The 57671-nt window shown below is 53.8% G+C and carries 39 protein-coding genes and 1 riboswitch (1 of these 40 only partly in view); of the genes, 31 read left to right on the forward strand and 8 right to left on the reverse strand.

All coding sequences use genetic code 11. From position 1 onward, the window contains the following. The first annotated feature begins 257 nt into the window (after nt 1-257). From EDM54_RS16835 to EDM54_RS16915, 16 genes are all read left to right on the forward strand, one after another. Nucleotides 258-1832 carry a long-chain-fatty-acid--CoA ligase gene (locus tag EDM54_RS16835; RefSeq protein ID WP_003389597.1) on the forward strand — a complete coding sequence of 525 codons (1575 nt, stop codon included), beginning with the start codon at nt 258-260 and terminating at the stop codon, nt 1830-1832. Nucleotides 1833-2083: 251 nt separating this feature from the next. After that, nucleotides 2084-3163: a CapA family protein gene (locus EDM54_RS16845; protein WP_122958491.1), complete on the forward strand. Its 1080-nt coding sequence runs from the start codon at nt 2084-2086 to the stop codon at nt 3161-3163. Nucleotides 3164-3700: 537 nt separating this feature from the next. Further along, the gene (locus EDM54_RS16850) at nt 3701-4798 is read left to right on the forward strand and encodes a diguanylate cyclase (protein WP_122958492.1); all 1098 of its coding nucleotides are present in this window, start codon (nt 3701-3703) and stop codon (nt 4796-4798) included. 175 nt (nt 4799-4973) lie between these two features. Further along, nucleotides 4974-6818 (forward strand): M14 family metallopeptidase, encoded by a 1845-nt coding sequence (locus tag EDM54_RS16855; RefSeq protein WP_003389593.1) that lies wholly within the window; start codon nt 4974-4976, stop codon nt 6816-6818. A 284-nt stretch (nt 6819-7102) separates the two neighbouring features. Then, nucleotides 7103-8107, forward strand: coding sequence for a hypothetical protein (locus tag EDM54_RS16860; protein ID WP_003389591.1), 1005 nt, complete (start codon nt 7103-7105; stop codon nt 8105-8107). A 168-nt stretch (nt 8108-8275) separates the two neighbouring features. After that, nucleotides 8276-9280 carry a D-cysteate sulfo-lyase gene (gene cuyA / locus EDM54_RS16865; protein ID WP_031931914.1) on the forward strand — a complete coding sequence of 335 codons (1005 nt, stop codon included), beginning with the start codon at nt 8276-8278 and terminating at the stop codon, nt 9278-9280. Between the two features lie 337 nt (nt 9281-9617). Continuing rightward, nucleotides 9618-10853: a branched-chain amino acid ABC transporter substrate-binding protein gene (locus EDM54_RS16870; protein ID WP_371862573.1), complete on the forward strand. Its 1236-nt coding sequence runs from the start codon at nt 9618-9620 to the stop codon at nt 10851-10853. Between the two features lie 144 nt (nt 10854-10997). Then, on the forward strand, nt 10998-11258 hold the full coding sequence (locus EDM54_RS16875) for a metal-sensitive transcriptional regulator (protein WP_003389588.1): 261 nt from the start codon (nt 10998-11000) through the stop codon (nt 11256-11258). A gap of 136 nt (nt 11259-11394) precedes the next feature. Further along, the gene (locus EDM54_RS16880) at nt 11395-11874 is read left to right on the forward strand and encodes a DsrE/DsrF/DrsH-like family protein (protein WP_003389587.1); all 480 of its coding nucleotides are present in this window, start codon (nt 11395-11397) and stop codon (nt 11872-11874) included. A 326-nt stretch (nt 11875-12200) separates the two neighbouring features. Continuing rightward, nucleotides 12201-13325: an MBL fold metallo-hydrolase gene (locus EDM54_RS16885; RefSeq protein ID WP_003389586.1), complete on the forward strand. Its 1125-nt coding sequence runs from the start codon at nt 12201-12203 to the stop codon at nt 13323-13325. Nucleotides 13326-13374: 49 nt separating this feature from the next. Further along, on the forward strand, nt 13375-13605 hold the full coding sequence (locus EDM54_RS16890; protein WP_003389585.1) for a sulfurtransferase TusA family protein: 231 nt from the start codon (nt 13375-13377) through the stop codon (nt 13603-13605). 289 nt (nt 13606-13894) lie between these two features. Further along, a complete protein-coding gene (locus EDM54_RS16895) occupies nt 13895-14749 on the forward strand; it encodes a MurR/RpiR family transcriptional regulator (protein WP_031931911.1) in 855 nt (284 codons plus the stop codon). A 199-nt stretch (nt 14750-14948) separates the two neighbouring features. Next, a complete protein-coding gene (locus EDM54_RS16900) occupies nt 14949-16304 on the forward strand; it encodes an ABC transporter substrate-binding protein (protein WP_003389583.1) in 1356 nt (451 codons plus the stop codon). A gap of 26 nt (nt 16305-16330) precedes the next feature. Next, nucleotides 16331-17296 carry a carbohydrate ABC transporter permease gene (locus EDM54_RS16905; RefSeq protein ID WP_003389582.1) on the forward strand — a complete coding sequence of 322 codons (966 nt, stop codon included), beginning with the start codon at nt 16331-16333 and terminating at the stop codon, nt 17294-17296. Nucleotides 17297-17315: 19 nt separating this feature from the next. Continuing rightward, nucleotides 17316-18134, forward strand: coding sequence for a carbohydrate ABC transporter permease (locus EDM54_RS16910; RefSeq protein ID WP_003389580.1), 819 nt, complete (start codon nt 17316-17318; stop codon nt 18132-18134). Nucleotides 18135-18165: 31 nt separating this feature from the next. Further along, the gene (locus EDM54_RS16915; protein WP_122958493.1) at nt 18166-19233 is read left to right on the forward strand and encodes a GNAT family N-acetyltransferase; all 1068 of its coding nucleotides are present in this window, start codon (nt 18166-18168) and stop codon (nt 19231-19233) included. Nucleotides 19234-19340: 107 nt separating this feature from the next. On the opposite strand, the gene EDM54_RS16920 is transcribed toward EDM54_RS16915, so the two are convergent. The 8 genes from EDM54_RS16920 to EDM54_RS16955 all read right to left on the reverse strand — a co-directional run bounded on the left by EDM54_RS16920 (nt 19341) and on the right by EDM54_RS16955 (nt 28103). Beyond that, on the reverse strand, nt 19341-20075 hold the full coding sequence (locus EDM54_RS16920; protein WP_122958494.1) for an ABC transporter permease: 735 nt from the start codon (nt 20073-20075) through the stop codon (nt 19341-19343). 3 nt (nt 20076-20078) lie between these two features. Next, the gene (locus EDM54_RS16925; RefSeq protein ID WP_003389576.1) at nt 20079-20792 is read right to left on the reverse strand and encodes an ABC transporter permease; all 714 of its coding nucleotides are present in this window, start codon (nt 20790-20792) and stop codon (nt 20079-20081) included. Further along, the gene (locus tag EDM54_RS16930; protein ID WP_024983416.1) at nt 20789-21712 is read right to left on the reverse strand and encodes an ABC transporter ATP-binding protein; all 924 of its coding nucleotides are present in this window, start codon (nt 21710-21712) and stop codon (nt 20789-20791) included. Before EDM54_RS16930 ends, EDM54_RS16925 begins: the two co-directional genes overlap by 4 nt. A gap of 64 nt (nt 21713-21776) precedes the next feature. Beyond that, entirely contained in the window at nt 21777-23141 is a 1365-nt protein-coding gene (locus tag EDM54_RS16935) for a HAMP domain-containing sensor histidine kinase (RefSeq protein WP_122958495.1), read from the reverse strand. Then, a complete protein-coding gene (locus EDM54_RS16940; protein WP_003389573.1) occupies nt 23138-23815 on the reverse strand; it encodes a response regulator transcription factor in 678 nt (225 codons plus the stop codon). The genes EDM54_RS16935 and EDM54_RS16940 overlap by 4 nt, the downstream gene beginning before the upstream one ends. Nucleotides 23816-24348: 533 nt before the next feature. Then, nucleotides 24349-25473 carry a M20 family metallopeptidase gene (locus tag EDM54_RS16945; protein ID WP_024983414.1) on the reverse strand — a complete coding sequence of 375 codons (1125 nt, stop codon included), beginning with the start codon at nt 25471-25473 and terminating at the stop codon, nt 24349-24351. Nucleotides 25474-25497: 24 nt separating this feature from the next. Continuing rightward, nucleotides 25498-26802 (reverse strand): helix-turn-helix domain-containing protein, encoded by a 1305-nt coding sequence (locus EDM54_RS16950; RefSeq protein ID WP_003389571.1) that lies wholly within the window; start codon nt 26800-26802, stop codon nt 25498-25500. Then, nucleotides 26802-28103: an amidohydrolase gene (locus EDM54_RS16955; protein WP_122958496.1), complete on the reverse strand. Its 1302-nt coding sequence runs from the start codon at nt 28101-28103 to the stop codon at nt 26802-26804. The genes EDM54_RS16950 and EDM54_RS16955 overlap by 1 nt, the downstream gene beginning before the upstream one ends. A gap of 218 nt (nt 28104-28321) precedes the next feature. Between EDM54_RS16955 and EDM54_RS16960 the strand changes: the two genes are divergently transcribed. The 15 genes from EDM54_RS16960 to EDM54_RS17035 form a co-directional block, all read left to right on the forward strand. Then, nucleotides 28322-29671, forward strand: a complete 1350-nt coding sequence (locus tag EDM54_RS16960; RefSeq protein WP_122958497.1) for a M20 family metallopeptidase — start codon at nt 28322-28324, stop codon at nt 29669-29671. 228 nt (nt 29672-29899) lie between these two features. Then, nucleotides 29900-31102: a M20 metallopeptidase family protein gene (locus EDM54_RS16970; RefSeq protein ID WP_122958499.1), complete on the forward strand. Its 1203-nt coding sequence runs from the start codon at nt 29900-29902 to the stop codon at nt 31100-31102. 41 nt (nt 31103-31143) lie between these two features. Then, nucleotides 31144-32721: an ABC transporter substrate-binding protein gene (locus tag EDM54_RS16975; protein ID WP_122958500.1), complete on the forward strand. Its 1578-nt coding sequence runs from the start codon at nt 31144-31146 to the stop codon at nt 32719-32721. Between the two features lie 110 nt (nt 32722-32831). Beyond that, entirely contained in the window at nt 32832-33749 is a 918-nt protein-coding gene (locus tag EDM54_RS16980) for an ABC transporter permease (protein WP_003389564.1), read from the forward strand. A 15-nt stretch (nt 33750-33764) separates the two neighbouring features. Beyond that, a complete protein-coding gene (locus EDM54_RS16985; RefSeq protein WP_003389563.1) occupies nt 33765-34694 on the forward strand; it encodes an ABC transporter permease in 930 nt (309 codons plus the stop codon). Between the two features lie 16 nt (nt 34695-34710). Next, a complete protein-coding gene (locus EDM54_RS16990) occupies nt 34711-35673 on the forward strand; it encodes an ABC transporter ATP-binding protein (RefSeq protein WP_122958501.1) in 963 nt (320 codons plus the stop codon). A gap of 15 nt (nt 35674-35688) precedes the next feature. Next, nucleotides 35689-36693, forward strand: coding sequence for an ABC transporter ATP-binding protein (locus EDM54_RS16995; protein ID WP_024983408.1), 1005 nt, complete (start codon nt 35689-35691; stop codon nt 36691-36693). A gap of 127 nt (nt 36694-36820) precedes the next feature. Next, a riboswitch (cyclic di-AMP (ydaO/yuaA leader) is annotated at nt 36821-36965 on the forward strand. A 154-nt stretch (nt 36966-37119) separates the two neighbouring features. Continuing rightward, a complete protein-coding gene (locus EDM54_RS17000; RefSeq protein WP_039070521.1) occupies nt 37120-38262 on the forward strand; it encodes an ABC transporter ATP-binding protein in 1143 nt (380 codons plus the stop codon). After that, nucleotides 38259-38909 (forward strand): ABC transporter permease, encoded by a 651-nt coding sequence (locus EDM54_RS17005; protein ID WP_003389558.1) that lies wholly within the window; start codon nt 38259-38261, stop codon nt 38907-38909. Before EDM54_RS17000 ends, EDM54_RS17005 begins: the two co-directional genes overlap by 4 nt. Nucleotides 38910-39006: 97 nt before the next feature. Then, the gene (locus EDM54_RS17010; protein ID WP_197029772.1) at nt 39007-39918 is read left to right on the forward strand and encodes an ABC transporter substrate-binding protein; all 912 of its coding nucleotides are present in this window, start codon (nt 39007-39009) and stop codon (nt 39916-39918) included. Between the two features lie 1021 nt (nt 39919-40939). Further along, nucleotides 40940-42886 carry an asparagine synthase (glutamine-hydrolyzing) gene (gene asnB, locus EDM54_RS17015; protein WP_024983405.1) on the forward strand — a complete coding sequence of 649 codons (1947 nt, stop codon included), beginning with the start codon at nt 40940-40942 and terminating at the stop codon, nt 42884-42886. Between the two features lie 16 nt (nt 42887-42902). After that, nucleotides 42903-44123 carry an MDR family MFS transporter gene (locus EDM54_RS17020; protein ID WP_024983404.1) on the forward strand — a complete coding sequence of 407 codons (1221 nt, stop codon included), beginning with the start codon at nt 42903-42905 and terminating at the stop codon, nt 44121-44123. Nucleotides 44124-44177: 54 nt separating this feature from the next. Continuing rightward, nucleotides 44178-46556 (forward strand): penicillin acylase family protein, encoded by a 2379-nt coding sequence (locus tag EDM54_RS17025; protein WP_122958502.1) that lies wholly within the window; start codon nt 44178-44180, stop codon nt 46554-46556. 85 nt (nt 46557-46641) lie between these two features. Further along, complete coding sequence (locus EDM54_RS17030) at nt 46642-55242, forward strand: non-ribosomal peptide synthetase (protein ID WP_122958503.1); 8601 nt, start codon at nt 46642-46644, stop codon at nt 55240-55242. 33 nt (nt 55243-55275) lie between these two features. Next, nucleotides 55276-57671, forward strand: partial view of a non-ribosomal peptide synthetase gene (locus EDM54_RS17035; protein ID WP_122958504.1) — the beginning only. The gene runs 8134 nt beyond the window's last position; the window shows 2396 of its 10530 coding nt (coding positions 1-2396); the start codon lies at nt 55276-55278; its stop codon lies off the right edge, out of view.

A 57671-nucleotide genomic window follows, 5' to 3' on the forward strand; every position in this document is an offset into this window, starting at 1 on the left:
AAACTCCACCTCGATAGGATGTACACTGAGTGTAGACGATTTTCGACAAGATTTCGTTACAGGGGGGTAACAACTGGCAGAAAGGGGGCATTTTTTGACGAGTTTTTGTTTTCTTCTGAAAACAGGCAGGAAAAATGGCGAACAAGCTGTAAAATTAGGAGAGAGGTAATAGGATAAAGTACCGCGAATATGTTGGCATCGGCAGCACATGTCTGAACGGAAGCTTTCGAATCAAAATGATGAGGGAGTGTAGGACGATGAGCACAAACGAACTTTTGCAAAGTACCTTGCCGCAAATGCTGGAACAAACTTGTAAGCGCTTTCCTTGGCGCTGCGCCGTTTACTTCAAAGGACAGCAATGGGATTACGGGACACTGGGAGTGCTGGTCAAGAAGTTCGCCGCCGGATTGCACAGTCTCGGGATCGGGCAGGGAGACCGAGTGGCGGTCATGCTGCCCAATTGTCCGCATTACGTGGCAGCCTACTACGGCATTCTGCAGCTGGGCGGAATCGTCGTACAGGTCAATCCCATGGCGGTCCCGGCCGAGCTGGAGCATTATTTGACCGACTCGGGTGCCAAAGCCTTGATCACCTTTGCTCCCTTTTTGCCGGTGGTCGAAAAGGTAAAAAGCGCTGAAGGCTTGGCGGCGAGAATCATCGTTGAACTGCCTCCTACGGATTCGGAGCTTCCAGCCGGATGGCTCCGTTTTGAAAACGTCATGGCACTTGCCGAGGATTTGCCGGAGGTGTCAGTGTCTCCGGATGACATCGCGGTTCTCCAGTATACAGGCGGTACCACAGGGCGCTCCAAAGGGGCGATGCTGACTCATCAAAATCTGTATGCCAACGCCTATCAGTCACACATGATCATGGGAGGAGACGTCGACAATCCCGACCGGATCTTGACAGTGATTCCGCTCTTTCACGTTTACGGCATGACCGTTTGCATGAACATGGCCATTTTTGGAGGATCGCAGCAGGTCATGCTGCCCCGCTTTGACCTGGAAGAAGTGCTGCAGACGATCAAGGATACGAAGCCGACGGTATTCCCGGGGGTGCCGACGATGTACGTGGCTGTCAATGCCCATCCGCAGGCGGAAGAGTACGGCATCTCGTCCATCCGCCTGTGCGCAAGCGGCTCCGCACCGCTTCCTGTTGAGGTCATCAAAGGCTTTGAAGCCAAGACGCAAGGCATGATTCTCGAAGGCTTCGGCCTGACCGAAGCCTCCCCGGTCACTCACTTCAACCCGAGGGATAAGCGAAAGGCCGGGTCGATCGGGACGGCTATACCGTTTACAGAGTCCAAAATCGTCAGCCTCCAGGACGGCGAGACGGAGCTGGGGCCGAATGAAGCGGGAGAGCTGGTCGTGCGCGGTCCGCAAGTGATGACCGGCTATTGGGGAATGCCGGAAGAGACGGCGGCAACGCTCAAAGACGGCTGGCTGTACACAGGGGATATCGCCTACAAGGATGAAGAGGGATATTACTATATCATCGATCGGAAAAAGGATTTGATTATCGCCGGGGGCTTCAATATTTATCCGCGTGAGGTAGAGGAGGTCCTCTATCAGCACGCGGCTGTGCAAGAGGCTGTCGTCATCGGCGTGCCTGATGCGTATCGAGGAGAGACGATAAAAGCGTTCGTGGTTCCGAAAAAGGGAGTTGTCCTGACCGAAGAGGAAATCACCGATTTTTGCCGGGAGAACATGGCCGCCTACAAGGTGCCGAGAATTATCGAGTTCCGCGACGCCCTGCCGAAAACGGCCGTAGGCAAGATTTTGCGGCGGACGCTGCGGGAGGAAGCAAAAGGAGCAGGCGCGACGCAAGAATAAGGCTCAGGCGCGACGCAAGAATGAATAAGGGGCAGACAGGACGCAAAAACGGACGGATAATCAGATTGGACGCAGGCGCTGCAACAGCCTTTTTTGTCCGCCCCAAGCTGTTCCAATACGAAACAGCGCTCCTTAAAAACAGAAAACAGAGGGCCGCCTGGGCATCCGGGCGGCTTTCGCTTTTCGTCATGTTTCACGCTCTTGCCCTCATAGAATGAGGCAAACAAGCAAAGAGGTGAAACAAGATCGACATGTGGAAAGCGGTTGTCTCCATCCTGACTGCCTGGTCGCTTGCCAATCTCAGCCTCTTTCCTGCGTTTGCGGGGGCGGAAACGAGCGGGGCAGTGCAGCAATCGGCCCAGGCGCAGCAAGACCCGCCTGCTCCGCAGACAGATGAGCCGATCACGGTCACGGTGGTGGGCGACATTTTGCTGGACAAGAACGTCGGAGCGCAAATCGAACGCTACGGAGTGGACTATCCTTTTGCCAAAACGGCCGAGCTGCTCAAGCAGGCTGATCTGACAGTGGGGAATCTCGAGACTGCCGTCAGCAGACGGGGATCCCCCGAGCACAAGGAATTTACCTTCCGGGCCAAGCCGGAAACGTTGGCAGGCCTTGCAAATGCCGGCTTCGACGTCGTCAATTTGGCCAACAACCACACGATGGACTACGGAATGGACGCCTTTCTGGATACGATGCAGCATTTGCGCGAGAACGATATCGCTTACGTAGGCGGAGGAAAGGCGGAGGAGGAGGCGTTTGCCCCCTATATCCAGACGATCAAAGGAAAGAAGGTAGCAATCATCGGGCTGAGCCGTGTACTGCCCAATCAGAAGTGGTTTGCGGGGAAGAACAAGGCGGGGCTGGCTCACGCCTATTCACGGGAGCCGATGCTCGGCTATGTTCGCAAGGCTGTGGCAGAGTCCGACATCACCATTGCGATCATGCATTGGAATTTGGAGTACAAGGACTACCCTGAGCCGTACGCCCGCCAGATGGCCCGTTTGCTGATCGACAATGGAGTGGATGCGATTGTGGGGTCCCATAGCCATTCCCTCATGGGGGTCGAATGGTACAAAGAGGCCCCGATCTTTTACAGCGTGGGCAATTTCGTCTTTACGACGCCGCGAAATCCAAAGGGCTCCGAGTCGCTGATCGTCACTTTGACGTTTGCCCAGAACAAGACAGACGGCAAGATCATCCCGGCTAAAATTGTAAATGGCCAGCCCGTTCCCCAGGCAGGAGACAATGCGAAAAAGCTCAGGGAGAAGGTTGCGAAGCTCTCGTATGGGGCAGGGGTTGACGAGGCGGGAAATATAACGAGGAAATAAAAGGCAACGAGTTTCGGTGAAAGCAAAAAAGGGTATCTCCTCTATTGTTATGTAGAGGGGAGCAAACCTGATGGATTCCTATAAACACTTTACCCTGCGCTTCTGGCTGGTCTTTTTGTTTTCCGTCTCGACGTTTTTGATCGTGCTGAGCTGCGGCGCCGGCATCTATCTGGTGGTCAAGCAGGTGATGACAGATGACATCCTCGACATCAACCGCGCCTATAGCGAGAAGATGGCCCAGACTACCGATCTTATGTTTCAGAGTATGAAAAAGAATCTGGAGACGAGCGCCGGCGAGATCGCCCCTCTTCTGAAAGATCGCCAGAGGCTGCAGCAACATTTGAAGCTGTGGCAGGAAAGCACGTTGTTCTTCAATTCCATCTTGGTCGCAAACAGCAAGGGAAAGATTCTCGCAACGGAGCCGAGGATGGAAGTCGATGGGCGATTTCTGATGTCGAGCGGTGCGAGAGAAGCGCTGGAAAAGAAAAAAACAGTAGTGTCGCAGCCATATAAAGCGATTACGGGCAGACTGATTTTTTGGTATCCACGCCTCTGTGGGACGAGAACGGAAATTATGCCGGTTTTCTGGGCGGAACGTTCTACCTGGAGCAGGACAACACGTTGCATGAGTTCCTCGGCAAGCATTTTTACGAAGACGGCTCATACTTGTACGTTGTCGACCAGAATGGCACGCTTATCTACCACCCGGAGGAGGAAAGAATCGGTCAAATGGTAGACGGCAACAGCGTCGTCCAAAAACTGATGGACCAAAAATCGGGCGCGGAGCGAGTGGTCAATACGCAAGGCGTCCCGATGCTGACCGGGTACGCCTATGTGCCATCCGCCAATTGGGGGATCGTTTCCCAGACCCCGGAAGAGGAGGCGCTGGCTCCAACCCTGAAGGTCGTCCTCGACATGTTTGGATATATCAGTCCCTTCTTCATTTTGCTACTCTTGATCTCGTTCTCTCTGACCCAGAAAATGGTCAATCCATTGCGCCAATTGGCCAATTACGCCAAAAGCGTGCGAACGGCGGGAACAGAGGTACAGCCGTTTCCGACGATCCCGACCTGGTACTACGAGGCCGAGCAGATCAATCACGCTTTTCAGCAGTATGCGGAGACGTTGCGCCACAAAATGAACGTGATCAAACGAGAGTCATTGACCGACCCGCTGACCGGACTTGCGAATCGCAGATACATCGAAAATACGTTGCGTCAGTGGACGGAAACGAAAAAACAGTTTTCGGTTCTTCTGCTGGACGTAGACGGATTCAAAAAGGTAAATGACGAATTCGGTCACCAGACCGGAGATGAGGTATTGCGCTTTCTCTCCCAGGCGATGAAGCAGCATGTGCGGAAAGGGGACATTTGCGGCCGCTACGGCGGAGAGGAATTTATCGTGCTGCTGCCGGAGACGAGTGCAGAAACGGCGTATCTGATGGCAGAGTCTCTGCGGATGTTTATGAGCGATACCGTCAGTCCCACGGGCGAGCCTGTGACGATCTCGCTTGGAGTGGGGACGATCGCTCCGCAGATCGATACAAAGACATTGCTGGCTCTGACTGACGAGGCCATGTACAAGGCAAAACAGGAAGGACGAAATCAGACGAAGCTGATGAGAACCATTGTGTAGCCGATCCTTAAAAAGCCCGTTCTTTGACGAAATTTGGTCAAGCAGCGGGCTTCTTGCTGTCAACATCCAAGAGAGAGCCGGTGCGACTCAAATCAAGAGGAATAAACAGAGACCTGTCCCAGTAATTATGTAGTATATTTCAGAAAATTCAAAACAACATAAGGAGAGATGAATGGTGAAACGCTGGTTTCCCGGACTTCTGGCGACGATTGTGTTGTCACAGGCAGGTATTGTATCGGCTGCTGCTTCTCCAGTCGGTCAGGTACCGTTTCTGAAACGCCCGTTTATCCCTGCGCAAGCATCCTTTGAGGTAAAGCAGTACGCATATCCGGAGACCAAGCCGATACAAGCTGGCAAGTTTGACATCCAGCACTATCCCCTTTACGACGAGGTGCTGTATTGGCTGGAGACGTGGGCGAAGCAGTATCCTGATCTCGTAGAACTTCAGTCAGCGGGGAAGTCACTGGAAGGCAGGGACATCTGGCAAATTACGATCACCAACAAAAAAACCGGTACTGCTACCAGCAAGCCGGCTATGTGGGTAGGGGCAAACCGGCATTCCGGAGAAGTGACGACAAGGGTGGCTGCGCTGCATTTTGCGCATGAACTCCTCTCCAAGTACGGGAAGGACCCTGAGATTACCCGCTTGCTGGATACCCGCACATTTTATGTGAGACCTGTTGAAAATCCCGACGGCTCCGAGCTGTACCTCAATACCATTCAAACCAATCGCTCCACCAATCGGCCCGTTGACAACGACGGAGACGGCATCATGGACGAAGATATTCTGGAGGATTTGGATGGTGACGGCTATTCCCGGCAAATGCGTCAGTATGTCGGGATGGGAAAGGGGGACTACATAAAAGACCCGTCTGACTCGTCCGGACGTTTGATGAAGCAGGTTGGAGAAGGAAAAGGAGACTATCGGGTATTGTCCGAGGGCATCGATAATGACGGCGACGGAAAATACAATGAGGATGGCATTGGCGGTTTGGACATTCACCGCAATTATCCGGAGAACTGGCGGCCCATGACGGAACAGACCGGGATGGGATGGACCCAGGGGGGAGCGGGAGAATATCCGTTATCCGAACCGGAGATGCGGTCAGTCGTCTTGTTTCTACTGGAAAATCCCCACATTTCGGTCGTAGAGACGATGGATACCACGGTGCCGATGCACCTGCGTCCCCCATCCACCAGCAAGAGTGAGGAGTCCATGTTTCCGGAAGATCTGAAGTACTATGAGCATTTGGACAAAAAGGGCCAGGAATTGACCGGCTATCCGTGGGCGGGAGACGTTTACTACACGTACCACACCCGCAGGGGCGGCTCGGAAGGGACACCGCTGTTCGGGCATTCGCCTGACTGGGGGTACTTTCAGTATGGAGCGATCTGGTACGGTGACGAGCTGTGGGGGAAACAGGAGTATGTCAAAGACTACAACAAGGACGGCAAGACCGATGAGCTGGATCAGCTATGGATGAATGATCACATACCGGAATTGAAGGGCAAGCTGTTCCAAAACTGGATGGCCTACGATCACCCGCAGTTGGGGAAGGTAGAAATTGGCGGCTGGAACCCGAAATTTTGGAACCAAAACGCTCCTGCGGGAAGCTATTTGAAACAGGCGGTCGAAAAACAAAGCAAATTCAATCTGGAGTTGGCCAAATCGCTTCCATTGCTGGTCGTTACAAAGACAGAGGTGAAAAAGAATCAGGACGGTACTTCAACGGTGAGTGTGACGGTGACAAATGAAGGCTTTTTGCCAGATGCGTTAAAGCAGGCATGGCTCGTCAAAATCGTGCGCAAAGGCTCCGCGAGCATCGAACTGGGGGATGGCCTGGCTTTGGCCGACGAGAATACGGATAAAATCCAGGATGCCGGATTCTTTGGAGGCGCCTTGGAAGAGGAAGAGCGGACGAAAACATTTTCCTGGACCGTCAAAGGAAAGGGGAATGCCGAGGTGACCATTCGCTCGACCCGCGGCGGGACCGTGAACGTGGTGATACCTGTCAAATGAGACTCCCACGGCTAGAACCACAGGCTTTCAGTCGGCAATGTCTGTAAAGAAAGCACCAAACGAATGAGGGGCTGTCCAAAAAAGCAGTGAAGCTGCTTGACGGAAGAGCCCCTCGTCTCTTTTCGTGCGCCTACACCATCTTCACTTGGAAATGGTCAAGTCCATTTTTTTCATGCGCTCCTGTCAACAAATCGTTGCAACTTGCACAAGGCCCCAGCCCGTCTGTTTCATTAAGAAGGCAAAGAGGCAGATGCCTGAAAAAACAGGGCGAAGGAGGCAGCCATATGAGCACGATCCCCGCTAAAAGACGATGCAAGCGAGTACACCGGTACCTTTGGCTAAGGCTGCTGCTTACCCTGACGATAACAGCTACGATGCTGTGGCTTTTTTTCGCGTCGGCCCCGAGCATAAGAGCGACATGGCTTTGGAACACGGAGCTGATCACAGAAAAGGGTGAGGCCATCCTTTCTTTTGCCGAAGAAAACGACATCAACAGAATTTATCTGCACATCGATCAAAAGAATGTGCCGCCGGAAGCGTATCGCACATTCATCAAGGAAGCGAGCGCAAGGGATATACAGGTGGATGCCCTTGGCGGCGACCCTGCCTGGTCGCTCGTCTCCAGTCAAAAAAGCATTGCCTCCTTTATAGACTGGGTGCATGTCTACAACCGTGCTGCGGCTGAAGACGAGCGCTTCACCGGAATTCACGTCGACATCGAGCCGCATGTGCATCCGCAGTGGAAGCGTGACAAGGAAGCCTTGAAAAGCCAATGGATGGAAAACATGCAGCTTGTGGTCCAGGAGACGAAAAAAGATCCCGCTCTGCAGGTGAGCGCCGATATTCCATTCTGGATGAACGAGCTGCCTGCGAGCGAGACGCAGAGCGTCAGTGAATGGCTGATCGGGCAGCTCGATCATGTGACATTGATGGCCTACCGGGATTACGTGGAAGGCTCCAACGGGGTGCTGGACATCTCGAGCCGCATCCTGGACGAAGCAGGATATGATCGGCAAAAAGTGGTGGTCGGCCTGAATGTGCTGGAAAGCGACGAAGGGGACCGGACGACGTTTTATGAAGAAGATACCAAGATCATGCGAGAGCAGGTAAGCATACTCGAGACGCGGATGAAGAAATACTCCGCTTATGCGGGATATGCGATTCATGATTACGAGCAATGGGAAAAGAAAAGCAGGCGTGAAAAAGAACGGTCCTCAGCCAAGAAAACATCGGCGGAATCTGAAGAAAAGCCAAAGGAGGGCAAGAGTGCGGCCGAGGAAAAAACATAGTGTAGTGGAGATGCTGCCGGTAGAAACTCCCTGCAAATTAGGCTATGATGAAGGCAATCTTGAATGTGATCATGCAGCCAATCAGGCAGAACACATATGAACGTAAGCAACTCACGCAGTTTCCAAAATCGCAAGCGATTGTTGGAGACAGGAGAGGAGACGAGCAAAGTGAACCACATCCGTTATGAGCGCAGACGGTATACGAACGGACAGACACCGATCGAAGAGCTGAAACGCTTATCCGAAGCATTAGGCGGCCCTGCCATCTATATCAAGCGAGATGATCTGCTCGGGCTTGCAGCGGGAGGAAACAAGACGCGCAAGCTGGAGTACCTGGTGGCGGATGCGCTCAAGCAAGGTGCGGATACGCTGATTACCTGCGGAGCCGTACAGTCCAACCACTGTCGGCTGACTCTCGCCGCAGCAGTGCGGGAGGGGCTGCGCTGCCAGTTGGTGCTGAGCGAACCGGAAACGGGGGGCTACAATCCCCAGGCGAGCGGCAATCATCTGCTCTTTCACCTGATGGGAGCCGAGAAGCTGCAGATCATTCCTGCGGATGGGGATATGCCGGCAGAGATGGAAAAACTCGCTGCAGCCCTGGAGAAAGAAGGACGAAAAGCGTACCCGATCCCGGTCGGCGGCTCCAGCGAGGTAGGGACACTCGGGTATATGGCTTGCGCCGAAGAGATCGAGCAGCAGGCATGGGAGATGGGCATTCCGTTTGACTATGTGGTGACCGCGACGGGAAGCGCCGGGACGCAAGCCGGACTGATCGCCGGTTTTGCCGCCCGCCAATCCTCTGCTTCCGTCATTGGCATCAATGTCAGCCGGGACCGCGAAACGCAGGAGAAAAAAGTCCATGAGCTGCTGCTCTCTACGGCAGAGCTGGTTGGACTGAAGGGAGAATGGCCTGCTTCGCTGGTTCGCTGCGAGGACGAATACGTGGGCCCCGGCTATGCGATTCCGACACCTGAGATGGTGGAGGCCGTGAAGCTGCTGGCCCAAACCGAGGGGATTCTGCTCGATCCGGTCTATACAGGAAAGGCCATGGCCGGTCTGATCGGGTTGATTCGCAAGGGAGCGTTTCGCAAAGAGGATCGGGTGTTGTTCCTGCACACCGGAGGGGCACCGGCGCTGTACACTTATGCAGATGTGTTCTTAGCGGAGAGATAAGGTATGAACAAGTCCGTAATCCGTAATAAGAGGAGAAATACGCCTGCCTTTTGTCGCACTCTCCAGAAGCCGACGCAATGATGCGTCGGTTTTTTTATCTCCTCTGCCGAAAACTGATCCATAAATGTAATGAATTACAAAAGATGGAATTTAAATAACGGTACGATACATACAGAACGAAAATAAGAAGATGAAGCACAAAAATGCGATTATGAAAATAGATAGAATGTAACATTTATGCAGGTTATTCATTGACGATATGTAAGGTTAAGAATTTTCTATTTTTTCTTATATTTACAGATAAGATAGAAATAGAAAACATACAGGGGGGATTTTCGTGAGTCAAAAAAAGTTGACTACCGTGCTGGCGTCCATGCTGCTCCTCAGCATGTCGCTTGTCGGCTGTAATTCGCAAGGTACAGCTCCTGCTCAGAACAACCAGTCGGGCGGCAATACCGCATCGTCCGGCGGCAGCAGCAGTGGGGGCGGCGGGGGCGGCGAAAAGATATTGATCGCCACGCAAAGCCCGCTTTCCGGATCACAGTCCGCCATCGGCGATGCGATCAAGACCGGAGCCGGATTTGCCATTGAAAAGCGGAAAGAGGAGTTCAAGCAGCTCGGCTTTGACTTGCAGTTGTTCCCTCAGGACGATCAGGCTGACCCGAAAATTGGCGTATCCAACGCGGAAATGCTCGTAGCCAACCCGGATGTTTTGGGTGTAGTCGGCCATTTCAATACGGGCGTAGCGATCCCCTCTTCCGTAAAGTATGAGACGGGCAGTCTGGTCATGGTATCTCCGGCAAACAGCGGGGTTACATTGACGGAGGAGGGCAAAAAGACCGTTCACCGGATCTGTGCCCGCGATGACGCCCAAGGTCCAAAAGGAGCCAAGTATGCCAAAGAAGTGCTCGGCGTGAAATCCGTCTTCCTGATCCACGACAAGACCGCTTACGGGCAAGGGCTGGTCGATCAGGTAAAAGCGCAGTTCGAGAAGGACGGCGTTCAGGTACTGGGCTACGAAGGGGTAAACCAGGGCGAGAAGGATTACAATTTCGTCGTGAATACGGCCGTCGCCAGCAAGCCCGACATGATCTATTTCGGAGGCATCTATCCGGAAGCGGGCATCATCGTGAAGCAGGCGAGGGAAAAAGGATATACCGGCATGTTTATGGGCGGGGATGGCATCGATTCCCCTGACTTGATCAAGATCGCCGGTGCCGCAGCCGAAGGCGTCTATCTGACTGCTCTGGCTGGAGACGCGAAGCAGTCCGAGGAAGGCCGCAAATGGGCGGAAGAATATGAAAAGGTAATGGGCAAAAAGCCGGGAACCTATTCCGACTACGCATATGAGTCGGCCAATGTGATTCTCGACGGACTGGCAGCCGCCATCAAAGAGAACGGCGGGAAAAAGCCGACCCGCGAGCAGGTTCTGGAAAAGGTCCACAGCACGAAAGATTACCAGGGCAAATTCGTAAAGGTCACCTTTGACGAGAAAGGCGACAACGAGTTCGCGGATGTCTTCATGTACAAGTTTGAGAAGGAAGGCACGAAGTTCATCGGAAAAATCGAATAGGAGAGTTATGCAAGAGGGGTTCTGCAAATTTGACAGAGCCCTTCCTTCCTGTCTATTATATACCCATAGGGGTAAGGAGATTGCGCATGCAAACCCTCCTTCCCAGCAAAAAGATCGGCCGGCATAGGTCAGGAGGAAGCCAAAATGAAATACGGAGACAATGTGAAAAACCGCCTGAAACGGGTAGAGGGGCAGGTCCGGGGAGTCCTCAGCATGATGGAAACAGACAAGGATTGCAAGGAGGTCGTCAGTCAGCTCTCGGCCATTCGCTCGGCTGTGGACAAAGCGATCGCCTTGATCGTGGCGGAAAATTTGGCGGCATGCATCAAGGAGGAGCTGGCGGAAGGCAGGGATACCGATCAAGTCGTGCAGGAAGCGATTCAACTGCTGGTCAAGAGCCGATGATGCACTCGGTCTTGACAGCAAAACGCGGCTTACAATATACTAATAGGGGTAGGGGTATATAACGATTGGGAAGCCAGTCTGTTTTTTTTGATCTCATAAATACCCCTGTAGGTATAATGGGAGGAGGAGTTCAAAAATGGAAGCTCAAAAGCAGACGACCATGGTCGTATTCAGCGGTGATCTGGACAAGGCGATGGCCAGCTTCATTATCGCAACCGGAGCTGCAGCCATGGGAAACAGGGTAACGATGTTCTTCACCTTCTGGGGCTTGAACATCTTGCGAAAAGAGCAGCATGTACCGGTGCAAAAAGGATTTTTGGAGAAAATGTTTGAGCGGATGATGCCCCGTGGTCCCGGAAAACTGGGGATTTCCAAGCTGAACATGGGCGGAATGGGCCGGACGATGATGAAGCACATCATGAAGAAAAAGAACGTGGCTTCGCTGCCCGAGCTGATCCAGCTTGCCAAGGAGCTGGATGTGGAGATGATTGCCTGCACGATGTCCATGGACGTCCTGGGAATCAAGGAAGAAGAGCTGGCAGACGGCCTGAAATTTGCAGGAGTGGCAACCTATTTGGCGGAAGCCGAACAGTCCAGGGTCAATCTGTTCATTTAAGCGAAACATTTGGAGCCGTACGTGTTTGAAAGCAAAGAGTGCCGGATCATAAGGGGAAAAAACATCCAAAGCCGTTTCATAGAAGGCTGATTTCCCTGGTGGCTTCTTTCGGCATTTTATATACCTATATGGGTATATGCGTATATAAAGCATGTGATCCTGACCTGCCAAAGCGGGATGAGAAGCAGGCAAGCAGCGAGGATTTTGCTGAAAAACGGGATGAAACAGGTCAGCCATTTGCGCAACAGGCATGTCAGGATGGACAGGAGCAGTGAAAAAGTAGTTTTGCCCGCATTCAAGCTTAAAACAACCAGGAGGTGATTGATATGTCAGCAGGAGCAATAAACGCAATTCAACTGAACGAAAAGGTGGAGCAGGGTGTTTTCCTGCTCGATGTGCGCAATCCGGAAGATTTTGCGGACTGGAAGATCGAAGGGAAAGAAGTGCGATCTATCAATATCCCGTACTTTGATTTCCTTGACGACAACGAAAATATCTACGGACAGCTTCCCGCTGACGAAGAGATCGTCGTCATTTGCGCCAAGGGCGGAAGCGCCAAAATGGTGGCCGATCTGCTGGACGAGAAAGGCTTTCAGGCGAGCTATCTGGAGCAAGGCATGCAGGAGTGGAGCCAGTTTTACCGCCCGGTGACCGTCATGGAGGACGACAACCTCAAGCTGATTCAGGTAAATCGGCTGGCAAAGGGCTGCCTGTCCTACATGTTGATCTCAGGAGGCGAAGCGCTGGTCGTCGATCCCAATCGGCATATCGAGGAATACTTGTCGCTAGCCGAGCAGGAAGACGCCGCCATCAAATACGTCCTCGATACGCATCTGCACGCCGACCACATTTCGGGTGGCCATGAGCTGGCCGAAAAAACCGGGGCTGTCTACTACATCTCCTCCAGCGAGATGCAGGGCTCCGAACTCTCTTATGAGCCGCTGGAAAAGCAGGGCATGCTGGAAGTCGGCCGTGCCGAGGCAAAAATTCTCGCTGTTCCTACGCCCGGACATACCCCGGGGAGTGTCTCCGTATTGGTAAACGATCGCTACCTGCTCTCCGGCGATACCATTTTTGTCGGCGGCCTCGGCCGACCCGATCTGGGCGGCAAGGCGGCAGAGTGGGCGCAAGCCTTGTACGACACGGTGTTTACCACAATCGCTTCCCTGCCGGACGACGTGCTGGTGCTGCCGGCTCATTATGCCGAAGCAAGCGAGATTCGGCGGGAGGGATATGTGGGAGCGCCGCTCGGAGAGATCCGCGGAAACAACGAAGTGATGCGGACGGCAAACCGTGATCGATTTGCGGAAAAAGTCGCTCATGCCGTCGGAGCGACGCCTCCCAACTACGAGGAGATCGTCGAAATCAACCGCGGAGCTGCCAGTGCATCTCCGGAAAAGGCGACAGAGCTGGAGATCGGGCCCAATCGCTGCGCCCTTCACCACGGTTAAACCATTGTCAAGAGAACAAAACCAGGAGGCTGCCAAGGAGGTCATATTCATGATAAACGTAGACGTATTTGTAGATGCAAAAGGATTGTCCTGCCCGATGCCAATCGTCAAGGCGAAGAAAGCGATGGATGCGATGGAAAGCGGGCAGGTCATGCAGGTGGAATCCACCGACAAGGGCTCCGTCAACGACTTTCAGGGCTGGGCTCGTTCCAACAGCCATGAGGTGTTGAAAACGGAAGAGGAGGGTGGAGTATATCGGATATTTGTGAGGAAAGGCTGAGGCGAATAAAACAATTCGGGGGCCGGCTTCCGCCATAGTGTCAGGGGAAGCCGGCTTTTTGCAGCCTGTTTGTTTCATCGTTGCCGATCCATATTTTCTGTTGATAGCGGAAGTCTGAAAATTATTTTTATGGAGAATAGTTTGTGTTGATTTTTTGTTTCAAAGTCGTATAATGATTGTAAAATGGCAAAAGATACCTGCGATGCTCATGATTGGATGAGCTGATTCATACTGGCTGAAATAGGCATCGCTTACAACAACATTTGTGATAAAGGGTGATGAAGCCGTGCTGAGCGGAGGATTGCTGCGAATCCGTGAATACTTGCAAGATATAAAGCCGTCCGAGCGGAGCGTGGCAGAGTACATCCTGGAGCATCCGCGGGAGGTCATCCGCATGTCGGTCAAGGAGTTGGCGGAGCGGAGCAACGCCAGTCCAGCCGCGATTATCCGCATGTGCAAAAGCATGGGCCTGGAAGGCTTCCCGGAGCTGAAAATACGCATCGCGGCCGATCTGCAGTCCCCTTCCGCCGGAGAGGACGAGTACAAGGAAATCCGTCCTACCGACGACATTCCCACCCTGATCGAATCCGTCACTGCCAATCACATTTTCTCCCTGCGCGAGACGATCAAGGTTCTGGATCCAACTGCCGTCGAACAGGCGGTTCGGGCCATGTATCGGGCACGCCGGATCGACTTTTTCGGAGTGGGCGCATCCCAGTTGGTCGCTCAGGACGCGCAGCAAAAATTTTTGCGCATCAATAAAATGTCGACGGCACACGCCGATGCCCATCTGCAGATTACTTCCGCTGTCACGCTGACGGACAAAGACGTGGCTGTCGGCATCTCCTATTCCGGGGAGACCCGCCAGGTTTTATCCGCGATCAAAAGGGCGAGGGAAGCGGGAGCAGTCACGATCGGCATTACGAAGTTCGGGCAAAATTCGATGTCGGCGCTGGCAGACATTCACCTGGCCACGGTTTCATCGGAGGCAGACATGCGCAGTGCCGCCACTTCGTCCCGCATTGCCCAACTGGCTGTCATCGACATGCTGTTCATGGGGGTAGCCGCGCAAAGCTATGACAAGGCTGTATCCTCATTGCGAAAGACCCGTCAGGCAGTGCTTGCCGAGTTTCGCACCGATTAGGCAAATCCTATTCAGAATATTGAGACTATATTACCCTGCATATCCGCCGTTCTTTGACTAGCAGATCTGCCGCATTGGCGCTTGTTCAGTCAGCCAGCATACCGTACCCGTGATCCCACTCTATTCGCACTACAGACCGCAGGCAATACCCATACCTTATTGGCAATACATTTTTAATAGATAAATGGAGGGGTCTGCATTGAAACGAAAGAGGAGCTTTTCACTTTTTTTGTCGGCACTCTTGTCTGCCGCCCTGCTGATTACGGCCTGTACCGGTCAGCAGGCAAACACTGGCGATCCGCAGAATGCGAAGAACGATTCTGAGCAGATCGTACTGAAAATGGGGTACTACTCCGATCCTCCCACGCAGAAAAAAATGGAGGAGCTGCTCGCGAAGTTCATGGAGAAGCACCCGAATATCAAGATCACGACAGAAACAGGGCCTCACGCGCAATTTTTCCAAAAGCTGAATACGCAGATAGCAGGAGGCAATGCTCCCGATCTGTGGCTGAGCGACGGGGTGAAGGTGTTTGAATTCGCCGAGCGCGGCGCTGTCAAGGACTTGCGCGAACTGATCGAAAAGGACCTCAGCAAAGAGGAGTACTACGGCATGGACGCCAACAAAGGCCCAGGCGGCGAGGTTTGGGGCGTTCCGCAGGGAATCCAGATCGGGGTGCTCTACTACAACAAAGCCCTTTTTGACAAGGCGGGCCTCAAATACCCGGATGCCAACTGGACGTGGGATCAGGTGAAGGAAGCGGCCGAACTGATGACCATTGACGCTTCCGGAAAAAATGCCAAAGATCCTTCCTTTGATCCAAACAAGGTTTCGGAGTACGGCTTCACCATCTTCAGCAGTCCGGTCGGGGTGAGCCGAGGCTGGTTCCCGCTGATGAAAACGTTCGGCGGCGGCGTGCTGGACAGCAGCCTGCAGAAGGCCGTTCTCGACACGCCTGAAAACAAACAGGCGATCGAGTGGATGGTAGACGGCATGAAGCGGGGGATTTTCCCCGATCCGGTCGACCTGCAAAGCTTCCAGGACCCGTTCAAGCCTTTCCTGAGCGGCGTGTCCGGAATGCAGATCGACATCTACGCCGCGCGGGTAAAAATGCGCGAAGCCGGACTGAACTTCGATGTGGCGCCGATTCCGGCAGGACCTGGGGGCAAACGCTTTGCACCGAGCATCGTCAACTCCTGGGTGATCAGCAAAACGGCCGACGAGAAAAAGACCCAGGCAGCCTGGGAGTGGATCAAGTACTGGGCGACGGACGACGAGGCGCAGAGGGAGTGGGCGTCGCTTGGCGAAGCCATTCCGGTCAAGAAAAAAGTGGCCGAGGAGGTCCTCACTTCCGATACTTCGCTGAACGCGAAGGTTTTCTTGGACAGCATGGAATTCGCCGGTTCCCTCGATGCCAACGCTGTATTTGGCGAATGGCGCAAAGCGTTTGACGAGTCCATGTTCCCAGCGTTTTCCGGCGAGGAGAGCGTCGAGCAAGGCTTGAAAAAGGCCAATGAGGCCGTGCAAAAGGTTCTGGATGGATTCTACAAGAAATAAAAAACGCTTACGGGGGATAGGCAGACATGAATCAAAATACACAACTCACTGGTGAATGGAAAACCGATGAGCGGCCTGTACCAAAGCCCCGAAAACGAAAGCGGCTCGACAGTGAGGGGAGATGGGGGATTTTACTCATCTCCCCGTATCTGATTCACCTGATCGTCTTTGTCGCGTTCACTTCCATCGCATCGCTGTACATCAGCTTTACGGACTATGACATGCTGAATCCTCCCGAGTGGACGGGACTGGCCAACTACAGCAAGATGATCGACGATCCGCTCTTCTGGAAGGCGCTGAAGAACACGCTCTACTTCACGATCCTGCTCGTTCCGATCAAGACAGCGCTCGCTCTGGTGCTGGCTGTCGCGCTGAATCAAAAGCTGAAAGGCTTGAAGCTGTACCGGATCGCTCACTTCATCCCGGTCATCTCGTCCTGGACGGTTATCGCCTACGTAGCTGACTCGATTTTCAATCCGCGCTTCGGCTGGGCCAACAGCCTGCTTGTCAGCCTGGGACTGGAGCCGAAAAACTGGCTGGCCGATGAGCAGCTGGTCATTCCCGTTCTCGTCGCGGTGGCGATATGGAAGGGCGTCGGCTACATGATGGTGCTGTTTCTGGCCGGTTTGCAAAACGTGCCGGGCGACCTCTACGAGGCAGCGGAGATCGATGGAGCCGGACCCTTGCAAAAGTTCTGGCGCATCACAGTGCCCCTGATCTCGGGGACGACCTTTCTCGTGCTGATCCTGAGCACGATCAGCTCGTTCCAGAGCTTTGAACAGATTTACGTCATGACGGCAGGAGCGGTCGATGGCGTGGCAGGCGGTCCCAACAATGCCAGCCTGGTGCTGATGCTGCACCTGTACCGCGAAGGCTTCACCTTCTTCCACATGGGCTACGCATCCGCGATTGCCTGGGTGCTGTTCCTGATCCTGTTTGTCTTTACATTTATGCAAATGAGACTGCAAAAACGCTGGGTCCACTACGATTGAGGAAAGGGGGCAGCCACATATGAGCATACGTAAAATACTCGCCTATGCCGCTATCGGAATCAGTTCGGCCATCATGTTCATTCCCTTCCTGACAGCACTGTTCAACTCCTTGAAAACAGTGGGCCAATTCAACAAGTATCCGCCGGAGCTGTTCCCCGATCCGATCAAGTGGAGCAACTATTCGGAAGTATGGGAACTGGCCAATTTCAGCACCTATACGTTGAACAGTCTGACGGTGTCGGTGCTCTCCATCCTGGGGGCGATCCTGTCCAGCTCGATGGTAGCGTACGCTTTTGCCCGGCTTCAGTTTCCATTCCGGGATACGCTCTTTATGATCGTGCTCGGAACGATGATGATTCCCGGCGTCGTCACGATTATCCCGCAGTTCATCATCTTCAAGCAGCTCGGCATGCTGGATACGCTGATGCCGCTCTGGGTGCTGGAATGGCTGGGACAGCCCTTTGGCATTTTCCTGATGAGGCAGGCGTTTTTGGGAATTCCCCGGGAGTACGAAGAAGCGGCCAAGATCGACGGCTGCAATCCGTTCCAGATTTACTGGCGGGTCGCCCTGCCGATGTGCAAGCCGTCGCTGGCTACGCTCGCGATTTTCACCTTCATGGCGAAATGGAACGAAATCCTCGCTCCCGTCATCTACATCACGACCCGGGAAAAATACACCCTGCCGGTCGGCATTCTGTCGTTAAAGGGGCAGTGGACAGGGGGGAACGACCAGTACCTGGTGGCTGGGGCGTTGATCAGCCTGATCCCGATCCTGATCGTATTTCTGATCGCCGAGAAGTATTTTGTGGAAGGAGCCAGAAGCTCCGGGCTGAAGTAAAAGCTGGCTTCCAAATGAACGGAGGAGCAATATGGAATATCATCCGTGGTCGTCAAAATGGCTGGACGCCGTATGTCAGCTTTGGAATGAGCAGTGCGGCGACCGTTTTCCGATGAGACCCGAGCTGCTTCGGCAGAACAGCCTGGATGATCCGCATCTGCTGCCGGAGGGCTCATGGGTTGCCGTAGAGAAGGAAAACCAGCGGCTGGTCGGCGTCGTCATCGCCAAGAAATGGAGCGAAGCAGATCCTGTCACATGGGGAAAAGGCTCGGGCTGGATACAGGCTCTCCTGGTGGACCGGGCTTGCCGCAGGCAGGGGATTGGCGCAGAGCTGCTGAAGCGGGCGGAGAGTGCGCTCTTTCAGCAGAACGTCGAGAAAATCAGCCTGGGGAGCGATTGGTGGCACTATTTCCCGGGTGTTCCCGACGAGGAACAGGAGACGATGCGCTGGGCAGAGAAACGGGGGTACATCGCCGGGAAGCAGCTGTTTGATTTGATCTCCTCGCCGGAGGAAACAGCGGGTAACCGGTCAGCATCCGGCGTCGGGCAGCCTGCGACAGGCAAGGAACGGCCAGCATCCGGCGTCGAGCAGTCTGTGTCCGGCAAAGAACGGCCTGCGTTCGGCACCGAGCTGCCCACCTTTGCGGAAGTCACGTTTCGGGAAGGCAAGCCCGAGGACCGCGACGCGCTGATGGCCTTTTTCAACAGATGCTTTCCCGGACGGTGGGAATACGAAGCGCTCTGCTATTTCGAAAAAGGAGGCACCGGACGGGAATTTGTCCTCGCGGAGAAAAACGGGGCGATCATCGGCTTTTGCCGGATCAATGATGCCCGCTCGCCCATTATCGCCCAAAATGTGTACTGGGCTCCGCTCTTTGCCGACGAACTGGGCGGGATCGGCCCGCTCGGAATCGATCCGCAGGAACGAAAATACGGGTACGGTCGGGGAGTTGTCGAGGCGGGGATATACTTCCTTCGGCAGCGGGGCATCGAGCGGATTTGCATCGACTGGACCGACCTGGTGGACTTTTACAGAAAGCTGGGCTTTGAGGTGTGGAAGGGGTATCGCAGCTACTCCAAAATCTTGAACGTGGGGTAAAAGAAATCAAGGGGACACTTCCACCCAAGACTCTGCAAGGAAGCCAAGCTGCAGCAAAGCTGCCTCAACAACGGTTGAGGCAGCTTCTTTTTTCTGCGGCACGGTACTCAGATCATTTTACGCTGAAAATAAACGAATCCGGACAGGAAAAACGCGATGAAGCTGCCCAAAATGACGATGAACAGCGTTTCTGGCGGGACGCCCAACACCCCAGGTTCGGCTTGTTGCGCCCCCGAGAGCATGGCAATCATTGGCTGCGCCCACGGGTACCACGGGCCATATTTCTCGGAGTTGACCAGCAGGATGTTCGGCAGCGTGAAGATGGCGCTTACCGCCATCGGTGCAGCGAAGCTTGACCAGGCCACGGAGACGGCGAGCTGCAGCGCAGCCAGCGGCATGCAAGCCACCCACCCCCCGACGAGGCTGCTGACAAGAATATCCCAGGGAACAGCTGCCGAGTAACCCTTGACCGTTCCGACCGCCAGCAATCCTGCGAGCAGAAGGCATTGGGTCAAGAGCAGCAACCCTATCACCCAAACGAATTTCACCACATAGACGGTACCGCGGGAAACGGGCAGCGCAAGCATCTGCTTCCATCCGCCGCCGACATGCTCGTAGCGGCAGACGAACGCAGACAGTACCCCGGTCAGCAGCGGCAGAAACAACAGGCCGTGAGGGGCCGCCATCATAGTGTACGTCATTCCCCATGCCATCTCTTCCATCTCTGGAGCGATTCGCATCCCCAATCCAAAGATCGTGGACAATGCAGGACTGACGAATACCAGCAGCCAGATCGGCGATTTCCGCAATTTCAGCAGCTCAGATCGGAAAAACCTCCACATGGCCTAACTCACGTCCTTTCGGATGAAATGGATGAGACCGATAACGTAAATGACCAGCCCCAGGAGCAGGCCCGGTCCAGCCGAATAGAAGGGTTCGTTCCACTGATTTTCAAGGTAGAGCCATTTCAGCGGAACCCAATCACCCACCGCTGTCCCGAACAGGCAGAGGACAGAGAAAAGAACGCCTGTCGTCAACGGAATCGCCTGATTTTTGATCGTGATCGAAAGCCAGGTTTGCAGTGCGGCAAAGGGCATCGCCGCAAGGAATGGCAAATACGACTTGACCAGCAGCGTGACAAGCGGAATATCGGTGCCGTATCCGAGGGCGATGCCGAGAACCACTGTGCCGGCTGCCAGCAATGTGCAGGCGCACACCAGAAGCGTGCAGAGCAGGGTGAACTTGCAGGCAAAGACGCACCACTTCGATACGGGCAAGGCCAATGTCTGTTTCCAGGCGTTCGTCTGGTGCTCGATGCCCGCAATCATGGAGGCGACAATCGCAATTCCCATCAGCAGGGTCGGCACCGAAAGCTGGTGCACGTTTCCGATAACCGCCCCCCACAGATCGTCGGCATACCGCTTGGTCAAGTAATCGTACCGGAGGAAAAAATTTAGTGCCTGCAACCCCACAACGCCGAGCGGGCCGAGCGCGATCAGAAGCCAGATCCCTTTGCGGCGGATTTTGAGCCATTCGGATGCCATCACTCCCCGCATCATAAGCTGTCGCCTCCACCGGTCAGCTCGAGGAACATGTCTTCCAGAGAACGCTTCTCCTCTTCCACCCGATACACGGAAATATCGTTGTGCACAAGAAGTTTGACCAGCCGGGCCAGCTGCTCGTCGGATTCGTGAGGCAGCAGCAGCCGATTTGCATCGGTCAGCTCCCATTCCGCCTGGATTCCACTGGCAAGCAGCATCTTCCATGCGGCCTCGCCTTGATCGACGCTTATTCGGATACGGGAGCCCGAGTGCTGCCTGAGCGCTTCGATCGAATCCTGAAAAATCAGCTTGCCCTGGGCGATAATGCCGACCTGCGTGGCCATCTGCTCTACCTCGGACAATAGGTGGCTTGATACCAGAACGGTCATGCCAAGCTGCTTCGGCATGCTCTTGATCAATTCGCGCATCTCCAAAATGCCGGAGGGGTCCAGGCCATTCGTCGGCTCATCCAAAATGAGCAGCTCCGGCGAGCCAAGCAGCGCCGTCGCGATGCCGAGCCGCTGCTTCATCCCGAGGGAAAAGCCCTTGACCGGCCGCTTCGCTTCCTTCGTAAGCCGCACGACCGACAACACCTCGTCGATCCGGGATCGCGGCACATCCAGGATGCAGCGTACCGCCTCCAAATTTTCATAGGCCGTCAGGTGTCCGTAGTAGGACGGATATTCGACCAGCGATCCGACGCGCCGCAGCACCGACAGCCTGTCCTTTTGCAGATCGCGTCCGAAGATCCGCACGGTGCCGCGAGTCGGCCGGATCAGGCCGAGCAGCATCCGGATCGTCGTTGTCTTTCCCGCGCCGTTCGGCCCGAGAAAGCCGTAGATTTCACCTTGGCCGATCCGCAGGTCCAGCCGATCGACGGCCATTTTATTTCCCAGCTTCTTTGTCAATTGATTGGTTTCGATTACGGCTTCGCTCATGACAGTTCATCACCTCAATACCGGATTGTAGCGGTGCGAGGTTAAATCCAGGGGAGAGCGAAGGTTAAATTTCGTTTAAGCGCAAGCCGGCAATGGCCATTCGAGTTCCACCACAGTCGCTTTTGACCTCCCACTTGAGCTGCATTTCTTTCAGCATCAGCTGCACGATCGTCAGGCCGATCCCGGCTCCCTGGTTCAGCGACTTGCCGTTCATGCCAGGCCCCCGGTCCTCAAGGCGAATGGCTGCCTGTCCGCCCTCCGGCTCGAGCCTGACGGAAAGATAGCGGCCGGTCCGTGCATGCCGGAGTACATTTTGCAGGAGATTGTCCAGAATGCGTTCGATCCACATCGGGTCGACCCGGCATACGACAGCCGATTCCGGAAGCTCCAGCTCCACGGTAAAGCCCTTTCTTTCAAAGGCGGGGTACCAATGAGCCAATATCGTCCGCAGCAGCCGGACCATGTCGGTTGGCTCCGGACGATACGGGTATTTGCCGGCTGACAGCAGCGTATAGGAGAGCAGGTTGTCGATCAGCTCAGCCAAATAACCGATCTTGTGGTCGATCAGCTCGACTGATTGCATCCCTTGCTCACTGAGGTTTTCTTGTTTGAGACTGTAGGCATGGCTTCGGATGGATGTCAGCGGCGTACGCAAATCGTGCGACAGGTTGGCGATGAGCTGTCGCCGCAGCTGCTCTTCTTCCTGCTCCCGTTTCCGGCCGAGCTCAAGCTGCCTGATCATCGCGTTGAACGCCTGCTCCAGCCTCCCGATTTCGTCCGGATTGTTCACCTCGATCGACTTCGGAATCCCGTTTTCGGTCGGAGACGTCATTGCTACCTCCAATCCGAGCAACCGTTTGCGCAGCCGATAGATAAAGATCCAGGAAATGAACAAAAACAGGCAGAGAATGACCAGAGCGACGACGATAAAGAGATGGTCCCGTTTTTCCGAGAGCTGCTCGCTGCTCGTCTGGATCACGGAACGGTCGACCTGAAAAACCATAAAGCCTTTGTCCCGACTGTTTCCGATAAAGGCCACCGTCGTGAATGGATCGGCATCGTAGTGCTCCTTCATGAACTGAATCGTATAGGACGGTGTCCACTGATCGGGGATTCCCAAGTCCTTTGGAAGCGCAAGCCGCGTCTTTCCCTGCGCATCGACCCAGAACACGGAAGCCTGCTCGTATTTTTCCTTCAGCTCGGTCAGTCTCCGGCTGATCGCTTCGTCATCGGCACCGGCAAGCTGCCTGGCTTCCTGATGCCACATCTGCTCCAGCCAGACCCCGTTTCGATACATGTTCGGCTCGTCATCGCCCAAAAGCACCGTATTTAGCGCAATTGACAGCAGCGGAAACAGTATCGGCAGAAGCAGTATCGCCAGCAAAACAATCAGCAAGTATGTAAACAGCAGCGAATTGCGGAATTTCATAGCTTCACCCGGTAGCCGATGCCTCGAATCGTCTCGATCAGGACCGGAACGCTCGGATCGAGCTCGATTTTTTCGCGGAGGTGTCGGATGTGCACGTTCAGCGTTTTGTCTCCTTCGATGTACGGTTCGCCCCAGACCGCCTCATAGATTTGCTCCTTGGTCAAAATTCGGTTTGCATGCTTCAAAAGGTACATAAAAATCTGCAATTGCTTCCCGGTCAGTGCGATCTCCTCGCCCGAACGACTGTCAATGATGAGGTTCCCGCCGATATCGACCGTGATATGACCGAGCTGCAGAGCTTGCGAAGCCGCCGAACCGTAGCGCCGCAGCAGCACCTCGACTCGTGCTGCCAACTCGTCGGGGTGAAACGGCTTCGTCAAGTAATCGTCGGCGAACTGCAGCCCTTGCAGCTTGTCGTCTACCGCCGTGCGAGCCGAAAGCATCAGGATCGGGAGGTGCGGCGCTGTCTTCTTCAGTCGCTGTCCGACGGTAAAGCCGTCCAGGCCGGGCAGCATCACGTCAAGAATAACCAGATCGGCAGCTTCGGCGTATTGCGCCGCACGGTCCCCCGACGTCAACCAGTTGACCGCATATCCCCTTCTGGACAAATCTTCTTTGACCCAGGCACCGATGTCGGCATCGTCTTCGATATATAAAATGCGTTTGTTCAGCATAGTAGCTTCCCCCGTCCTTTATCCGTTTGCGGTTTCTCATTTCATTTCCTTGAGGCATGTTATCTGACGACGTTAGGATCGCTCCTTTCGTTCGTCCTAAGATGCTGTTGCATTCTTTTAAAAAGTACCAAAAAAACAGACGGACGTCATATCTCTCGTACGCATGGTTGCGCCGTATACAAACCGTCCCTGCCTACCAGTCGGCGCTTCCTTCATGTACAGGCAGCGGGAGTTTTGCGAGATTGCCCAACTTCTATCATAGCAAGTACGGTTCAGCTAGTAGAAGGGGCAGGCCTGAAACACGGCAGCGATTTGCTTTCATACCGGAAAGCGGATTGTTTGACGCAAATTTGTTTCGGAATAGGGGGTGTAGCCTGTGAAAACGTCCAGGGGAGCGGATGAAATGCCGAGAACAAGGGGAAGGGCTTTGGAAGACAAAGAAGGCAGTTGCACAGCAAAGGACGAGTAGCAAGGAGAAGGCCGACGAGGATGGGTCCCGTCAGCCGTTTCCGTTTCTATCGGCAGTGCTGCCTCTAGATTTTCGTGAGCAGCAGTGCTAGCAGGGCGCTTCTTTGCGCAAGGTGGTCAATGACGACATGCTCGTACTCGGCGTGGGGGCCGTCACCGACCGCGCCCAATCCATCCAGTGTCGGAATGCCGAGAGCCGCAGTAAAATTGCCGTCGCTGCCTCCGCCTACGGAAGCTTCTGTCAGGGTGAAGCCAAGCTCATCTGCACATTGATTGGCAAGCGCGAACAAGCGGGCCGTTTGTACCGTCCGCTCCATCGGAGGACGGTTCAGTCCGCCGTCTGTTTCCAGCTTGATTCCCGGCAGTTTTGGCTTGGCCCCGTTGATGGCTGCCTGCACCCGCTCTGCCTCTGCCATGCTGGAAATGCGGACATCGATGTCCAGCCGCGCTTGTTCGGCGACGACGTTGGACCGGCTGCCCCCTGAGGCGATCCCGACATTGACGGTTGTGCCTTTGGCGTAGTCCGTAAGGGCGTGCAGGTTCAAAATCTGATGAGCCATTTCCTCAACCGCACTGATGCCGTCCCCGTGATGGTTTCCGGCGTGGGCGGCTTTGCCTGTAATCGTCATCGTAAACTGACCGACGCCTTTTCGCGCTGTCTTCAGTGCGCCCGAGACCGCGACGGCAGGCTCGGGCACAAGTGCCGCAGCGCTTCTTGCGGCTTCTTCCTCGATCAGCGAGCGGGAGGTGTCGCTGCCGGTCTCTTCGTCGCTGGTCAGCAGAAAGACGACCTTCTTGTTCAGGGCTATGCCCAGATCCTTGCAAGCCTTCAGGGCCCAGAGAGCTTGAATGATGCCGCCCTTCATGTCAAAGATGCCGGGGCCGTACGCCTTGTTGCCCTCCAGCCGGTACCTGAGCCTGCCGATGTCCCAGACCGTATCGATATGGCCCATGATGAGGATTTGCTCGCTCCCGTCGCCGTATTGATAACGTAAATGATTGCCGGTTTTCTCCATCGGGATGACCTCGGCGGACAGCCCCAGATGCTGGCGGAACAGCTCCTGGAAAACCTCGCCGCAGCGGTCTACCGCCGCTTTGTCGTGCGTGGGCGACTCTGCCCGGACGACTCGCTCCAGATCGGATAAAATCAAGTGTTCTCGCTCTTTCAGATAGGACTGGATGGATGGCATGACATTCTCCTCCTTTAGGTTTGTTTAGCTAGGCGCGATCAGCCGGTACACTTTTCGCGGCCGTCCGCGGCTGGCCGGCGCTTCTTCTCCGGTAAGCTCGGCGAGGCCGTTTTTCTCCAGATCGCTTAAAATGCGGCGGGCATTGCGCTGCGTCATCCCCAGCCATTCCGCCGCCTCAACGGCACTGATGCAATTCTGGCCCAAATTTTTTTGTACGGAGAGGAGCTTGTTGTAGGTCGTGATCGTGACGCCGGCCTTGCGCAGCAGTTGGCTCATTTCCTTGTTCTCCGTCCGGTATTGATAAGTGATGCTGTCCGGGGTGTAGAGGGGGCCTTCCATCACTCCCTCGTCATTGACGAGGATCGCGTTGGAGACACCTGTCTGTTTGGCGTGGAGCAGCGCGAGCTGGGCATTTTTTTCCGCGGCAAGAGCAGTGGCGCCGAAGCCGACACCGATGTGCGTAGGCAGATCGGCGATGAGCCAGATTCGCTCCATCAGGGCAGACGGGGGAAATGTCCGGTTGTCCTCAAACGAGCCCCGGGTAGAGAAGACCAGATGCTTTCCGTTCCCCAGAGGCACGACGGCACCCGCCTGCGCTTCGACGTAATCGAGAATGGTTTCCTGCAGCTTCAGCTCCAGGCGATGAACCTCGTAAATTCCTTTGTTCTCGCCGATCAGCTTGTCCAGGCCGTCGACCACCACCATTTGAACGGCGATTTGCGACTTTTTGAAGTGCAGCGCTTCTCCTTCCTGGCTGGCCATGTCCAGCATCGTGCGGATCGCCACCCGGTCGTGAGTGATCCGGTACACAGGGATTTCCCTTGCCTTTAATTCATCATAGACAGAGCTGATGCAGGTAGCGCAGGCGTCGACCTTTCCTTGGGAATAAAGTCCCGTATGAAAGGCGATCAGCTCCATGGAAGGCATGAAGCCGGAATAGGAGAGCAGATGCAGCTGGTCACAGGGAAGGCCGAGATCGGCGCACATTTCCCGGAACGCCTCTGCTGAAATGGTATCAAAGCTGACGCGCTCCAGACGTCGATGGTCCCGGTACACCAGCTCAAGCAAGACTCTCGTCAGACTCGAGCCCTGGAGCTGGGGAAAGAACGCCTTTTGCTTGCGGATCTGCTCTTTGGCGATCGCGTAAGGGGCCTGGCCCGAAAACAGCCAAATATCGACCGAGTCAGCCGCAGCATGGACGATTCCGCTCGCTTCTGCGGCATTTTGATAGACATAAGGAATGAACTGCATGCGGTCCTTGTACTCTTCACCGACTTCGCAGATGAGTCGGACGGAATCCCGGGGGCCGACAACCCCGACTCGGCTCATCATGACTCATGGGCGCACAGGGCGCAAAGCGCAAGCGTTTTCACGGCGATGGGCAAAACCTTCTCGTCGATGTCGAAGCGCTCGTTGTGATGGCCGGCAGCCAGCGTCGTTCCGAATGCCAGATAGGAAGCGAGACCGCCTTTTGCCTGGACTCGTTCCATCATGTAGGTGGCGTCCTCCGAACCGGATGTCTGGAACTGATCTACTACAGATACAACCTCGGCTACTTTTTCGGCCTGGCTGCGGATAAACGGGAGCAGCTCGGGACTGGGGGCACATTGGTTTGCTTTCCCTACGATCCGGACATTCGACTCGACTCCGTACATCGCGGCGGCACCCTCGATGATCTCCATCGCGCGGGCGAGCGTATATTCATTCACCTCGCTCGTCTCTCCGCGCGTTTCCAGCTTGAAGAAGGCGTGATGGGGAATGATGTTGCGGCCGCTGCCGGCATGCAGGACGCCCACGTTGACACGTGAGTTGCCGCCGCTGTGCCTCGCGATCGAGTGAAGGTTCAGGACGGCAGAGGCGGCAGCGAGCAGGGCGTTTTTCCCGTCTTCGGGATGGCCTCCGGCATGCGATGCCACTCCGGTATAGGTGACATCAACCTTCGTCGTAGCCAGGTAGCCGCTGGTTCCGCAGGCTACCTCGCCGAGCGGCACGCCGATGCCGATATGGCAGGCAAAAAAGCGGTCGACATCGTCGACAACGCCTGCATCCACCATCGATTTGGCTCCCCGGACGCCTTCTTCCGCCGGCTGGAAGATCAGCTTGATTTTGCCTTGAAGCTCATCCTTTAGCTGACTGAGAACATAGGCCAGCCCCAGCCCGATGGTCGTGTGGGCATCATGACCGCAGGCGTGCATCATGACAGGGTTGACCGAAGCGAAGCCTTCTGCCGCAGGAATGTGATCGGGCGCATCCGATTCCTGCAGGTCCAGCGCGTCCATATCGACGCGAAAAGCGACCGTGGGCCCGGGGCGGCCTGTGTCGAGAATGCCGACGACTCCGGTGAACCCCCCGGAAAAATGCGGAAGCCATTTGGCGATGGCTCCTTGCTCTCGGGCACGCTGCTCCTGCTGAGCCAGAAATGACTCGTCAGGCACGCCCATTCTTCCCTCTGGATGGATGACCTCCGGGCCGGCTTTTACTTCATAGCCCCAACCGGACAAGCGGTCGGCAACAATGCTGGCCGTGCGGAACTCCACCCAGCCCGATTCAGCGTACTTGTGAAAGTCGCGGCGCCAGCTCAAGAGTGTGGGAAATAACTCTTCTACCAGTCTGTTTACACCTTCAACCATATGCGTCTCCTTTTTGCGGCGTGCTATTTTAGGAATAATTTAGGAATTACTCCTTAATTCAAATGAATTTCTCTGCTGGAAATGAAAATCCTTCCAGTAAATTTTATTTTATTAGAACAATTTAGAATATTTTGAGTTGACACAAAGCTGAACCGACCCTATAGTTTTTAATTAAGGAATCTTAAAGGAATATTTCCAAAAAGAAGGAGGAGAGATAGGTGCAGGACGTCTTTTCCTACATCGAACAAAACCGGGAGACTTACATTGGCTGGCTGCAAGACATCTGCAAGCAACCGAGCGTGGCGGCGCAAAACCGCGGCATGAAGGAAACCGCTGATATGGTGGAACGTTTCGTCCGCGAGATCGGCGGAGAGGCGGAGCAATTGGAAACGTCCGGCTATCCGGTCGTCTTTGGACAATTCAAGGGCGAGAGCGAACGGATTTTGTCCTTTTACAACCATTACGATGTCCAGCCGGAAGATCCGCTCGATTTATGGCATTCACCGCCTTTTGGCGCGGAAATCCGGGATGGGTACATGTATGCGCGGGGAGTGGCGGACAACAAGGGCAATCTGATGGCCCGCCTGGCTGCCGTCCACGCTTGCCTCCAGGTACGGGGCAAGCTGCCTGTAGGAGTCAAGTTCATCGTCGAGGGCGAGGAAGAGATCGGCAGCGTGCATCTGGAGGAATTCGTGGAAAAGTACGCGGACCGGATCGGAGCCGACGGTTGCGTCTGGGAGTTTGGCTATAAAAACGCTGACGGACGGCCGCAGATCAGCCTCGGGGTAAAAGGGATGTGCTATGTGGAGCTGATTTGCCGGGGAGCCAACACCGACCTGCACTCCGCCAATGCGGCGATAATCGAAAACCCCGCCTGGCACCTGCTCTGGGCCTTGAACACGCTGAAGGGACCGGATGAGCGTATCCGCATCGAAGGCTTTTATGACAAGGTTGCGAGTCTGAGCGATGACGACCAGCTCATGCTGGAGCAAATGATTTACAACGAGGAAGACACGCTGGAAAAGCTGGGGCTGAAGTCCTTCCTGCTGGACCTGAAAGGAATTCCGCTCAAGGAAAAGCTGATCTTCCAGCCTACTTGTACCGTTTGCGGCATCGTCTCCGGCTATATCGGCCAAGGCTCCAAGACGGTCCTGCCGGCAGAGGCGAGGGTAAAGCTCGATTTCCGGCTCGTACCCGATCAGGACCCGCACGAAATACTCGCACTTTTGCGCAAGCATTTGGATGAGCACGGATTTTCGGACATCGAGATCCAGTCGTTCACGCTGGAGCATCCGGCCCGTACGCCGCTGAACAATCCGCTGACCCGCGCTGTCGTGAATACCTCCAAGCAGATTTACGGAATGGAACCGACCATCATGCCGATGTCGCCGGGAACAGGCCCGATGTACATTCTCTGCCAGCATCTCGGCATTCCCGCCGTATCAGTCGGCGTCGGCCACTTCGCCTCCAACAACCACGCTCCAAACGAAAATATCAGCATCGATGACTACATACAGGGGATCAAGCATATCGCCGCGATTCTAGAAGAGTTTGCGAAGGAAGTGTAGCAAGGAACAAGGAACAAGGAGGTAGCGTGAAAGTAAATCGAAGTGCCGTATGTATCGGAAATACCGGAAGTATCGGAAATACCGGAAGTACCGGAAATACCGGAAATACCGGAAATACCGGAAGTACCGGAAATACCGGAAGTACCGGAAATACCACATATCCACAAGAGCAACAAGCGCAGCAGGAGGCGAAAACAACGCAGTAACGAAAAAGGAGGCGTTCGTCATATGGGCCAAACACCCGCTTTGTACCAAATCTCCGAGATTCTTGCCAAAGCAAGCGTCTTGAGAGAGCAAATCGTGGCGTGGCGGCGGGACTTTCATCAAAATCCCGAGCTCAGCTTTGAAGAGAAGCGCACCTCGGATATTGTCGCAAGCCACCTGGAGAAGCTGGGGCTGGAAGTAAAGCGAGGCCTTGGCAGGACAGGCGTTGTCGGAATTTTGCGAGGAAAGCAGCCGGGAGCGACGATTGGCCTGCGGGCTGATATGGACGCCTTGCCGATACACGATCAGAAAGACGTCGCGTACCGCTCCACGGTAGACGGCAAAATGCACGCCTGCGGCCATGACGCCCACACCAGCATGTTGATGGGAGCAGCGCAGTTCCTCAGTCAAGTGGAGCGGCCGGAAAAGGGAAATGTCGTCTTCGTGTTTCAGCCGGCCGAGGAGGGAGGCGGCGGCGCCCAGGTCATGATCGAGGACGGGTTGCTTCGGGAGACAGGCATTCAGGCGATGGCCGGACTGCACGTCTTTCCGGGGGTGCCTGTGGGCCGAGTGACTGCTGTCAGAGGCGTAGGCTGTGCTGCTGCAGACACGATCCACATCCGGGTCATCGGCCTCGGCGGACACGCGGCGCATCCGCATCTGGCAGTCGACTCCGTCGCTGTGACTGCAGAGGTCATCTCGGCGCTGCAGCAGATCGCCAGCCGCCATGTGGACCCGCTCGATCCGATCGTCATTACAATCGGCAAGATTCAGGGAGGGACGGCGAGCAATGTGATCGCCCCGGAGGTAGAGCTTTTCGGAACAGTCCGCACGCTGAATCCGGCGCTTCGGGAACAGATGCCGGAGCGGATCGAGAAAGTGATCGCCGGCGTTACCCAAGCCTTCGGAGCGACCTATGCGTTTGATTACGAGTTCGGGTACCCGTCGATTTTAAATGACGACGGCATGGTGGATCTCTTGCTCAAAACGTCCGATGACGTTCTGGGACAGGGCAAGTATCAGCTCGTGAAGCCGTCCATGGGTGGAGAAGACTTTTCCTACTACACCCATCATGTGCCGGGCGTATTCTTCCGCCTGGGTGTGGGCAACGAAGACAAGCGCACTCAATATCCACTGCATCACCCGCTGTTCGACATCGATGAAGACGCGCTTCCGATCGGCGTCGCCATGCTGTCGGCGTTTGCCTTGAATTACTTGAGGCAATAGGCGGGAGCCACTTCAGAGTATCCATAAGGGGGAAACCAGACATGAAAAAACGGATTGCAGGCTTTGGTCTTGCAGCGATCCTTGCCCTGTCAGCGGCCCTGGTCGGCTGCAGCAGCCAATCTGGCGCGCCGGCTCAACCGTCCGGGAACAAGGAAACGGCACAGCCCGCTGGACAGAACGGAGAAAAAGTGCTGACGATTGCCAGCGGCAGCGACATCGTCACTTTTGATATTCACGATCACAACAACACGTCGACGGAAGCTGTGCACGTCAATATGTTCGATTATCTGGTGCGAAAGGACGCCCAGCAAAAGGTGCAGCCCGACCTTGCGACCGAGTGGGAGACGGTAAACGACACGACCTGGCGCTTCAAGCTGCGTCAAGGCGTAAAATTCCACAACGGCGACGAGTTCACCGCCGAGGACGTCAAGTTCACGCTGGAGCGTGTAGCCACGGACAACAAGCTGCTGGAGTACGGAAACTACAAGCAAATCAAAGAAGTGAAAGTAATCGACCCGCATACGGTTGAAATCATCACCCACGCGCCGGAACCGGTCCTGCTGAACCGTCTGTCCAGGCTCGGCTCCGGCATCCTCCCATCCAAGTACATCAAGGAAAAGGGCTGGGACGAATTCCTGAAAAACCCGGTGGGAACAGGCCCGTACAAGCTGGGAAAATGGGTGCGTGACGATCGCCTGACGCTGGTGAAAAACGATGAGTACTTCGGCGAAAAGCCGAAATGGGACAAGGTCGTTTTCCGTTCCATCCCGGAAGATGCGACCCGTGTCGCGGAACTGCTGACAGGCGGCGTCGATATTGCCGTAAACATCCCGCCGAGCGATCTGCAGCGCATCAAGGACAACGACGGCACCGACACGAAGCAAGGACCGACCCAGCGCGTCATGCAGCTCACCCTGCGGCTGACGCCGGGAACGGTCACCGAGAATCCGAAGGTGCGTGAAGCTATTGATTTGGCTATCGACAAGCAGGCGATCGTCGACAACATCCTCGCCGGCGGAGGCGTGCCGACCCGCACCCGCGTGACTCCGGGAAACTTTGGCACCAATCTCGACCTGTACAACAAGACGCTCTACGATCCGGAAAAGGCGAAGCAGCTTTTGGCGGAAGCCGGCTATCCAAACGGTCTGGAGCTGACGCTGAATGCGACGAGCGGCCGTTACCTGAAAGACAAGGAAACGGCAGAGCTGATCCAGGCGATGCTGGCCGAGGTGGGAATCAACGCCAAGCTGGAGCTGCTGGAGTGGAGCAAGTTCAACGAAAAGTACAAAGCGAAAAAATTTGATGAAGTGTTCATGATCGCCTACGGAAACTCCATGTTTGACGCGTCTTTGGCGTTTGACCGTTTGACTACGGAGCGGTCCAAGGGCGAGTCGGATTACAGCAACCCGGAGCTGGACAAGCTTCTGGCGGACGGAGAGAAGAACATGAACATGGAAGAGCGTGAAAAGCAGTATAAACAAGCGCAGGAAATCATCGCGGAAGAACGCCCGCACATTTATTTGTACCAAATGAATGCCAACTACGGTGTGAGCGACCGCATCAACTTTGAACCGCGTTTGGACGAAATGCTGTTCGTCGATGAAATTACACTGAAATAAGAAAAAGGTGCAGCGAATGGGGTCTCCACTGGCGAGGCCCCTTCCTGTTCCATGACCGATAGCTTGATGAACCTGTTTAGCAACTCGCAAATGTTTCGGGAGGTGACACCGTGAGACAGTATTTGTTGAAGTCGATTCTGCAGATTGTTCCCGTGCTTTTTCTGATCTCGATCATCGTCTTCGTGCTGGTGTACGTTACCGGAGACCCGGTGTCTCTGATGCTGTCCGATACGGCGACGGACGAGGATCGGGAAATCCTGATCGCTGCGCTGGGGTTGGATCAGCCGATGCACATCCAGTATTTCCGCTTTCTCGGCAACATGCTGCAGGGGGACTTCGGCACATCTTTCCGCTATGACATGCCCGCCCTGCCGATTGTTTTGGAGCGTCTGCCGGCAACCTTTGAACTGGCGATTGCAGCCATGATCGTCGCCACGGTGATCTCGATTCCGCTGGGCATTCTGTCCGCGACCAAGCGAAATTCCTTTTTGGACATTTTCGTTTCAGGCGCTTCCGTATTGGGCAAGGCAATGCCGCATTTTTGGCTGGGAATCATGCTGATCCTGTTGTTCGCCGTCGAGTGGAAGACCTTGCCGGTATCGGGAAGGGGTTCATGGGACCATTTGATCCTGCCTGCCTTTACACTCGGGACGGGAATTGCTGCGGAGATGACCCGCCTGATTCGTTCCAGCATGCTGGAAATTTTGGGGCAGGACTACATTCGCACAGCGAGAAGCAAGGGGCTGATCGAAACCATTGTCGTGTACAAGCACGCCCTGCGAAATTCGCTTATCCCCGTAGTGACCATCATGGCTTTGCAAACCTCTACCCTGATCGGCGGCACGCTGATTACGGAGACGATCTTTTCCTGGCCGGGAATGGGACAGCTAATCATTCAGGCAGTGAATACCCGCGATATGGCCATCGTCCAGGCCGCTGTTTTTGTCGTCGCCTTTTTGGTCATCGTCAGCAACATCCTGGCAGACATTTTATACCGCGTGTTGGACCCGCGCATCAAGTACAACTAAACGGAGGTGAGCCGTATGTCTCTTCCCCTGGAATCGCAAACAGCACAAGCAGGCAGCGTCGGCCAGGCGGTCAAAAAGCCGGGGCAGCTCCGCCGTTTGGCCCGCATGCTGTTGAAAAGCAAAACAGGAACAATCGGACTTTTGATCGTCATCGTCGTCGTATTTATGGCCGTCTTCGCCAGTGCGATCGCTCCTCATGATCCGGCCAAAACCCAGGCAGCGCAGCGCCTCAAGCCTCCCATGTGGATGGAGGGAGGCTCGCCGGCAAATCCGCTCGGAACCGACAATCTGGGGCGCGATGTGCTCAGCCGCATCATCTACGGCTCGCAGGTTTCCCTGATGGTCGGGGTGTGTGCCGTCGCCGTAGCGGGCGCGATCGGGGTCGTACTGGGACTCGTCTCCGGCTACTTCGGCGGGATCGTGGATAATCTCATCATGCGGACGGTCGATTCGTTTCTCGCCATTCCGAATATTTTGTTCATGCTGGTGATTTTGACCGTCCTCGGGCCCAGTCTGACGACCCTGATCCTCGTCCTCGGCTTTACCAACTGGGTCAAGTACGCCCGCATCATCCGCGGTGAAGTGCTCAGCGTCAAGGAACGCGACTTCGTCAGAGCCGCCCGCACTGTCGGCGCAAGCGACGGGCGAATCATTTTTACACACATTTTGCCCAACGTTATCTCCTCCTTTATCGTCGTCTCTACGTTGAGCGTAGCCACGACGATCATCGCGGAGGCCTCGCTCAGCTTTCTCGGCTTGGGGATTCAGCCGCCGACTGTCTCCTGGGGCGGCATGCTGAGCGACGGCAGGCAGTACCTCGCTACGAGCTGGTGGGTGGCGACCTTCCCCGGTGTAGCGATTACGATCACGGTTTTGGGCATTATGTTTCTCGGAGACTGGCTGCGCGACATTCTGGACCCTCGCATGAAGGCTAGAGCGAAGTAGGGAGGGGAGACTCGATATGGAAGCAAACTTGCTGGAAGTAAAACATTTGCAGACGCATTTCAAAACAGAGGACGGCGTCGTTCCCTCCGTAAACGGCGTCTCGTTTTCCGTAGCCAAGGGCGAGACACTCGCCATCGTCGGCGAATCGGGCTGCGGCAAAAGCGTTACCTCCCTCTCGATCATGGGATTGGTCGCCCCGCCTGGCGAAGTGGTGGGCGGAGAAATCTGGCTGGAGGGCCAAAACCTGCTCGCTTTAAGCAAAAAAGAGCTTCGCAAGCTGCGCGGCAACAAGCTGTCGATGATCTTCCAGGAGCCGATGACCTCGCTCAATCCCGTGTTTACAATCGGGAACCAGCTCGGAGAGGTATTTCGCCAGCACAGACAGATGGACAAAAAGGAAGCCCGGGCACACAGCGTCGAAATGCTGGAGCATGTCGGCATCCCCAATGCGGAAAAGATCGTCGATTCCTTTCCCCATCAGCTTTCAGGGGGTATGCGGCAGCGCGTCATGATCGCCATGGCGCTGGCCTGCAATCCGGCCCTGTTGATCGCGGACGAGCCGACGACCGCCTTGGACGTGACGATCCAGGCACAAATTCTCGAGCTGCTGAAAAAGCTGAACAAGGAGTTTCAAACCGGAGTCATTCTGATTACGCACGATCTCGGTGTCGTAGCCGAGATGGCGGATCGAGTCGTGGTGATGTACGCGGGAGAAGTGGTGGAGCAGGCTGACGTCTTTTCCCTTTTTGCGGAGCCGAAGCATCCGTATACAAAAGGGCTGCTCGGTTCGCTGCCGAAGCTGGACGAAAATCGGGAGGAGCTGGACTCGATCCCCGGCTCGGTACCGAATCCGCTCGACATGCCGGACGGCTGTGCGTTTCACCCGCGCTGCCCTGCCGCCACAGAAGAGTGCAAGCAAAACAAGCCGCAGCTTCAAGAGGTGGCCCTGAACCATCTGGCACGCTGCTTCTACGCGTAAAGGAGGCACATAGCAATGGACCAGACGAAAGAACCGCTGTTGGTGGTTAAAGGGTTAAAAAAGCATTTTCCCTTCAAGAAAGGCATGTTTTCCAAAGAGACAGGCTACGTACGGGCCGTAGATGGCGTCGACTTTACCGTGTACCGCGGAGAAACGCTGGGAATCGTCGGAGAATCCGGCTGCGGCAAGTCGACCACCGGCCAGATGATTTTGCAGCTGCTGGAGCCGACCGAAGGGGAGATTTGGTTTGAGGGAAAAAATCTGTCCACTCTCGGCAAAGCCGAGGTCCGCACTTTGCGGCAGCACCTGCAAATGATTTTTCAGGACCCGTATTCCTCGCTCAATCCGCGGATGCGGGTGGAAGAAATCGTGGCCGAGCCGCTGCGCGTACACGGCACGCACAAAGGAAGCGAGCTGAAGGAAAAGGTTGTGGAGCTGCTGCGCCTTGTCGGGCTGGATGCCCACCATATGAGCCGCCACCCGCATGAATTCAGCGGCGGGCAGAGACAGCGGATCGGCATCGCGCGCGCCCTCGCCTTGAATCCGAGCCTGATCGTCTGCGACGAGCCGGTATCGGCGCTCGACGTGTCGATCCAGTCGCAGGTGCTGAACCTGCTCAAGAAGCTGCAAAAGGAGCTAAAGCTGACCTACATTTTCATCGCCCACGGCTTGCCTGCCGTCAAGCATATCAGCGACCGGATCGCGGTCATGTACCTGGGCAAAATCGTGGAGCTGGCAGAGCGCGACGAGCTGTTTGCAAACCCGCGCCACCCCTACACGGAAGCGCTTCTGTCGGCTGTCCCGATTCCTGATCCGACGCAGCGAAAGGAACGGATTGTCCTGCAGGGCGATCTGCCGAATCCGGCCAATCCTCCGTCCGGCTGCCATTTTCACACCAGATGTCCGTATGTGCAGGATGTGTGCAGACAGACTGCGCCGACACTGACAGAAGGTGCTGCAGGGCATTTTGTCTCCTGCCATTTCCCGCTTGCTCAAAGCCAGGAAGGCGTTATGGGATAAAACTGGCATTTGTTTCACGAAAAAAGGAGGTGCCCCGATGTCTTTGGCAGACAGAAGGGGCCTTTTTTCATCAAGTAGAGACTGAGTGGTCATCCGGAGATTTGACTTGATGATCGAGTTCATGCATAATAGCCATAAGCTTAATTTCCGATTTGCATAATCGGAAAGCGGGGGAACCACTTTTTCCGGGGCGAATCGGCAGCATATCTGCCGTAGGGAACCATCTTTCCCGAGTCCGTCAGCTAACCTCGTCAGCCTCAAGATGGGTCAAAACAAGCATTCCGTGTCAGATCATTCCGACGTGGAAAACAATTCGGTTTTTTGACCCTATGCTTTTGCAGGGTCTTTTTGTATTTTTACAGGTACAGACCCTGCATTGGCGGGGTCTTTTTATTTTCAAAAATACAGCGAAAAGAGGGGATGCGAATGGCAAATGCGGTTGTCTTTGAACGCGTGCGCAAATCGTACGGCTCGACGACTGTGATCCCGAATCTCAATCTGGAGATTCCCGAGGGGAGCATCACAGTGCTGGTCGGGCCATCCGGCTGCGGCAAGACCACGACGATGAAGATGATCAACCGGTTGATTTCGCCAACATCGGGGACGATTACCGTCGGCGGAAGGAATTCGGCGGAGGTCGATCCGGTCGCGCTGAGGCGGAGCATCGGCTATGTGATTCAGCAGGTCGGCCTGTTTCCCCACCTGACAATCGCGGAAAATATTTCGCTGGTGCCACGGCTTCAGGGGGGAAAAGGGTCGATTGATCACAAAAAGGTCGATCGCCTGCTCCATATGGTCGGCCTGGCCCCCGACCGGTACCGGGACAGATACCCGTCCGAGCTCTCCGGAGGCCAGCAGCAGCGGGTAGGGGTAGCCCGGGCGCTGATGAGCGATCCGCCGATCATTCTGATGGATGAGCCTTTTTCGGCGCTCGATCCGGTTACCCGGGAGCAGCTGCAGGATGAGCTGATCCGGCTGAACCAGGAGCTGAACAAAACAGTCGTTTTTGTCACCCACGACATGGATGAAGCGTTGAAAATCGCCGACCAGATCGTGGTCATGCAAAACGGGAATGTGATCCAGCAGGGGACGCCCGATCACATTTTGCGCCATCCGGCCAATGATTTTGTCCGGGAGTTCATCGGGGAAAAACGGCTGCAGTCCCACCTCGGGCAGCTTGTCCAGGATGTCATGGTCACGCAGCCGGTTACCGTCTCCCCGGGCCGAGGGCTGGCGGAGGCTGTACAGATCATGCACCGCAAGCGGGTAACCGGGCTGATCGTTGTCGACAAGCATGGGAAGTACTTGGGCATGGCGGATACGGCGGATATTCACAAGCGGTACCCGGATGAATCGCTGGCCATCCGCGATGTGATGCGGACAGACACCATGACGCTTTCACCCGACACCCCGCTCGCGGATGCCATCGGCTTCGTGCAGGAAGCGCCGTACGGGTACGTGCCGGTCGTCCGCCAAGACGGGACGTTGGCAGGCTTGTTGACAAGGGCCAGTCTGGTCGATGTGCTTGCACGGCCATACTTGGATCAGGAGAGGAGCGTGGCGCAATGAGTGAAGTGATTTCCGTAATGGCAGACCGCTGGCCGGATATTGTGCAGGCGAGCTGGGAGCATATCGTTCTGTCTGTCGTCGCGTTGTTCTGGGCGATTGTAGTTGCGGTGCCGACAGGCATTCTGCTGACCCGGTACCGGAAGCTTGCCGGTCCGGTGCTGGCCGTGATCTCGGTCTTCCAGACGATTCCCAGTCTGGCGCTGCTCGGATTTATGATTCCGCTGTTTGGCATCGGACCGATCCCGGCTGTCATCGCGATGGTCATTTACGCGCTGCTGCCTATCGTCCGCAATACGTACACCGGCATTTTGGACGTCGATTCCTCGCTGCTGGAAGCAGGGCGCGGCATGGGGATGACCAAAGGCCAGATGCTGCGGATCGTAGAGCTTCCACTGGCCCGCCCCGTCATATTTGCCGGGATTCGCACGGCTACGGTCATGACGATCGGAGTGGCGACGCTCGCGGCGTTTATCGGGGCAGGCGGCTTGGGCGACCTGATCCTTCGCGGGATTGCCATGGTGGACACGGGCATCATCCTGGCAGGTGCGGTGCCGGCTGCGCTGCTGGCGGTCTTGTTTGACCTGATTCTGGCCTGGGTAGATTGGCGAGTGACGCCAAAAGGATTGCGCATTCGCCACTCGCGTTAGGCCGCTTTATCCAAAAAGCTGATTTTTGAAAACTTGAACACATCAGCCTTTTTGGGGTTTTTCAAATAAACGGTTAATGATGAAAGGGGAGGATCTTGTGAGAGCAGGATGGCTGAGGAAAGTTGGAATGGGCGTGTTGGCATTGTCGATGATGGCTGTGACGGGCTGCTCGGTTCTGACCGGTACAAAAGCGTCTGATCAGGTGACTGTGGTGGGGAAAAATTTCACGGAACAAGATATATTGACGAATCTCGTAGGTATCATGCTGGAGAAAAATACGGACTTAAAAGTCGAGACAAAGCCGTTTTTAGGCGGGACCGATGTAGCTTTTAACGCCGTCAAAGGCGGCAGTGCAGACCTGTATGTAGAGTATACGGGAACGGGTCTGGTCAACATCATGGGACAGGAAGCGATGAAGGACCCTCAAGAGGTGTACGACAAGGTAAAGGCAGATTTTGCAGAGAAATACAAAATGGAATGGCTGGAGCCGATCGGGTTTAACAACACGTATGCCCTGGCGGTGACAAAAGAGACGGCCGATAAATATAAGCTGAAGACAATCTCTGATCTGATCCCGCATGCGCAACAGCTCACGTTCGGAACCGAACAGGAGTTTCTCGAGCGCTCGGACGGCTTGAAAGGCCTGGAAAAATCATACGGCCTGAAATTCAAAGGTACGAAATCAATGGACGCCGGTCTTAAATATAAAGCAATCAGCGAAGGGAACGTCGATATCATCGATGCCTTCTCGACAGACGGTCAGCTCGTGAAGCACGATTTGGTCATTTTGGAGGACGACAAGCATTTCTTCCCGCCGTACTTTGCCGCGCCGCTCGTCCGTCAGGAAACGCTGCAGAAGCATCCGCAGATCAAGGAAGTGCTGAGCAAGCTCGCCGGGAAGATTGACGACAAGCAAATGGCGGTGCTCAACGCGCAGGTGGATGTAGACAAGAAGAAGTCGCGGGATGTTGCGGAAGCTTGGCTGAAGGAGCAGGGGCTGATTCCTTAAAATGAGGAAGTCGGCATTGGCTAGATATAGTGTTGGTTAGAGATGGGTAGCCGGGAGCTGTTCTCCTGGCAGAATAAAATGAAGTAGACCCGGAGCAAAAAGGTTTTGAGTAAGCCGGTTTTCACCACATTGCGTGTGAAGCCGGCTATTTTTTTGTATGAGGCGAAAGCGCACTTCATTCGTAACCGTTTCAAAGGGGTTTTTCCAATAAACTGTATAGACTGTTATCGGGTTGAATAGACAGGATATTGCCCAAGCGATGGGATAAATGTCATTTTTTGTCCGTGATTATGGTATAATCAAAACCGGAACATACATTCTCAAAGAAGGAGGAATCGACTTGTTGATCTCTGTTGAATCGATCACTGTGATTCGAAGCGGCAAAGCTGCCATTTCTCGGCCATCCTCACACGGGCGAAGGCAGTTGTCATAGGAATACGCAGACGGCAGGGGCATTAGGCCGACATACGTCCAAACGCAAGGTTAGAGGAAGCTCATCTTTCGCTGGAGGGAGTGTTCATAGCTCTTTCGTAAATCGATTTTTTCGTTAGTCCGTAAATCCATATCGGGTGACTTGCAAGAAATCACACACGTCAGCTTCTGTTCAGCTCCGGAACGTTTCCATATACAATCCCCAACATAAACCCCAATCGATGTTTGCATAGGTAGAGTTGATCGTCTTCCCTGTTTCCTGATCGATGATAGGAACCTCTGATTTTGAAATAGTAGGGTACCAGCTTTACGGTATCAAAAGGAAAATGGATCGTTGCCCGGTTTCCCATATGCATAGGGAATGTATGTCTATGGCGGTGAAAGCCATTAGGCGTTTGGGTGCCAAAATACCTTGTTGAAATTTGGCGAATTGAAAAAAGTTATATTTTTGGTTAAATATGGTATACTGAAATGGTCTGATATGCTGGACTGCAATACACATTCTATCAATATTACTGTTCTTATTCTTCCAAAGAGTGATCTTCGTACGGCAGCACTATCAAAATTATGTAGGGAAAGGTTGGTTTATATGTGTGGAATTGTCGCAATGTTTTCGAAACAGGCTCCCATCACTGCGATTGCTGTCGAACGTGCTACTCGTCAACTCTCCCATCGCGGACCTGACCGGCAAAGTATCTGGCTGTCCGAAAGCAAGCGAGTCGGATTGGGTCACGCTCGCCTCAGCATTATTGACCTAGAGACTGGAGACCAGCCTATTGCGAATGAAGATGAACGGCTTCACGTTGTCGTAAACGGTGAATTCTACGATTACGAGCGAATTCAGAGAGAGTTAGTCAAACGGGGGCACCGGTTGCGAACACGCTCTGACAGTGAGATCGCGTTACATCTGTACGAAGAGAATGGACTCGGATTTCTTGAATACCTGCGCGGTGAATTTGCCCTGGTGCTTTGGGATGAAACCGAGCAACGCCTGTTGGCTGTGCGAGACCGTTTTGGGATCAAGCCGCTTTTTTACACAGTACAAGATGGGGTTCTATACGTCGCGTCGGAGATGAAGGCGCTGTTTGCAGCAGGAGTACCCGCGAAGTGGGATCATGAATCCTACTACCAGCACTTGTTGTTTTACAAGCATCTGGACCGTACGTTATTCGAAGGTGTTAACCAGGTTCCACCCGGCCACTACCTGCTTGCTACGGCTGATGGAATACAAATCAAACAGTATTGGGATCATCACTATCCGCTGGCAGACGCGAATTCTCTGCCACGCAGCGAAGAAGAGTACATCAGTGAAGTAAGGCATGCACTGGACGAGAGCATCAAGACACGGATGCGGGCCGACGTACCCGTTGGATTTCATCTCAGCGGAGGCGTTGATTCTTCAACGGTACTTGGGATGGCTGCCAGGCATCGGACGGACCCGCTGCAAGCATTTACCGTTTCGTTTTCGGATCATGCCTATGATGAAAGTGAAGTAGCGCGTGAGACGGCGGCCCATGTAGGGGCGGATTTTCATCTGATTCCGCTTGATCATACCGATTTTGCCGATCACGTAATAAAGGCCGTTTGGCATGCGGAAACGATTGGGATAAACATGAACGGCGTTGCCCGCTATTTGAAAAGCAAGGTACTCCACGAGCGGGGGATTCGCGTCGTGTTGTCGGGGGACGGCGCTGATGAATTGTTTGCCGGATACATATTTTCCCGATTGGATTTGCTGCTCGCCGGACTGGAAGGCCTGAGCGAAGAGGAGAAGCTTCGCAAACTGGACGAATTTTTGCAACATAATCCCTCTTTTAACCACGTTTCGATTCGCAGCTATCTCAACCAGTCATTGGATTGTTTCAACCAGACACTTGGATACACACCCGCCTGGATCCAGGCTGTGCATGCAAGCCGCATGCCGTTAAAACAGCTGCTCTCGCCCGATTTCGGAGCGCGCTTTGCCGAGTACGATCCGTATCGTGAATTTGTGAAAAAGCTGGATGTAGAAGGACAGTTGGCAGGGCGAGATCGCGTCACTCAAGTTCTTTATACGTGGAACAAGTCGATTCTGCCTAACCAGATCCTGTTTGCCGACCGTCTGGATATGTCTCATGGAGTAGAAGTGCGAATGCCCCTGCTTGATCACAAATTGTTTGAAGTGGTACGAAACCTTCCTGTATCGATGCTGATAAATCGGTTCAAAGAAAAGTATGCTCTTCGTGAAGCGGCGAAGCCCTACCTCACCCAGACCGTCTACTCCCGCCCCAAACAGCCGTTTAATGCTCCTCCTTCCACATTGGAAACGGACAACAAGTTGTTTCAGTTGACTCAGGATATGTTGAGAAGCAAGGTCATGGACGATGTTCCTTTCTTTGAGAAAAAACTGATGATCAAGCTGCTCGACCAACTCCCGCACATGGATAAAAGCCAACGCGTAAATGCAGATACCGTCCTGCTTCTGGTGCTCACCACATGCATTCTCCAAGACCAATACGTAAATAGCAGCAGTGAATCTTTGTCAAGAAAATCATAGAAACAAGGAGACGCGAATGGGGAAACTACGAGAGTTTTACAAGTCTTTTCATCCAATTGTCCACACGTTGTTACTAGGGATCATCCTGGTATCTGTAGCAAGAGGCATGAGTATCCCCTTCCTAGCTATCTATCTCGCCAAAACGACTGATCTGGATCCGGCACAGATTGGATTGATCATAGGGGTCGGTGCGATCGCCGGTACCTTTGGCGGCTTTATCGGAGGCACACTTTCCGATTTTATCGGCCGTAAAAAAGTGTTAATCGGCACGCTCTATGTCTTTGCTCTGGTTTTCTTCGGGTTTGTTTTAACCACGAATGTCCTGTTGATTTTTGTTTTGAACATTTTGCTGAATCTATGCATTTCGTTTTTCGATCCTGTGTCCAAGGCATTGATGGGCGATGTCACTCCACCGGAAAAACGGCTGCGACTATTCTCGTTCCGTTATACTTCGGTGAACATCGGTTTTGCCATTGGTCCGCTTCTCGGTACCGCTTTGTCCACCATCGATGACCGGGTGCCGTTTTTTGTGGGGGCGATTCTTTACCTGCTATACGTCCTCATTCTGCAATTCAGCTTCAAATACTTTGCCTATGAAGATATTCAAACAAAAGCGGAAGAGAAGATAACCATTCGGAGTGCTGTTCATGTCATCCGCCACGATAAGGTGCTGGGATTTTTCATCCTGGGCAGCATCCTGACGATGGCGGTAATGGGCGAGATGTCTGTTACGCTCTCTCAATATTTGAAAAATAGCTTTATCGACGGGGTCCGGTTATTTGCGATCTTGATGAGTATCAATTCAGTAGTCGTTATTTTGTTCCAATATTCGCTGACAAAATGGGCGGAACGGTTTACGCCGTTGATCAACATCGTGATGGGAAGCATTCTTCTGGCCATATCCGAGGCAGGCTTTGCGTATTCCGGCAGCTGGACGTTTTTTATCATATCCATGATCGTTTTCACGCTTGGAGAAATATTGATCGTCCCGTCTGAATACATTATCGTCGACCGCATTACGCCCGAAGGAATGCGTGGCACGTATTACGGAGCGCATACCTTTAACGGATTTGGCAACTTTATCGGCCCGTGGTTTGGCGGAATTCTGCTGGCAGAATACGGCGGCATTGCGATGTTCAACACGTTTGGACTGATTGCATTATTGAGTATTTTCTTCTTTTGGCGTGGACAAAAAATGTATGAAGTCAGAAGGGGCAATTCCGTCACTTCGATGTAAGGCCTGTTGAAAAGAAGCGCATTTCAAACGTCTTCAATAGGAGGTTGTTCCGCCATGCACGATCAAAATGTGGATGTGTCAGTCCACCTGCAATCGGTTGTCCGCCATGGTATTCCGAAAACATCCGGGGAGCTGAAAGTAGCAGCTTTGCACAAACCTGTTCACGTGTATCGGGACCACAGAGGCGTGCCTCATATTGAGGCCCGGACAGCAGCCGATCTGTATCTGGCACAAGGGTTTGTGACTGCTCAAGAACGCATGTGGCAGATGGATATGTCGCGCAGGCTAACAAGCGGGCGGTTGTCGGAAGTAATGGGCTCCTCGACGGTAAACTCGGATAAACTGTATCGCAAGCTTCAACTAAAAAGAGCCGCCGAGGATTCCCTGACCCAGTGTTCGCCAGCGACCAGAAAGATCCTGGACAGTTTTTCCCAGGGCGTGAACGCCTACCTGCGTCAAGCTGTTGAAGAAAACACGCTTCCGCTCGAATGCAATCTGCTGGGGTATCAGCCGGAGTTCTGGACGCCGATTGATACGCTGTTGATCGGCAAGCTGCTGGCAGCGAGCCTGAGCGAAAATATGAAAGCGGAAGTGTATCGCCATCTTTTGCGAAATCAAGTAGGCGATGAGTTGGCCAAACAACTTTGGCCTGTCTATCCAGCTGACGGCTTTATCACGATTTCCAGTCAACACACCGGGGGGAGCACTGTTTCCGAAAAGGAAGCTGATTTGCCCATAAACATTCAGATGGAATTGAGGAGTTTATTGCAATTTTTCACGGGATCAGGCGCCGTTGCCGGTTCGAACGGGTGGGTCGTTTCCGGAAAGCTGACGAAGAGCGGAAAGCCGCTCTTGGCGAACGATCCGCATCTCGGTATGGATACGCCGTCCATCTGGTTTCAAACTCATTTGCATCTGCACACTGAAGAAAAAACGTTGAATGTGATCGGGGTGACACTGCCCGGGGTACCCGGTGTCGTGTTGGGGCACAACGACTCCATCGCCTGGGGGGTAACGAATGCAATCGCGGATACACAGGATTTATACATAGAAAAGTTTAACAGCGACAATCCGCATCAAGTGTACCAGGAGGGCAAGTGGGAGGACGTTACCGTTGTTCGCGAAGTGATAGAGGTAAAAGGTGAGGCAAGCATACCCATGGAAGTGCGAATTACCCGTCACGGCCCTGTTTTGACAGACCACACTCCAGAAGTCTCAAAACGGGAAGAATACGGATTGTCTTTGCGATGGACGGCGTACTCTCCGGGCAGAGAGATCGAGGCGTTTTTGGAGATGAACAGAGCGGAGAACTGGGAGCAATTCAAACAAGGTCTGCAAAAAATCGTCTCTCCGGCACTAAATGTGTTGTTTGCCTCCAATGACGGCACGATCGCATTCAAAACCGTTGGAGCAATACCGATTCGTGCCAAAGGGGACGGACTGGTTCCCGTGCCCGGTTGGACGAATGAATTTGAGTGGAACGGGTTTATCCCTTTTGAGAAGTGTCCCGAAGTGGTAAATCCCGAGGAAGGATTTATCGTCGCGGCTAACAACAAAATCGTCAATGACTCCTATCCGTATCTGATCGCCCATTCATGGGATGCACCGTATCGGGCCAACCGGATTGCCAAGGTCCTTCGCGGCAGCAAAGAGTTTTCATCAGAAGATATGCGTCGTCTTCAAGCGGACCTTTTCAACGAACAAGCGACAACCTTGCTGCCTGCCTTGCTTGCATTGTTCAATCAGGTGCAGCTCACAGACGTGGAGCAGAAAGCGTTGCAATTATTGCAAGAATGGAATTATCAAGACGAGGCCGAGCAGGCAGCCCCCCTTATGTATCACTTGTGGTTCGATCTGTTGCGAAAACGATTGTACGAACCGAAATTGGGTCCTGCGCTGTATCAACTCATGGCAGATGGCACCAATGTGACAGACGCCATGCTGCTCGAAGCGGCAGCGGGTCGCGAAAACGACTGGATCAAACAGGTGGGGGGAATCAAAGAACTTGCCATCAGTAGCTTTATCAGCGCTGTGCAGCAAGCGGTTGACTTGCAGGGCGAGAACCCTCAAGCGTGGAGGTGGGGCGAATACCATCGAATCCGCTACACCCACCCGTTGGCAGCTGTCATGAAATCTCTCGGGATTCCGGTAGAGGAACCGGATATTCCCATGGGCGGCAGCAGACAAACCGTGTGTCTGATGGGTTTTGACGGATCGGGAGTTGTGGGATACGGCGCTCCGTGGCGTCAGGTTGTCGATCTGTCCGATCTTGCCGGCAATTCCTTTGATATTGTCGCACCGGGGCAATCGGGCCATGTTTTTAGCTGCTGGTATTCCGATCAGGCAGTCCCCCATGCCGCTGGAGAACTGTGCAAGCAATGGTTCGCACCAGAAGAGTACCGAAAAGGAGACCTGCTGGTCCTTCATCCATAATCGTGAGGAGAGAAGGGCCAGGGTCTGGCTGTGCGATCAATTACCAAATTTTGCATAAAATTATAAAATTTGGAGGTCATCTGCAATGCGGCCATTCATGTCCGAAGAAACGCTTATGTATTCTACCATGGTAGAGATGCTGCAATCGAGAGCAAACGAGCGACCCAACCAGGAGGCTTACCGCTTTTTGCTCGATGGGGAATTGAACGAAGAGAGCATGACTTTCGCAGAATTGGACCGGCGGGCAAGAGTAATTGGAGCCAAGCTGCAGTACATGCAGGCGGTTGGGGAGCGCGTTCTGCTGCTTTATCAACCGGGGCTTGAGTATATCGCTGCCTTTTTCGGTTGTCTCTATGCAGGAAGTATAGCTGTACCTGCATACCCCCCGACTTCTCCTCGTCTCATACCGAGGATTCATGCCATTGCCATGGATTGTCAGGCAAAAATCGCACTCACGACTTCAAAATTGGCAGCGAATTTCAAAGAGAGTTTTGCCGCGCTCCCGGAAATGAACGGGGTAACGTGGCTGGCTACCGATCAAATAAGCGAGATCAGTGAAAATGATTGGAAGACCCCTGATCTGAATGGGCAATCTCTCGCATTCTTGCAGTATACCTCGGGTTCTACCTCTACTCCAAAAGGAGTGATGGTTCGACACGGAAACCTGCTGCACAATTTATCTGCAATAAAAGAAAGTTTCGGAATTACCCCGGAGGACCGTGGCGTTATCTGGCTGCCGCCTTATCACGATATGGGACTGATTGGTGGAATTCTTGAGCCGTTATACGCAGGCTTCCACACAACACTCATGTCTCCGTTTGATATGATGCAGCGGCCTCTGCGCTGGCTGCAAGCCATTTCCCGTACGGCCGCTTCTGTAAGCGGCGGTCCCAATTTTGCTTACGAACTATGCGTCAAGAGGATTACAGATGAACAGAAAGCCGAACTGGACTTGAGCAGCTGGGAAGTGGCCTTTAACGGCGCGGAACCGATTCGCGAAGAGACGATTGAACGTTTTGCGGAGGCTTTCGCATCTTGCGGATTTAAAAAAGAGGCTTTTTACACGTGCTACGGATTGGCTGAAGGTACGCTGTTCGTCTCCGGTGGAAACCGGTTAACACTTCCGGCCATCCAAAGGTTCGACAAGGAGGCGCTGACGGACAATCGGGTGCTTGAGCAGCCATCATCATCTGACACCGCTACCAGTCAGGCTCTGGTCGGATGCGGACAATCGGTTTCCGATCAAACCGTGTGCATCGTTCATCCGCAGACGCTCAGAAAGTGCGAGGCTGATGAAATCGGCGAGATATGGGTAGCCGGGCGAAGTGTTGCCGGCGGTTACTGGGGGAATGAAGAGCAGACGGCTGCTACGTTTAACGCATATGTGGCGGACAGCGGAGAAGGGCCTTTCCTCCGTACAGGTGACCTCGGGTTTTTGCAAAACGGCGAGCTGTTCGTAACCGGACGATTGAAGGATTTGATCATTATTCGCGGTCGCAACTACTATCCGCAGGACATCGAATTGTCAGCACAGAAGAGCCATTTTGCCTTGCGACCGGAATGCGCGGCATTTTCCGTCCAAGTAAACGGGGAAGAAAGGCTCGTCATTGTTTCCGAGATCGATCGTCATCACCGACAGGTTGACGTCGAAGAAGTAACCAGCTGCATCCGTCAGGCCGTCGCACAGGATCACGGGGTGCAGGTTTACGCGATCCAGCTTGTCCGTTATGGCAGCATTCCGAAAACATCAAGCGGAAAAATACAGCGCCGCTTATGCCGTGAAATTTACCTCCAAGACCGATTCCATGTCATCGGCAGCCACGTATTGGATGACGAACCATTCGAAGAAACGATAGACCCGACGGTGAATCGCGATGCTTTGTTGAGGATGGGACCGGAAGAACTCCAGACGGAACTGAAAGCGTATCTGGGCAATATCATACCGTGCGTCTTGCAAATCTCGTCCTCCCAATACGATGCCGGTCAGCATTTGAGCACGCTGGGAATGGACTCGGCGCGAGCGATGCAGCTCCAGTATACGATTGAAACAGATCTCGGGATCGTCCTGAATCCGACAGAATTGTTTGAGGTGGAAAGCTCGACCAAACTTTCAAAGCTGTTGGCGGAACGCTTGAATGGACATCACCAAGTGATCGCGAATGCGAGCAAGGGTGAAGAGGAGGAGTATTACGTGCCTCTCTCGCGCGGTCAGCAGGCACTTTGGTTTATGCATAAGCTGGCGCCGCACAGCAGTGCGTACAACATCAGCAAAGCGGTCCGCATAAAGGGGCAGATGAATGTTCCCGTACTGATCGAATCGTTCAACGAACTGGTGAGCCGGCATGACGTACTGCGAACAGCGTATCCCGCACTGGAGAACGGACTGCCGCTTGGATACGTGCGCAAAAACATCGAAGCGAACGTGAAAATTGAGGATGCATCCACTTGGGATACGATCACCCTGCATCAACGCATGGAAGAAGAGGCGCACCGACCGTTTGATCTGGAGAAAGGGCCGCTCATGCGCGTGCAGCTCTTTCAAACAGCTCCGGAGGATCACGTTTTGTTGTGGTCGTTCCATCATATTGTGATAGATCTGTGGTCATTTGACCTGTTGTTTTCAGAATGGAGCCAGTTGTATACGAAAAAAGCCGCAGGAGAAAAATCGTACCTCGAGCCGGTATCCGTACGGTTTGCCGATTATGTGCTCTGGCAAGAGAACATGCTTACTGATCGCGAGGGAGCAGATCAATTCGCGTACTGGGAAAAAAGGCTGTCAGGAGAACTTCCGATCCTGAACATGCCAACCGATCATCCGCGGCCGCTTGTTCAGACGTACAATGGGGCTGCCAAAACCATTCGACTGAATGGGCAAACGACAGTTGCATTGAAGCAGCTCAGCAAAACGTACAAAACTACCTTGTATACGGCGCTGTTGGCCAGCTACGCTGTGCTGTTGCACCGTTACGCTGGTCAGGATGACTTGATCATCGGCTCCCCGATGGCAGCCAGATCCCGGTCGGAGCTGGTAAAACTGGTTGGCTATGTAACGAACCCTGTACCGATCAGAGTTGATTTGTCAGGAAATCCGGGCTTTGTCACCTTGTTGAAAAAAGTGCGCGGGATCGTATTAGAGGCGTATGCGCACCAGGATTATCCGTTTGAAGTGCTGGTAGAAAAACTGCAGCAGGAACGGGACGCCAGCCGTTCACCGATCTTCCAGACCGCGTTTGTCATGCAAAATGTGGGCGGCAGTTACAGGAGACTGGCTCCATTGATCGCTGGCGGTCAAAAGGAAGGAATCGAGCTGGGCAACCTTCTTCTGGAACCAGTAGAGCTCAACGAACAGGCAGCTCCATTTGATCTGACGATGACGGTCGTCGAAGTAGGTGATGATCTCTCGATTGAGCTGAAATACAATACCGACCTGTATGAGGAACCAACGATCGATCGTCTGTTAAACAGCTATGCGACGCTGTTGACCGAGATCGCAAATGATCCGACCCAGCAAGTCTCCACGCTTCCGATTCTGTCGGCGGAAGGAAAAACACATCTCCTGGAAATGCACCATCCAGCGGCTGCCTTTCCGAAAGAGCAGTGCATCCATCAATGGTTTGAACGCCAAGCAGCGCTTCATAAAGGAGAAACTGCGGTTGTTTGCGGAGACGAACGGATTACCTACGGTGAATTAAACAGCCGGGCAAACCAATTAGCCCATCATTTGCAACAGGAGGGGATCGGTCCGGATGATCTTGTCGGGATCTCCGTAGAGCGGTCCATCGAGATGATCGTGTGCATTCTCGGTGTGTTAAAAGCTGGCGGAGCATATGTGCCACTTGATCCGGCCTATCCAAGAGAGCGCTTGGAGTTCATGCTGAAAGATTCGGCAGTCCGTATTTTGCTGACCCAGAAGCGACTGTTATCCGATTTGCCAAAGAGCGATGTAAAGACTTTGTGCGTAGATTCCGATTGGGACGCAATCGCTCAAAACAGCAGCGAAAATCCGGCAAGCGGCACAACACCCGATCACCTGGCCTACGTCATCTATACGTCCGGATCGACCGGGAAGCCAAAAGGCGTGCTGATTCCTCATTACCAAGTCATCCGCCTGTTCCAAGCAACAGAACCGTGGTATTCGTTTACGGAGCAGGACGTGTGGACGATGTTCCATTCCTATGCCTTTGATTTCTCCGTTTGGGAAATTTGGGGAGCATTGCTTTACGGCGGACGCCTGGTGATCGTTCCTTATTGGATCAGCCGCTCGCCAGAAGAATTCTATCGATTGCTTGTCAAAGAAAGAGTGACGGTTCTGAACCAAACACCTTCGGCCTTCTCGCAATTGATGAAGGCGGAAGAGACGATCGGCATGTCAGACGATCTCGCTCTGCGCCTGGTGATCTTCGGCGGTGAGGCGCTTGACATTCCGTCGCTTGGTCCCTGGTTTGATCGTCACGGCGACAAACGTCCGCAGTTGGTGAATATGTACGGGATCACGGAAACAACCGTTCACGTCACGTATCGCCCGCTCTCGAAGGCGGACGTGGATAAACAGGCGAGCTTCATCGGGCAGCCGATCCCGGACCTGCGAATCTACATCCTTGATCAGCAGCTTCAGCCTGTGCCGATTGGGGTGGCAGGAGAGATGTTTGTAGGAGGGGCGGGTGTAGCACGGGGGTACCTGAATCGCCCGGAATTGACGAAATCAAGATTTATTGCGAATCCGCACAACGAATCGGAAATCCTGTATCGAACCGGTGATTTGGCTCGTTTCCATGCCAACGGAGACATCGAGTATTTGGGTCGCATCGATCACCAGGTAAAAATCAGGGGATTCCGAATCGAGCTGAATGAAATCGAAGCGGTGATCGCAAAGCATCCCGAGGTACGGGACAATATCGTATTTGCCCGAAATGATTTGCACGGGGAAAAGCATCTGGCAGCGTATGCAGTGGTCGCGCCAGGCAGCTCCCTCGGTTCAGCGGATTTGCGCCGTTTTCTCCAGGAGAGACTTCCCGCTTTTATGGTGCCGTCCTCTTTCTATCTGCTTGATGCACTGCCGATGACAGAGAACGGCAAGGTAGATCGCAAGGCACTGCTTGCTATTTCACCATCAAAACCGGAATCGGAAGCAGTCTATGTGCCGCCTGCCACCGCGGAAGAAGAGATTTTGGTTTCCGTATGGGAAAACATCCTTCACGTACAGAAAATCGGCATCGACGATAACTTCTTTAATCTGGGCGGCGACTCGATCCGCAGCATTGCCATCCTGTCTCAGGCGAGGGAACGCGGGTTGGATTTATCCATACAGGATCTCTTTCAGTATCAAACGATTCGTGAATTGGCTGCAGTTGCGAAACGGGTTCAACAACATGAAGAAAGTACAGGTGGAAAAGAGCCGTTCGGACTGATTTCTGCGGAAGACCGCCTGTTGATTCCGCAACAGGTGGAGGACGCTTATCCGCTGAGCATGACACAAGCGGCATTCGTCTATCACAGCGAGATGTCGTCCGATTATCAGGTCTATCTTTCCAGTTATCGCGTACGCTGCCTATTCGACCAAGCCGCTTTGGAAGAGACCCTGCAGCAAATGGTTCAGCGCCATCACATCTTGCGCACGTCATTTGACATCAGCCATTTCAGTCAGCCGCTTCAATTGGTATACAGAGAAGCTGCCATATCTTTGCACGTAGAAGACCTGCGGCACTTGTCCCATGAGCAGCAGCAGGAACACTTGTCTGCCAGACTGGAGCAAGAGCGGAAAACACCGTTTGATTGGCAGAAACCGGGATTATGCCGTTTTTATGTCTGCCGTTATTCTGATGAAGAGTTCCAGTTGGTGCTGATTGAGCCGTTCCTGGACGGTTGGAGCGTCGTGTCCCTGATCACCGAGCTGCTCACCGATTACGCTGCATGGGTTACGAACGGACAGCGACCCGAGAAAGCGCCTTTGCAGAGCTCCTATCGCGATTTTGTGGAGCTGGAGCAGAAGACGCTGCAATCGGAAAAAGCGCGCCGTTTCTGGAACGAAAAGTTGAGTGACTGCGTAATCACACCTTTATACCGTTGGCCTAAATCTGAAGCCAAACAGGACAACAGCAAAGGCCGCATCTGGGTTCCGCTTTCTGCCAAAGTGAGCGAGGGATTAAGAAATCTGGCCAATACCACAGCCATCCCGTTGAAAAATGTCTTGCTCGCCGGGCACCTCAAGGTGTTGAGCATGCTGACAGGACAGACGGACGTGATCTCCGGTTTGATCGCAAACGGGCGTCTGGAGCATACTGACGGCGATAAAGTGCTCGGAATTTTTCTAAACACACTGCCGCTTCGGGCGGAGCTGTCGCCAGGCACCTGGATCGATCTGGTGAAGACGGCGTTTGATTCTGAACGGGAAATACTGCCCTATCGGCGATGTCCGCTTGTTCAGCTGCAAAAAGAACACAGCTCGGGTCAGCCGTTGTTTGATGTAGTGTTCAACTACACCCATTTCCATATCGCAGAGAGCTTGCACAGCGTGCCAAATGTTGAAATCATCAATGCCGCGCAGTCCGATTACACCTATGTTCCGCTGACAGCGCAATTTACGGTAGACATCAACACGTCACAGGTTTTGTTCGCGCTTGATTTTGAAACGGATGAATTAACCGAAGATCAGGTGGAAACAATCGGACGCTATTATCAAAACGTCCTGGAGGCAATGGCGGAGAATCCGTTAGGCCGTCACGAGATACAATCCTTCCTGACAAAAGAAGAGACGGATAAGCTGTTGGTCGAATGGAACAGCAGGCGTGCGGACTACCCGGTGGACCAACTCTTTCATGCGCTTTTTGCAAAACAGGCAGGAAAGACGCCAGAGAAGCCCGCTGTTGTTTTCGACGGCAAGGAATTGTCTTACGCGGAATTGGAGCGGAAATCCAATCAACTCGCTCGCTTTTTGCAAGCCCGCGGAGTCGAACGTGACGTCTTTGTCGGTTACTTTGGGGAACGCAACCTGGAGTGGGTGATCTCGATCATGGCAATATGGAAGGCCGGTGGCATTTATGTTCCGCTCGATCCTGCCTATCCGAAAGAACGCTTGACGCACATGATCGAAGATGCAGATTTGAAGGTACTGCTTACGTACGATCGCTTGCTTGGCGTGTTTCCAGAGAAGAACAACATTTCCCTATGCTTGGACAGAGACTGGGAGACAATCGCACAAGAGAGCAGCGAGCCGGTAAGCGCGAACGTGAAGCCGGAAGATGTCGCCTACGTCATTTACACATCAGGTTCTACCGGAAAACCAAAAGGCGCGATGGTAGAACACCGAGGAATGGTAAACCATCTCTATGCAAAAATCGATGACCTGGGCATGACAGAGGCGGATCGTGTAGCGCAAAACTCGTCCCAGTGCGTCGACATCTCCGTGTGGCAGTTGTTTGCCGTGATGTTGACCGGAGGCCGTGTTGTGATTTTGAAAGACGAAGTCGCCTTTGACCCGTCACGACAGCTCGATGCAATGGCACACCTCCAATTGACGATTGTGGAAACGGTCCCTTCATTGCTGCGGGCGATGCTGGAAGAGATCGCGTTGCGCGATTTTAAACAACCTGATTTGTCTTCGCTTCGCTGGATGATTCCAAACGGCGAGGTGTTGCCGCCTGAATTGTGCAAAAGATGGCTTGGTTACTACCCGAATGCCTATCTCATCAATGCATACGGACCTACGGAGTGTTCCGATGATGTGTTGCATCACTTTATCAAAGAACCTCCGGGAGAAGAGGTGGCGACAATTCCGATCGGCCGACCCATCGCCAATATGCAGATGTACGTCCTGGATAAAAATAGGCAGCCGGTACCAATTGGGGTAGCTGGAGAGCTGTACATCGGTGGAATTGGGGTGGGGAGGGGCTATCTGAATGCTCCCGAGAAAAACGCCCAGACGTTCCTGGAAAATCCGTTTACGCAGGACGACAACCCTCGACTGTATAAAACCGGTGACCTCGTTCGTTACCGTCCGGATCGTTCTTTGGAGTTTCTGGGACGGATCGACTATCAAGTGAAAATACGCGGTTTCCGTATTGAACTCGGAGAGATAGAGACACTGCTCGGCAAACATCCGGCAATCGAGCATGTAACCGTGGTTGCACGTGAAGACGAACGAGGCGAGAAGCAATTGGTTGCCTATTTCGTTGCCGCAGCGGGCATGAAACCGACGAAAGCGGAGCTGCGCGATTTCCTCTCGCAAGAAATTCCGGAATATATGATCCCGTCGTCGTTTATGCAGCTCGAAGAGTTCCCGCTGACGCTCAATGGAAAAATTGACCGGAAAGCGCTGCCGTCCCCTCTGACAGATGTCGAGGAAGAGCAATTTGTCGCACCGCGTTCAGAACTGGAACAACAGCTTGCTTCGATTTGGGGAGAGGTGCTGGGATATAAGCGAGTGGGTATCCGTGATCACTTCTTTGAGCACGGTGGCCATTCCTTGTTGGCCACACAGTTAATTTCCCGGATTCGCAAAGCGTTTCAGATTGAATTGCCACTCCGGGCATTGTTTGAAGCTCCGACTGTAGAGCAACTGGCCGAGCTGGTTCAACAGGCGCTGGCTCCTCAGAGCGTTCAAACCGAGCTGGCTGATTTGCTCGAGCAGATTGAAAATCTATCAGATGAAGAAGCAGAGGCTTTGTTGAGCCAGTTGAAAGAAAAGTAAATCCATTGCGTATGCGATGCCGGAGGTGCCAGGATGCGTTTGGAATCAAAAGGCAATGATCGCTTGGCTGAACTATCCCCAGCTAAACGAGCTCTACTCGAAAAAATGTTGGAAAGCAAACGACGTGAAAATTCTGCGGGCGAACGAATTCCTGTTCGCCCGCAGGAAAACGCCATTCCGCTATCATTTGCCCAGCAGCGGCTGTGGTTTCTGGATCAATATGAACCGGAAAGTCCAGTCTATAATCTTTGCTACGCGATCCGTCTGACAGGCAACCTTTGGATACCGATTCTGGAGCGATGCTTTCAGGAGATTCTTGATCGTCATGAGGTATTGCGGACGACTTATTCCGTTGTGGATGGAGAGCCGATACAGGTGATCAATCCGCCTGTTCCGGTGAAGATACCGGTGAAATCCCTTGGAGCCTTGTCCGAACAGGAAAAAGAAGCAGAAGTACAGCGGCTGGCTCGGGAGGAAGCGCAAAAGTGCTTTCACCTGACGGAAGATTCCATGCTGCGAACGACCCTTCTGCGCCTTCATGAGACGGAGCACATTCTGCTTGTTACCATTCATCATATCGCTGCAGACGGGTGGTCTCTGGGTGTTCTCGTTCATGAGATGATGCAGCTCTACACTGCCTTTTATCATGAGCAGGCTTCACCTTTAACACCTTTGCCGATTCAATATGCCGACTTCGCCCATTGGCAACGGGAGTGGGCAAACAGGCAGGAATTTCAAAGACAATTGGATTTCTGGAAACAAAAACTGTCGGGAAGCTTGCCCGTTTTGCAACTTCCGACAGACAGACCACGCCCGACCATACAGACGTTTCGAGGTGCTGTTGAACGCTTTTCCCTGTCGCACGAGCTTGCCCACTCTCTCCGGGATATAAGCGCGCAGTCGGGGACGACGTTGTTTATGACATTGCTCGCGGCGTTTAAGACTTTGTTATTCCGCTATACGCAACAGGACGACATCCTGGTCGGCACTCCGATCGCCAATCGAAACAGGAGTGACATCGAAGGATTGATCGGCTTTTTTGTAAACACGCTTGTCATGCGGAGTCAACCGTCCGGAACAGCAACCTTTCGCGAATACCTTGCCCAGATACGCGACGTCGCTCTGGAAGCGTATGCCCATCAGGACGTGCCGTTTGAGAAGCTGGTAGCGGACATTTTACCCAGCCGCCTTTTGAGTCATTCTCCCTTGTTTCAAGTGATGTTCATCTTGCAAAACGCGCCGATGTCCGAGATGAAGCTGCCCGAGCTTGACGTGGAACACTTCATTCTGGATAGCGGAACGACGAAGTTCGATTTGACTTTTTCCTTTACAGAAACAGCAAACGGATTGAACGGATCAGTTGAATACAATGTCGACTTGTTTGAAAAGAAGACCATTGAGCGAATGATCCGTCATTTTGAAACACTGCTGATAAGTATCGCAAGCAACCCGGAGCAAACGTTATCCCAGTTGGGCATCCTGCCGGATTCAGAGCGGCGAACAGTGCTGGAGGAGTGGAATCGGACAGAGAACCGAGAGCTACAAGATCCGGGGTGCACCCATGAAATGGTTGAGCGGCAGGCGGTGAAAACGCCAGATGCGATTGCCGTGGAGGACGAAACGAGACAGCTCACCTACGACGAGGTGAACCAGCGTGCCAATCAACTGGCCCATTACCTGCAAAAGTCGGGTGTTCGGCCGGATTCACTCGTAGGGATATGCTTGAATCGCTCAGTCGATACGGTTGTGGCCGTGCTTGCGGTGCTGAAGGCCGGGGGAGCCTATGTCCCGATCGACCCTGCCTATCCCGCTGACCGAATTGCCTACATGCTGGAAGACAGCCGGGTGTCTATCCTCATCTCGCAACACAGAATTGCGCATGAGCTGCCGGCCTATGACGGCCAATGCGTTCTCATCGATACGGACTGGGCAGCAATCGCACAACAGAGTGATTCCAATCCGCACTGCTTGGTGAAGCCTGAAAACCTGGCTTATGTGATTTACACATCGGGTTCGACCGGCAAGCCAAAAGGTGTGATGATGGCACATAAACCGCTCGTCAACCTGTTGTTGTGGCAGATGAAATCGTTCCAAGACCCGAAGCCGGCCAGAACGCTGCAGTTTGCTCCCCTCAGTTTTGACGTCTCTTTTCAGGAAATCTTCTCAACGTTATGCTCGGGCGGCACCCTTCTGATGTCGGAAGAAGTGCGGCAGGATCCGGTAAAGCTGTTGAAGTTTTTATCCGGGCAGAAAGTGGAGCGGCTGTTTCTTCCCTTTGTCGCACTGCAACAACTGGCAGAGTCGGCCAATGTCCGAGAGACGGTACCTGAGCGGCTCCGCGAAATCATCACCGCTGGCGAGCAATTGCAAATCTCCCGGCATATTAGCGGCTGGCTTGGAAAAATGAAAGGGTGCCGTTTGTACAACCA

The organism is Brevibacillus borstelensis (assembly GCF_003710865.1).
Classification (GTDB): domain Bacteria; phylum Bacillota; class Bacilli; order Brevibacillales; family Brevibacillaceae; genus Brevibacillus; species Brevibacillus borstelensis.

What these genes read in the sequence shown, in the direction of transcription:
- EDM54_RS16940 (WP_003389573.1), bottom strand. Translation starts at nt 23,815, where the DNA reads ATGCTGAACAAACGCATTTTATATATCGAAGACGATGCCGACATCGGT.
- EDM54_RS16880 (WP_003389587.1), top strand. Translation starts at nt 11,395, where the DNA reads ATGGAAGCTCAAAAGCAGACGACCATGGTCGTATTCAGCGGTGATCTG.
- EDM54_RS16890 (WP_003389585.1), top strand. Translation starts at nt 13,375, where the DNA reads ATGATAAACGTAGACGTATTTGTAGATGCAAAAGGATTGTCCTGCCCG.
- EDM54_RS16835 (WP_003389597.1), top strand. Translation starts at nt 258, where the DNA reads ATGAGCACAAACGAACTTTTGCAAAGTACCTTGCCGCAAATGCTGGAA.
- EDM54_RS16935 (WP_122958495.1), bottom strand. Translation starts at nt 23,141, where the DNA reads ATGAAATTCCGCAATTCGCTGCTGTTTACATACTTGCTGATTGTTTTG.
- EDM54_RS16970 (WP_122958499.1), top strand. Translation starts at nt 29,900, where the DNA reads ATGGGCCAAACACCCGCTTTGTACCAAATCTCCGAGATTCTTGCCAAA.
- EDM54_RS16910 (WP_003389580.1), top strand. Translation starts at nt 17,316, where the DNA reads ATGAGCATACGTAAAATACTCGCCTATGCCGCTATCGGAATCAGTTCG.
- EDM54_RS16975 (WP_122958500.1), top strand. Translation starts at nt 31,144, where the DNA reads ATGAAAAAACGGATTGCAGGCTTTGGTCTTGCAGCGATCCTTGCCCTG.
- EDM54_RS16905 (WP_003389582.1), top strand. Translation starts at nt 16,331, where the DNA reads ATGAATCAAAATACACAACTCACTGGTGAATGGAAAACCGATGAGCGG.
- EDM54_RS16920 (WP_122958494.1), bottom strand. Translation starts at nt 20,075, where the DNA reads ATGTGGAGGTTTTTCCGATCTGAGCTGCTGAAATTGCGGAAATCGCCG.
- EDM54_RS16860 (WP_003389591.1), top strand. Translation starts at nt 7,103, where the DNA reads ATGAGCACGATCCCCGCTAAAAGACGATGCAAGCGAGTACACCGGTAC.
- EDM54_RS16885 (WP_003389586.1), top strand. Translation starts at nt 12,201, where the DNA reads ATGTCAGCAGGAGCAATAAACGCAATTCAACTGAACGAAAAGGTGGAG.
- EDM54_RS16915 (WP_122958493.1), top strand. Translation starts at nt 18,166, where the DNA reads ATGGAATATCATCCGTGGTCGTCAAAATGGCTGGACGCCGTATGTCAG.
- EDM54_RS16995 (WP_024983408.1), top strand. Translation starts at nt 35,689, where the DNA reads ATGGACCAGACGAAAGAACCGCTGTTGGTGGTTAAAGGGTTAAAAAAG.
- EDM54_RS16950 (WP_003389571.1), bottom strand. Translation starts at nt 26,802, where the DNA reads ATGAGCCGAGTCGGGGTTGTCGGCCCCCGGGATTCCGTCCGACTCATC.
- EDM54_RS17030 (WP_122958503.1), top strand. Translation starts at nt 46,642, where the DNA reads ATGCGGCCATTCATGTCCGAAGAAACGCTTATGTATTCTACCATGGTA.
- EDM54_RS16930 (WP_024983416.1), bottom strand. Translation starts at nt 21,712, where the DNA reads ATGAGCGAAGCCGTAATCGAAACCAATCAATTGACAAAGAAGCTGGGA.
- EDM54_RS17025 (WP_122958502.1), top strand. Translation starts at nt 44,178, where the DNA reads ATGCACGATCAAAATGTGGATGTGTCAGTCCACCTGCAATCGGTTGTC.
- EDM54_RS16925 (WP_003389576.1), bottom strand. Translation starts at nt 20,792, where the DNA reads ATGATGCGGGGAGTGATGGCATCCGAATGGCTCAAAATCCGCCGCAAA.
- EDM54_RS16875 (WP_003389588.1), top strand. Translation starts at nt 10,998, where the DNA reads ATGAAATACGGAGACAATGTGAAAAACCGCCTGAAACGGGTAGAGGGG.
- EDM54_RS16845 (WP_122958491.1), top strand. Translation starts at nt 2,084, where the DNA reads ATGTGGAAAGCGGTTGTCTCCATCCTGACTGCCTGGTCGCTTGCCAAT.
- EDM54_RS16985 (WP_003389563.1), top strand. Translation starts at nt 33,765, where the DNA reads ATGTCTCTTCCCCTGGAATCGCAAACAGCACAAGCAGGCAGCGTCGGC.
- EDM54_RS17005 (WP_003389558.1), top strand. Translation starts at nt 38,259, where the DNA reads ATGAGTGAAGTGATTTCCGTAATGGCAGACCGCTGGCCGGATATTGTG.
- EDM54_RS16955 (WP_122958496.1), bottom strand. Translation starts at nt 28,103, where the DNA reads ATGGTTGAAGGTGTAAACAGACTGGTAGAAGAGTTATTTCCCACACTC.
- asnB (WP_024983405.1), top strand. Translation starts at nt 40,940, where the DNA reads ATGTGTGGAATTGTCGCAATGTTTTCGAAACAGGCTCCCATCACTGCG.
- EDM54_RS17000 (WP_039070521.1), top strand. Translation starts at nt 37,120, where the DNA reads ATGGCAAATGCGGTTGTCTTTGAACGCGTGCGCAAATCGTACGGCTCG.
- EDM54_RS16945 (WP_024983414.1), bottom strand. Translation starts at nt 25,473, where the DNA reads ATGCCATCCATCCAGTCCTATCTGAAAGAGCGAGAACACTTGATTTTA.
- EDM54_RS16990 (WP_122958501.1), top strand. Translation starts at nt 34,711, where the DNA reads ATGGAAGCAAACTTGCTGGAAGTAAAACATTTGCAGACGCATTTCAAA.
- EDM54_RS17020 (WP_024983404.1), top strand. Translation starts at nt 42,903, where the DNA reads ATGGGGAAACTACGAGAGTTTTACAAGTCTTTTCATCCAATTGTCCAC.